The organism is Pseudonocardia kongjuensis, from assembly GCF_039526905.1.
In the GTDB taxonomy this organism is placed as follows: Bacteria; Actinomycetota; Actinomycetes; order Mycobacteriales; family Pseudonocardiaceae; genus Pseudonocardia; species Pseudonocardia kongjuensis.
On the sequence record NZ_BAAAJK010000004.1, the window covers coordinates 139192 to 195081 of the forward strand.

General features: G+C 75.6%; 56 protein-coding genes and 1 riboswitch (1 of these 57 only partly in view). Of the genes, 32 read left to right on the top strand and 24 right to left on the bottom strand.

The genetic code is table 11. The features are described 5' to 3' along the window. Positions 1 to 11: 11 nt before the first annotated feature. The gene (locus tag ABD160_RS04820; protein WP_344018668.1) at positions 12 to 839 is read right to left on the bottom strand and encodes a mycofactocin-coupled SDR family oxidoreductase; all 828 of its coding nucleotides are present in this window, start codon (positions 837 to 839) and stop codon (positions 12 to 14) included. Between the two features lie 32 nt (positions 840 to 871). Next, complete coding sequence (locus ABD160_RS04825; RefSeq protein WP_344018671.1) at positions 872 to 2485, bottom strand: phytoene desaturase family protein; 1614 nt, start codon at positions 2483 to 2485, stop codon at positions 872 to 874. Positions 2486 to 2695: 210 nt separating this feature from the next. Here ABD160_RS04825 and ABD160_RS04830 point away from each other — a divergent pair, with 210 nt between their 5' ends. The 5 genes from ABD160_RS04830 to ABD160_RS04850 all read left to right on the top strand — a co-directional run bounded on the left by ABD160_RS04830 (position 2696) and on the right by ABD160_RS04850 (position 7513). Beyond that, on the top strand, positions 2696 to 3901 hold the full coding sequence (locus ABD160_RS04830) for an acyl-CoA dehydrogenase family protein (RefSeq protein ID WP_344018673.1): 1206 nt from the start codon (positions 2696 to 2698) through the stop codon (positions 3899 to 3901). A 162-nt stretch (positions 3902 to 4063) separates the two neighbouring features. Next, positions 4064 to 4684: a TetR/AcrR family transcriptional regulator gene (locus ABD160_RS04835; protein ID WP_344018675.1), complete on the top strand. Its 621-nt coding sequence runs from the start codon at positions 4064 to 4066 to the stop codon at positions 4682 to 4684. 62 nt (positions 4685 to 4746) lie between these two features. After that, positions 4747 to 6210 (top strand): MFS transporter, encoded by a 1464-nt coding sequence (locus ABD160_RS04840; protein WP_344018678.1) that lies wholly within the window; start codon positions 4747 to 4749, stop codon positions 6208 to 6210. Further along, positions 6210 to 6923, top strand: coding sequence for a GDSL-type esterase/lipase family protein (locus tag ABD160_RS04845; RefSeq protein ID WP_344018680.1), 714 nt, complete (start codon positions 6210 to 6212; stop codon positions 6921 to 6923). The genes ABD160_RS04840 and ABD160_RS04845 overlap by 1 nt, the downstream gene beginning before the upstream one ends. Then, positions 6924 to 7091, top strand: a riboswitch (cobalamin riboswitch). Between the two features lie 38 nt (positions 7092 to 7129). Continuing rightward, a complete protein-coding gene (locus ABD160_RS04850) occupies positions 7130 to 7513 on the top strand; it encodes a hypothetical protein (protein ID WP_344018682.1) in 384 nt (127 codons plus the stop codon). Positions 7514 to 7605: 92 nt separating this feature from the next. Here the strand turns inward: ABD160_RS04850 and ABD160_RS04855 are convergent, their stop codons facing one another. The 3 genes from ABD160_RS04855 to ABD160_RS04865 form a co-directional block, all read right to left on the bottom strand. After that, positions 7606 to 9204 carry a DNA polymerase IV gene (locus ABD160_RS04855; RefSeq protein WP_344018683.1) on the bottom strand — a complete coding sequence of 533 codons (1599 nt, stop codon included), beginning with the start codon at positions 9202 to 9204 and terminating at the stop codon, positions 7606 to 7608. Continuing rightward, positions 9201 to 9911: a 4'-phosphopantetheinyl transferase family protein gene (locus ABD160_RS04860; protein ID WP_344018685.1), complete on the bottom strand. Its 711-nt coding sequence runs from the start codon at positions 9909 to 9911 to the stop codon at positions 9201 to 9203. The genes ABD160_RS04855 and ABD160_RS04860 overlap by 4 nt, the downstream gene beginning before the upstream one ends. Before the next feature lie 95 nt (positions 9912 to 10006). Further along, positions 10007 to 10207, bottom strand: coding sequence for a hypothetical protein (locus ABD160_RS04865; protein WP_344018687.1), 201 nt, complete (start codon positions 10205 to 10207; stop codon positions 10007 to 10009). Between the two features lie 253 nt (positions 10208 to 10460). Here ABD160_RS04865 and ABD160_RS04870 point away from each other — a divergent pair, with 253 nt between their 5' ends. Further along, on the top strand, positions 10461 to 11597 hold the full coding sequence (locus tag ABD160_RS04870; RefSeq protein ID WP_344018689.1) for an NAD(P)/FAD-dependent oxidoreductase: 1137 nt from the start codon (positions 10461 to 10463) through the stop codon (positions 11595 to 11597). Positions 11598 to 11637: 40 nt separating this feature from the next. After that, complete coding sequence (locus ABD160_RS04875; RefSeq protein ID WP_344018691.1) at positions 11638 to 12849, top strand: cytochrome P450 family protein; 1212 nt, start codon at positions 11638 to 11640, stop codon at positions 12847 to 12849. A gap of 4 nt (positions 12850 to 12853) precedes the next feature. On the opposite strand, the gene add is transcribed toward ABD160_RS04875, so the two are convergent. The 5 genes from add to ABD160_RS04900 are packed head-to-tail and all read right to left on the bottom strand — an operon-like array spanning position 12854 to position 17309. Continuing rightward, on the bottom strand, positions 12854 to 13837 hold the full coding sequence (gene add / locus ABD160_RS04880; RefSeq protein ID WP_344018693.1) for an adenosine deaminase: 984 nt from the start codon (positions 13835 to 13837) through the stop codon (positions 12854 to 12856). After that, complete coding sequence (locus ABD160_RS04885) at positions 13834 to 14892, bottom strand: ABC transporter substrate-binding protein (protein ID WP_344018694.1); 1059 nt, start codon at positions 14890 to 14892, stop codon at positions 13834 to 13836. The genes add and ABD160_RS04885 overlap by 4 nt, the downstream gene beginning before the upstream one ends. Positions 14893 to 14929: 37 nt before the next feature. Next, on the bottom strand, positions 14930 to 15760 hold the full coding sequence (locus ABD160_RS04890; RefSeq protein ID WP_344018696.1) for an ABC transporter permease: 831 nt from the start codon (positions 15758 to 15760) through the stop codon (positions 14930 to 14932). Then, positions 15757 to 16521 (bottom strand): ABC transporter permease, encoded by a 765-nt coding sequence (locus ABD160_RS04895; protein WP_344018697.1) that lies wholly within the window; start codon positions 16519 to 16521, stop codon positions 15757 to 15759. Before ABD160_RS04895 ends, ABD160_RS04890 begins: the two co-directional genes overlap by 4 nt. After that, positions 16518 to 17309, bottom strand: coding sequence for an ABC transporter ATP-binding protein (locus tag ABD160_RS04900; protein WP_344018700.1), 792 nt, complete (start codon positions 17307 to 17309; stop codon positions 16518 to 16520). Before ABD160_RS04900 ends, ABD160_RS04895 begins: the two co-directional genes overlap by 4 nt. Before the next feature lie 129 nt (positions 17310 to 17438). Here ABD160_RS04900 and ABD160_RS04905 point away from each other — a divergent pair, with 129 nt between their 5' ends. Continuing rightward, complete coding sequence (locus tag ABD160_RS04905) at positions 17439 to 18038, top strand: TetR/AcrR family transcriptional regulator (protein ID WP_344018702.1); 600 nt, start codon at positions 17439 to 17441, stop codon at positions 18036 to 18038. Here the strand turns inward: ABD160_RS04905 and ABD160_RS04910 are convergent. From ABD160_RS04910 to ABD160_RS04930, 5 genes are all read right to left on the bottom strand, one after another. Next, positions 18023 to 18841 (bottom strand): TauD/TfdA family dioxygenase, encoded by an 819-nt coding sequence (locus tag ABD160_RS04910; protein ID WP_344018704.1) that lies wholly within the window; start codon positions 18839 to 18841, stop codon positions 18023 to 18025. The genes ABD160_RS04905 and ABD160_RS04910 overlap by 16 nt on opposite strands. A 77-nt stretch (positions 18842 to 18918) precedes the next feature. Next, the gene (locus tag ABD160_RS04915; RefSeq protein WP_344018707.1) at positions 18919 to 19545 is read right to left on the bottom strand and encodes a 3-oxoacid CoA-transferase subunit B; all 627 of its coding nucleotides are present in this window, start codon (positions 19543 to 19545) and stop codon (positions 18919 to 18921) included. Further along, positions 19545 to 20312 carry a CoA transferase subunit A gene (locus ABD160_RS04920; RefSeq protein WP_344018709.1) on the bottom strand — a complete coding sequence of 256 codons (768 nt, stop codon included), beginning with the start codon at positions 20310 to 20312 and terminating at the stop codon, positions 19545 to 19547. Before ABD160_RS04920 ends, ABD160_RS04915 begins: the two co-directional genes overlap by 1 nt. 70 nt (positions 20313 to 20382) lie before the next feature. Beyond that, positions 20383 to 21282 carry an MOSC domain-containing protein gene (locus ABD160_RS04925; protein ID WP_344018711.1) on the bottom strand — a complete coding sequence of 300 codons (900 nt, stop codon included), beginning with the start codon at positions 21280 to 21282 and terminating at the stop codon, positions 20383 to 20385. A gap of 45 nt (positions 21283 to 21327) precedes the next feature. Continuing rightward, positions 21328 to 21975, bottom strand: a complete 648-nt coding sequence (locus tag ABD160_RS04930; protein ID WP_344018713.1) for an HAD hydrolase-like protein — start codon at positions 21973 to 21975, stop codon at positions 21328 to 21330. Between the two features lie 49 nt (positions 21976 to 22024). On the opposite strand from ABD160_RS04930, the gene ABD160_RS04935 reads away from it, so the two are divergent. The 7 genes from ABD160_RS04935 to ABD160_RS04965 all read left to right on the top strand — a co-directional run bounded on the left by ABD160_RS04935 (position 22025) and on the right by ABD160_RS04965 (position 29749). Continuing rightward, positions 22025 to 23176 (top strand): lyase family protein, encoded by a 1152-nt coding sequence (locus ABD160_RS04935; protein WP_344018716.1) that lies wholly within the window; start codon positions 22025 to 22027, stop codon positions 23174 to 23176. After that, complete coding sequence (locus ABD160_RS04940) at positions 23173 to 23958, top strand: IclR family transcriptional regulator domain-containing protein (protein WP_344018718.1); 786 nt, start codon at positions 23173 to 23175, stop codon at positions 23956 to 23958. Before ABD160_RS04935 ends, ABD160_RS04940 begins: the two co-directional genes overlap by 4 nt. 79 nt (positions 23959 to 24037) lie before the next feature. Further along, positions 24038 to 25243 (top strand): LLM class flavin-dependent oxidoreductase, encoded by a 1206-nt coding sequence (locus ABD160_RS04945; RefSeq protein ID WP_344018721.1) that lies wholly within the window; start codon positions 24038 to 24040, stop codon positions 25241 to 25243. Positions 25244 to 25260: 17 nt separating this feature from the next. Next, on the top strand, positions 25261 to 26322 hold the full coding sequence (locus tag ABD160_RS04950; protein WP_344018723.1) for a winged helix DNA-binding domain-containing protein: 1062 nt from the start codon (positions 25261 to 25263) through the stop codon (positions 26320 to 26322). Positions 26323 to 26400: 78 nt separating this feature from the next. Then, a complete protein-coding gene (locus tag ABD160_RS04955; protein WP_344018725.1) occupies positions 26401 to 27366 on the top strand; it encodes a helix-turn-helix domain-containing protein in 966 nt (321 codons plus the stop codon). 57 nt (positions 27367 to 27423) lie between these two features. After that, the gene (locus ABD160_RS04960; protein ID WP_344018728.1) at positions 27424 to 28305 is read left to right on the top strand and encodes a PaaI family thioesterase; all 882 of its coding nucleotides are present in this window, start codon (positions 27424 to 27426) and stop codon (positions 28303 to 28305) included. 58 nt (positions 28306 to 28363) lie between these two features. Then, entirely contained in the window at positions 28364 to 29749 is a 1386-nt protein-coding gene (locus ABD160_RS04965) for an FAD-dependent oxidoreductase (protein ID WP_344018730.1), read from the top strand. A gap of 3 nt (positions 29750 to 29752) precedes the next feature. Here the strand turns inward: ABD160_RS04965 and ABD160_RS04970 are convergent, their stop codons facing one another. From ABD160_RS04970 to ABD160_RS04980, 3 genes are all read right to left on the bottom strand, one after another. Continuing rightward, positions 29753 to 30229: a glycosyl-4,4'-diaponeurosporenoate acyltransferase CrtO family protein gene (locus ABD160_RS04970; protein WP_344018732.1), complete on the bottom strand. Its 477-nt coding sequence runs from the start codon at positions 30227 to 30229 to the stop codon at positions 29753 to 29755. 77 nt (positions 30230 to 30306) lie between these two features. After that, entirely contained in the window at positions 30307 to 30615 is a 309-nt protein-coding gene (locus ABD160_RS04975) for a hypothetical protein (RefSeq protein WP_344018734.1), read from the bottom strand. Positions 30616 to 30880: 265 nt separating this feature from the next. Next, the gene (locus tag ABD160_RS04980) at positions 30881 to 31159 is read right to left on the bottom strand and encodes an Lrp/AsnC family transcriptional regulator (protein ID WP_344018737.1); all 279 of its coding nucleotides are present in this window, start codon (positions 31157 to 31159) and stop codon (positions 30881 to 30883) included. Between the two features lie 121 nt (positions 31160 to 31280). Between ABD160_RS04980 and ABD160_RS04985 the strand changes: the two genes are divergently transcribed. Next, positions 31281 to 34100: an AAA family ATPase gene (locus ABD160_RS04985; RefSeq protein ID WP_344018739.1), complete on the top strand. Its 2820-nt coding sequence runs from the start codon at positions 31281 to 31283 to the stop codon at positions 34098 to 34100. Between the two features lie 53 nt (positions 34101 to 34153). Next, positions 34154 to 35011 carry an alpha/beta fold hydrolase gene (locus tag ABD160_RS04990; RefSeq protein WP_344018741.1) on the top strand — a complete coding sequence of 286 codons (858 nt, stop codon included), beginning with the start codon at positions 34154 to 34156 and terminating at the stop codon, positions 35009 to 35011. 36 nt (positions 35012 to 35047) lie between these two features. Here the strand turns inward: ABD160_RS04990 and trpD are convergent, their stop codons facing one another. Both trpD and ABD160_RS05000 read right to left on the bottom strand, forming a co-directional pair. Beyond that, the gene (trpD, locus tag ABD160_RS04995; protein WP_344018743.1) at positions 35048 to 36091 is read right to left on the bottom strand and encodes an anthranilate phosphoribosyltransferase; all 1044 of its coding nucleotides are present in this window, start codon (positions 36089 to 36091) and stop codon (positions 35048 to 35050) included. A gap of 13 nt (positions 36092 to 36104) precedes the next feature. Next, positions 36105 to 36500: a response regulator transcription factor gene (locus ABD160_RS05000; protein WP_344019328.1), complete on the bottom strand. Its 396-nt coding sequence runs from the start codon at positions 36498 to 36500 to the stop codon at positions 36105 to 36107. A 278-nt stretch (positions 36501 to 36778) separates the two neighbouring features. Here ABD160_RS05000 and ctaE point away from each other — a divergent pair, with 278 nt between their 5' ends. Genes ctaE through qcrB form a run of 4 tightly spaced genes read left to right on the top strand, consistent with a single transcriptional unit; the run spans position 36779 to position 41182 of the window. Further along, complete coding sequence (gene ctaE / locus ABD160_RS05005) at positions 36779 to 37390, top strand: aa3-type cytochrome oxidase subunit III (protein WP_344018745.1); 612 nt, start codon at positions 36779 to 36781, stop codon at positions 37388 to 37390. Between the two features lie 56 nt (positions 37391 to 37446). Further along, entirely contained in the window at positions 37447 to 38337 is an 891-nt protein-coding gene (qcrC, locus tag ABD160_RS05010) for a cytochrome bc1 complex diheme cytochrome c subunit (protein ID WP_344018747.1), read from the top strand. Then, positions 38334 to 39470: a cytochrome bc1 complex Rieske iron-sulfur subunit gene (gene qcrA / locus ABD160_RS05015; protein ID WP_344018750.1), complete on the top strand. Its 1137-nt coding sequence runs from the start codon at positions 38334 to 38336 to the stop codon at positions 39468 to 39470. The genes qcrC and qcrA overlap by 4 nt, the downstream gene beginning before the upstream one ends. Continuing rightward, the gene (gene qcrB, locus ABD160_RS05020; protein ID WP_344018752.1) at positions 39467 to 41182 is read left to right on the top strand and encodes a cytochrome bc1 complex cytochrome b subunit; all 1716 of its coding nucleotides are present in this window, start codon (positions 39467 to 39469) and stop codon (positions 41180 to 41182) included. The genes qcrA and qcrB overlap by 4 nt, the downstream gene beginning before the upstream one ends. Positions 41183 to 41245: 63 nt before the next feature. On the opposite strand, the gene ABD160_RS05025 is transcribed toward qcrB, so the two are convergent. Further along, positions 41246 to 42973: a DEDD exonuclease domain-containing protein gene (locus ABD160_RS05025; RefSeq protein ID WP_344018754.1), complete on the bottom strand. Its 1728-nt coding sequence runs from the start codon at positions 42971 to 42973 to the stop codon at positions 41246 to 41248. A gap of 243 nt (positions 42974 to 43216) precedes the next feature. Here ABD160_RS05025 and ABD160_RS05030 point away from each other — a divergent pair, with 243 nt between their 5' ends. Next, positions 43217 to 44782 carry an NYN domain-containing protein gene (locus ABD160_RS05030; RefSeq protein ID WP_344018756.1) on the top strand — a complete coding sequence of 522 codons (1566 nt, stop codon included), beginning with the start codon at positions 43217 to 43219 and terminating at the stop codon, positions 44780 to 44782. 46 nt (positions 44783 to 44828) lie between these two features. Here ABD160_RS05030 and ABD160_RS05035 read toward each other — a convergent pair whose 3' ends face one another. Next, positions 44829 to 45176 carry a hypothetical protein gene (locus ABD160_RS05035; protein ID WP_344018758.1) on the bottom strand — a complete coding sequence of 116 codons (348 nt, stop codon included), beginning with the start codon at positions 45174 to 45176 and terminating at the stop codon, positions 44829 to 44831. A gap of 466 nt (positions 45177 to 45642) precedes the next feature. Between ABD160_RS05035 and ABD160_RS05040 the strand changes: the two genes are divergently transcribed. Beyond that, on the top strand, positions 45643 to 46812 hold the full coding sequence (locus tag ABD160_RS05040; protein WP_344018761.1) for a glycosyltransferase family 4 protein: 1170 nt from the start codon (positions 45643 to 45645) through the stop codon (positions 46810 to 46812). Here ABD160_RS05040 and ABD160_RS05045 read toward each other — a convergent pair. Then, positions 46782 to 48626, bottom strand: coding sequence for an AMP-dependent synthetase/ligase (locus ABD160_RS05045; protein WP_344018763.1), 1845 nt, complete (start codon positions 48624 to 48626; stop codon positions 46782 to 46784). The genes ABD160_RS05040 and ABD160_RS05045 overlap by 31 nt on opposite strands. A 241-nt stretch (positions 48627 to 48867) precedes the next feature. Here ABD160_RS05045 and ABD160_RS05050 point away from each other — a divergent pair, with 241 nt between their 5' ends. The 6 genes from ABD160_RS05050 (at position 48868) to ABD160_RS05075 (ending at position 53261) form a co-directional block, all read left to right on the top strand. After that, entirely contained in the window at positions 48868 to 49260 is a 393-nt protein-coding gene (locus ABD160_RS05050; protein ID WP_344018765.1) for a polyketide cyclase / dehydrase and lipid transport, read from the top strand. Beyond that, positions 49261 to 50055, top strand: a complete 795-nt coding sequence (locus ABD160_RS05055) for a metallophosphoesterase family protein (protein WP_344018767.1) — start codon at positions 49261 to 49263, stop codon at positions 50053 to 50055. Positions 50056 to 50075: 20 nt separating this feature from the next. Beyond that, positions 50076 to 50513 (top strand): SRPBCC family protein, encoded by a 438-nt coding sequence (locus tag ABD160_RS05060; protein ID WP_344018769.1) that lies wholly within the window; start codon positions 50076 to 50078, stop codon positions 50511 to 50513. Positions 50514 to 50584: 71 nt separating this feature from the next. Further along, complete coding sequence (locus tag ABD160_RS05065) at positions 50585 to 51832, top strand: ArsA family ATPase (RefSeq protein WP_344018771.1); 1248 nt, start codon at positions 50585 to 50587, stop codon at positions 51830 to 51832. After that, positions 51829 to 52290, top strand: coding sequence for a hypothetical protein (locus ABD160_RS05070; protein ID WP_344018773.1), 462 nt, complete (start codon positions 51829 to 51831; stop codon positions 52288 to 52290). Before ABD160_RS05065 ends, ABD160_RS05070 begins: the two co-directional genes overlap by 4 nt. Next, positions 52287 to 53261: an ROK family protein gene (locus tag ABD160_RS05075; protein ID WP_344018776.1), complete on the top strand. Its 975-nt coding sequence runs from the start codon at positions 52287 to 52289 to the stop codon at positions 53259 to 53261. Before ABD160_RS05070 ends, ABD160_RS05075 begins: the two co-directional genes overlap by 4 nt. Here ABD160_RS05075 and ABD160_RS05080 read toward each other — a convergent pair. Continuing rightward, complete coding sequence (locus ABD160_RS05080) at positions 53258 to 53695, bottom strand: DUF308 domain-containing protein (protein ID WP_344018778.1); 438 nt, start codon at positions 53693 to 53695, stop codon at positions 53258 to 53260. The genes ABD160_RS05075 and ABD160_RS05080 overlap by 4 nt on opposite strands. Positions 53696 to 53863: 168 nt before the next feature. On the opposite strand from ABD160_RS05080, the gene ABD160_RS05085 reads away from it, so the two are divergent. The 3 genes in view from ABD160_RS05085 to ABD160_RS05095 are tightly spaced (at most 24 nt apart) and all read left to right on the top strand, a layout consistent with a single transcriptional unit that may run on beyond the window. Continuing rightward, a complete protein-coding gene (locus ABD160_RS05085; protein ID WP_344018780.1) occupies positions 53864 to 54619 on the top strand; it encodes a lysophospholipid acyltransferase family protein in 756 nt (251 codons plus the stop codon). Positions 54620 to 54643: 24 nt separating this feature from the next. Continuing rightward, positions 54644 to 55162 (top strand): polyadenylate-specific 3'-exoribonuclease AS, encoded by a 519-nt coding sequence (locus tag ABD160_RS05090; protein ID WP_344018783.1) that lies wholly within the window; start codon positions 54644 to 54646, stop codon positions 55160 to 55162. A 10-nt stretch (positions 55163 to 55172) separates the two neighbouring features. Further along, positions 55173 to 55890, top strand: the 5' portion of a protein-coding gene (locus tag ABD160_RS05095) for a class II 3-deoxy-7-phosphoheptulonate synthase (RefSeq protein WP_344018786.1). The gene runs 686 nt beyond the window's last position; 718 of the gene's 1404 nt are visible here — the first part of the coding sequence; it begins with the start codon at positions 55173 to 55175; its stop codon lies off the right edge, out of view.

The following is a 55890-nucleotide window of genomic DNA, read 5'->3' on the forward strand; positions in this document are numbered from 1 at the left end:
CGCGGGCCGGATCAGAGTCCGGTGCCCGCTCCGACCTCGAGGGCGGTCCCGGTGACGTACCGGCCGGTCCCGCCGACCAGGTAGAGCACGGCGCCGGTGATGTCGTCGACCTCCACCGCGGCGATCGGGAGGGTGTTGATCGTGCGCGCCGCCTCCTCCCAGTCGGCCCGGCCCGGGTTCTCCAGGTCCGGCCGGAACGCCCGGTAGGTGCTCTCGTTGAGCACCATGTCGGTGGCGACCGTGGTCGGGTGCACGGTGTTCACCCGGATGCCCTGCGGCGCGAGCTCCTTGGCCAGCACCTTCATCAGCATCAGCAGGCCCGCCTTGGACGCGGCGTAGGCGGCGGTGTTCGGGAAGGTGTTCCAAGCCAGCGTGGAGCTGGTGATCACCACCGAGCCGCCGCGGCCGCCGTCCAGGATGTGCCCGACGCTCGCCCGCACCGTCTTCCAGACGCCGGTGAGGTTGACGTCGAGCATCGTCTGCCACGCCTCCTCCGGCATCTCCAGCGTCGGCCAGCCGCCGGTGATGCCCGCGTTGGCGAGGACGACGTCGAGCCGGCCGAGCTCGCCGACGCCCTCGTCGACGGCCTTGGTCAGGCCGGCGAGGTCGCGGACGTCGGCGGTGCGCGCGACGATCCGGCGGCCCAGCCCCTCGACCAGGCGGACGGTCTCGGCGAGGTCGTCCTCGGTGGCGGTCGGGTAGGGCACCGTGTCGACCGGCGCGCAGACGTCGACCGCGATGATGTCCGCGCCCTGCTCGGCGAGCCGGACGGCGTGGTTGCGGCCCTGGCCGCGGGCCGCGCCGGTGATGAAGGCGACCGTGCCCTCCATGCTTCCCATGTCGATCTCCTCGTTCGTCGGGGATGTGCTGGTCAGCGCCGGGAGCCCAGCAGGGCCTGCGCGGCGAGATGGCCGGACGCCCCGTTCAGGCCGGCGCCGGGGTGGGTGGCGGCACCGATGTGCCACAGCCCGCGGACCGGGGTGCGGTGCCCGGCCGCGCCGGGGAACGGGCGCCAGAACAGGTTCTGGTCGAGCTCGGCGCTGCCGGCGTAGGCGTCGCCGTGCACGACGTTGCGGTTGGCGGCCTCGAACCCGCGCGGGGTGATCGGGTGCACGCCGAGCACCAGGTCGGACAGGCCGGGCGCGAACTCGGCGAGCCGGCCCAGCACCCGCCGGGCGTAGCCGTCGGCGAGCGCGTCGTCCCAGCCGCGGGAGGTGTCCAGCTCGCCCGCGGCGTCGCCGCGCGGATCGGACGGGGTCTCCAGCAGCTGCAGCGCGAGGACGGCCTTGCCGGGCGGGACCCGGCCCGGGTCCAGCACGTGCTGCTGCCCGACGACGACGGTCGGCCGGGCCGGGAGCAGCCCGGCCGACGCCTGGGCGCAGGCGATGCCGGCGTCGTCGGCGCCGTTGCCCACGTGCAGTGCCGGCACCTGGGCCAGCCGCGGATCGGCCCACGGCACCGGGCCGTCGAGCGCGACGTGCACCATCATCACCGCGCGCCCCGGCCGGTACCGGGACGCCTGCGCGACGACCGGTGCGGGCACCGATCCGGCCGGGAGCAGCGTGCCGTAGAGGTGCTGCGGCAGCACGCTCGCGACGACGGCCCGGTTCGCCCGGATCTGCGTGTCACCCAGCCGGACGCCGACCGCGCGGCCGCCCTCGACGACGATCCCGGTCACCGCCTCGCCGAGCAGCACGCGCACGCCCAGCTCGTCGAACAGCGAGGCGAACGCCTCGACGAACCGGCCCTGCCCGCCGCGGACCAGCGGCATCCCGCCGCGGTGCATCATCGCCGCGAGCAGCCGGGCCATCACCGAGCCGGACGCGACGTCCGGGGCGAGCCCGGCGTGCAGCAGCCAGGGTGTCCAGAGCTGGTCGGCCTCCCAGCCGGTGAACCGCTCGCGCATGAGGGCGCGGCCGCTCTGGGCGAGCGCGCGGGCCATCCGGCCGGTCCCGGCCGGTCCGTGCCTGCGCAGCGCGGACAGCCCGACCCGGGCCAGCGCCGCCGGGGTCGGCTCGCCGCCCATCACGGCGAGCAGCTGCGGGGACCAGGCGCCGAACTCGGCGAGCATCTCGCCGTAGGCGGCCCGGTCGGCGTCCTCGGTGAAGGCCGCCACGGTCCGGCCGGGATCGCGGTGGGCCAGCACGACGCCGCGCTCGGACACCCCGGCGGTGACGACGTCCTCGACGTCGAGGTACTCCACCCCGTGCCGGCGCAGCGCGTCGCCGAGCGTGGCGTGCGCGGCACCGGCCACGAACATCGGATGGAACGACGAGTACGTGTCGTGCAGGAAGCCGGGGACGGTGAGCTCGTCGGAGGCCAGGAAGCCGCCGAGCCGGTCGTTGGCCTCGACCAGGGTGACCGACCAGCCGGCCGTCGCCAGCTCGGCGGCGGCGACCAGGCCGTTGATGCCGGAGCCGACGACGACCGCGTCGGGATCGGTGGAACCGGCCGGTCCGGCCGGCCGGGTGCGGGAGCGTGGCATCACCAGGGTCCTTCCTCGAACACCGCGACGACGCGGTACTGCAGCACCTCCTACCAGCGGTGACGTGCCCCGGACAGCGCCGTGGGTCCCGATCCGGCAGACCGTGCGGAAAGTGGACGGCGTCGTGTCGGGAACGGATCGCCGACCCCCCGGGGGGCTGCCTACGTTCGGAGCAGTGGTTCCGGCGTACCGACAGAGAGGTGGACGACGATGACCGTGGACAGCAGGGAACGTCCGGTGGACGACGGGATCGGCCCGGCCGGTGCGGTCGAGCGGGCCCGTGCGCTGTACGACCTGCTCGACGGCGAGGCGGCCGAGTCGGAGGAGCTGGGCAGGCTGACGGCGGTCGCCGACGACGCGCTGCACGCCGCGAACCTGTACGGGATGTGGGTGCCGCGCTCGCTGGGCGGGCTGGAGCTGGACCCGCTGACCTCGCTCACGGTCATCGAGGAGACCTCGCGGGCGCACGCGTCGGCCGGGTGGGTGCTGATGGCGGCCTCGCTGTCGACCGGCACCACCGCGGGCTACCTGGGCGACGAGGCGATCGACGAGCTGTTCACCCCCGGTGCGCGCACCCCGATCCTGGCCGGCCAGGGCACCCGGCCCGGCCAGGCGACGCCGGTGCCCGGCGGCTTCTCGGTCAGCGGCGACTGGAGCTTCGCCTCCGGCGTCCGGCACGCCCAGTACATCTACAGCGCCGCCGTCGTCGCCGGGACCGGCGAGTTCCGGGTGACGGTGGCCCCGATCGACCGGGCCGAGCTGGACCAGGACTCGTGGGACGTGCTCGGCCTGCGGGCCACCGGGTCGCTGGACTACCGGCTGCGCGACGTCGAGGTGCCCGAGCCGTTCACCCATTCCGCGCTGCTGCAGGAGTCCCCGCGCGGCGGCGCCCTCTACCGGGTCGGCCTGGTGCAGACGGCGCTGATCGGGCACACCGGCTGGGCGCTCGGGGTCGGCCGCCGGGTGCTCGACGAGCTGGCCGCGACCGCCCGCGCGAAGGCGGGCCGGGCCGGGCAGATCGCCGAGAGCGACGCGTTCCACACCGCGTTCGCCGAGGCCGAGGCGAAGCTGCGGGCGGCCAGGGCGCTGGCGTTCGAGTCCTGGGCGGACGCCTGGGAGACGCTGTGCGCGGGGGACCGGCTGAGCCGGCGGCAGGAGACGCTGGTGCGCCTGTCCGTGTCGCACGCGACCTGGACCGCGGAGGAGATCGCCTCGTTCGCCTACCGCTCGGCCGGGACGTCCGCGCTGCGCGCGGGCACCATGCAGCGGCTCTACCGCGACGTGCACGCCGGCACCCAGCACATCACCAGCGGGCCGGCCGTGGTCCGCGCGTCCGGCCGCGAGCTCGCCGGGCTGACCTCGGACAACTGGTTCATGCTGGACATCCCGGGCGCCGCGGGGGGCGGCGGGCACTAGGCCGGGCAGCCGGACGGATACCCGGCCCGGCTCGCACCCCTTCACCCGACAGCGGGTCCGCCACGTGCGGGCCCGCTGTCGTCGTTCGTGGCGGACGAGTCGTCTGTCACATGACAACAATCATTTTTTGTCATTCAGTCGATCCGCGTGCATGATGGAACGGTGACCACGCGGAGCGCACGGCGCCGGGAGATCCTGGACGAGGAGACGATCCTCGATGCCACCGCCACCATCCTGCGCCGGCACGGCCCGGCGAAGGCCACCGTGCTCGACGTCGCGCGCGAGCTCGGCGTCAGCCACGGCAGCGTCTACCGATTCTTCCCCAGCAAGGCGGCGCTGCGCGAGGAGGTCACCCGCCGGTGGCTGACCGCGGGACACGGGGTGCTCGCCGGGATCGCCGCGCGCACCGATCTCCCGCCGCCGGCCCGCCTGGAGAGCTGGCTCGGCACGCTGTTCGGTACCACCCGCGGCCAGGTCGCCGACGATCCGGAGCTGTTCGCGACGTTCCTGGTGCTGGTGCGTGAGCAGAGCGGGGTGGTCGACGCGCACGTCGCCGAGCTGCGACGGCAGATCGCGGGCATCCTGGCCGACGGCGCCGCCGACGGGTCCCTGGCACCCGGCCCCGACCTCACCGGCACCGCCGCGGCCGTGCTGAACGCGGTCACCCGGTTCCACCATCCCGCGCACGCCGCGGCCTGGGAGCGGGACAGCGCCGAGGCCGACTTCGCCTCGCTGCGCGCGCTCGTGCTGGACGCGCTGCGACCCGCCCGGAGCGACGGCTGAGCGCCCGCCGGGCCCGCCGGCGCGGCGCCCACCCGACGACCACGAACGAGAAGGAGCACACCGTGCAGAGGGTGCGGACGCGGGCCTCGGACCCGGCAGGCCCGGCCGATCCGGCGCGCCGACCGGCCGACCGGCGCTGGCTGGTGCTCGCCGTGCTCGGCACGGCGCAGCTGATGGTCGTGCTGGACAACACGATCGTCAACGTCGCGCTGCCGTCCGCGCAGGCCGATCTCGGGTTCGGCAGCGCCGACCGGGTGTGGGTGGTCACCGCCTACGCACTCGCCTTCGGCTGCCTGCTGCTGCTCGGCGGGCGACTGTCCGACCTGCTCGGCCGCCGCCGGGCGTTCCTGATCGGCCTGGTCGGGTTCGCCGCGGCCTCGGCCGCCGGCGGGGCCGCGACCGGGCTCGGCACCCTCGTCACGGCCCGGATCGTGCAGGGCGTGTTCGCGGCGCTGCTCGCGCCGACGGTGCTCTCCCTGATCAGCGAGACCTTCCCCAGCGGCCGGGAACGGGCCCGGGCGTTCGGCGTGGTCAGCGCGGTCGTCGGCTCCGGCGCCGCGACCGGGCTGGTGCTCGGCGGCGTGCTGACCGAGTTCCTCAGCTGGCGCTGGACGCTGTACGTCAACGTCGTCGTCGGGAGCGTGGTGCTGGCCGCCGCGCTGTGGCTGCTGCCCCGGCGCACCGGCGGCGGCTCCCGGACCCCGATCGACGTCCCCGGCGCGCTGCTGGTGGTCGGCGCGCTGTCCGGGATCGTGCTCGGGCTCGCCCGGGCCGGGACGGCGGGCTGGGCCGCGCCGACGGTGATCGTGCCGCTGGTCGCGGGCGTGCTGCTGCTCGGCGGGTTCGTGCTGCGCCAGCACCTGGCCCGGCACCCGCTGCTCCCGCTGACCGTGCTGCGCGACCGCAGGCGGGCCGGCGCCTACCTGAGCCGGTTCGTCGCCTCGGTCGCCAACTTCGCCGTCGTCTTCTTCATGACGTTCTTCCTGCAGGACCAGCTCGGTCTCTCCCCGCTGTGGGCCGGCGCGGCGATCGTCCCGATGATCCTCGGCATCGTGACCGGCTCCAACCTGGCCGGTGTGCTGCTCATCGAGCGGCTCGGGGCGCGCGGGGTGACCTCGCTCGGGCTCGCCGTGTCCGGTGCCGCGCTGGCCGTGCTCGCCCTGATCGACACCGGGACCGGCTACGCCACCGGGCTGCTGCCCGCGCTGATCGTGTTCGGCGTCGGCCAGGGCATGACCTCCAGCACCTCGATGAGCAGCGCCACCCGCGACCTGCCCGCCGACCAGGTCGGGGTCGCCTCGGCCACCACCAACGTCATGCAGCAGCTCGGCGGTTCGCTCGGCACGGCGGCGCTGTCCACCGTCGCCGCGACGGTCGCCGTCGCCGCCGGTGGCGGGGCGGAGGCCACCGTGCAGGGCTACGCCGCGGCGTTCACGGTCGCGTCCGGGCTGTCCCTGGTGACCGCGCTGGTCTGCCTGCTGGTGATCCCGCCCGGGCGCAGGCCGGCGCCGGAGCCCCGGCCGTGATGACCGCGCCCGGCACCTCCCGGGTGCTGTGCTTCGGCGACTCCAACACCTACGGGATCGTGCCGGGGGAGCGGGCCAGGTACGCCGCCGGCGTCCGCTGGCCGGGGGTGCTGCAGCAGCTGCTCGGCGCCGGTCACGACGTCGTCGAGGAGGGGCTCCCCGGGCGCACCACCGATCTCGAGGACACGATCCTCGGCCGGCCCGGCCGCGCCGGGCTCGGCTACTTCACCGCCTGCGTGGACAGCCACCTGCCGCTGGACGTGATCGTCCTGATGCTCGGCACGAACGACCTGCGGACCCGCTACGCCCGCACCCCGGACGACGTCGCCCGCGCGCTCGGCCGCTACCTGGACCATCCGGCCGGGTCCGCGGCGGCGCTCGGGCTGCCGGTGCCGCGGTTCGTGGTCGTCGCGCCGCCGCCGATGGACGGGACCGCCGAGCGGTTCGTCGCGTCGATGCCCGCCCCGGGGGTCTACGACGCGGCCTCGGCCGCCGCGTCACGACGGCTCGCCGGGCCGCTGCGCGCGCTGGCGGCCGCCGGTGGTCACGCGTTCCTCGATGCGGCCCCGATCACCCGGACCGGGATCGACGGCTGCCATCTCGACGCGGACTCGCACCGGCGGCTGGCCGGGGCGCTGGCCCCGGTGGTGCGGGACCTCGCCGCCGGACAGGCGTCACCGTCACCCGTTGTTGACCCCCCGACCGGCTCGTGATGGGCTGACCCGGACGACGGTGCAGGAAGCCGGTGCGAGTCCGGCGCGGTCCCGCCACTGTCACCGGGGAGCGCTCCCCACCCCGCAGCCACTGCCCGGCGAGGGTGGGAAGGCGGGGGAGCGCGTCGATCCGGGAGCCAGGAGACTGGCCGTCGTCGCAGGAGTTCCCACTGTTGAGGGCGCGGACCCTCGAGGAGGACATTGCGATGAGCGTCGACCCGCTCCCCACCCTGGTCGTTCTCGGCACCGAGCCGGCCGGTGAGTCGGCCGGGCACGGGCTGGAGGGCCTGCTCGCGGACGCCGACACCGTCTTCACGTTCCCCCGCGGGCCGGAGTCGGTGGCCCTGTTCTACGCCGAGGCGTGGCGGGTCGAACGGATCTCCCCGCGCGACGCGGTCGGCCGGATCACCGCCTGGGCCGCGGACCACCCGGCCGGCAACGGGGTGCTGCTGGTGGCGGGCGAGCCCGCCGCCGACGTCGCGCTGGGCGCGGTGCTCGACGGCCTCGCCCGCACCGCACCCGGACTCGGGATCCGGGTCGCCGCGGGCACCCGGGTCGCCCCGCCGCACCGGAGCCCGCTGATCGGCTGAGCCCTGGTCAGCTGAGCGCTGGTCGGCTGAGCGTTGATGGGCGGAGCCCGCTTATCGGCTGGGTCGGATCGGTGGGGCCCGGTCCGGCCGGTTCAGCCGGCCGGCCGCCAGCTCAGGAGCGGATCGGCGCGGGTCAGCTGCGGATCGGCGGCGTCCAGCGTGCGGGTGCGGCCCGGCCCGGTCAGCGCGGTCTCGAACCGGACGGTGACCCGGCCGTGCCCGGCGCCCTGCACCCAGCCGTGGCCGTGCTCGGGATGGCCGACGTCGTCACCGGCCCGCCACGGCCGGTCGTCGCCGGGCGGCTCCCCGGGAGCCGCCCGGCCGGCCGGCTCCTCCCCGGGCACCGCCGGGTACCCCGCCGGTTCCTCGACCGCCACCGGCGTGCCCATCCGCCCGGCCGCAGCGCCGCCCGGGGCCGCGGTGCCGGGTCCGGCGCCGTCCGGGGCTGTGGTGCCGGGTCGTCCCGCGCCGCCCGGGGCTGTGGTGCCCGGTCCGGCGCCGCCCGGGGCCGCTGTGCCGGGGGCCTCGCCGCCCGGGGCCGCCGTGCCCGTTCCCGCGCCGTCCGGGTCCACCGGGGCCGCGCGCCACCCCTGTGCCGAGGGCACCGCGTCGAACAGGGCCAGCGGCGGCTCCTCGCCGAAGCCCGACACCGACACCCCGAGCAGCCGCACCCCGCCCTCGCCGACGGCGGTGTCGGCGAGCCGGCGGGCCACCGCGACCAGCGTGGCGAGGTCCCGGCTGGGGAACGGCGTCGTCTCCGACCGGGTGTGGGTGACGAAGTCGCCGGTGCGCGCCTTGACGGTGACGGTGCGCGCGGCCCGGCCGTCGGCGACCAGCCTGCGGTGCACCGCCACGCAGATCGACTCGACGGCGGCGTGCACCGCGGACATCGCGGTCAGGTCGGTGTCGAAGGTGGTCTCGGCGCTGATCTGCTTGGCCGCGCCGCGCGGGGCGACCGGCCGGTCGTCGATCCCGCGGGCCAGGCGGTGCAGCTCGGTGCCCATCGCCGTGCCCAGCACCCCGGTGACCTCCCGGCCGTCCATCGCGGCGAGCTGGCCGATCGTCTCGATCCCGATCCGGCGCAGCGCCTCGCCGGACACCGGCCCGATGCCCCACAGCGAGCGCACCGGCAGCGGATCGAGCACGGCGCCCTGCTCGGCGTGCGCGACGACCCGCAGCCCGTCCGGCTTCGCCAGCTCGGAGGCGATCTTGGCGATCTGCTTGCCGGAGCCCGCGCCGACCGAGGCGGGCAGCCCGGTCCGCTCCCGGACCGCCGCGCGCAGCCGGGTGCCGAAGTCCCGCACGGTGTCCGGCGAGGCGCCGGCCAGCGCCGGGGGCTCGATGAACGCCTCGTCCACCGAGACCGGTTCGAGGACCGGCGAGAACTCGGCGAGCACCGCCATCACCTCGTCCGAGACCGCCTTGTACAGCGGGAACCGGGGCGGCAGCACGGTGGCGTGCGGGCAGCGCCGCCGGGCCTGCCCCATCGGCATCGCCGAGCGCGCCCCGAACACCCGCGCCTGGTAGCTGGCGCCCGCGACGACGCCGCGCGGCCCCGCCCCGCCGACCAGCACCGGACGGTCGGCCAGGGTGGGCCGGGTCAGCTGCTCGACGGAGGCGAAGAACGCGTCCATGTCGAGGTGCAGCACCCAGCGCGCCCCGGTCGCGCCCGGCCGGTCCGGCGAGCTCACCCGCCCATGGTGCCCCGGACCACCGACAGGACCGCGTCGCCGTCGGCGACCGTGATCGGCGGCACGTCGGCACCGGCGCCGGCGACGGCGCCGGGATGGTCCGGGTGCGGGGTGTCGACGTCGGCGAGCCACCACGAGCCGGTCGCGTCCGGCCAGTGCAGGACCCGCGCCGGGTCGCCGGGCGCGGACAGCGTGATCGCGTCCATCGGCGCGGACAGCCCGTCGCCGGTGGCCTTGAGCAGGGCCTCCTTGCGGGTCCAGGTGACCAGGAACCCGGCCGGGCCGGGCAGCCCCCGCTCGCGCTCGCCGGGGGACAGTGCGTGCCGGGCCAGCCCGTCCAGCCCGGTCAGCTCGCGGTGCTGCTCGACGTCGACGCCGACCGGGCCGGGCCCCAGCGCCACCCCGACCAGCGCGCCGGAGTGGGTCAGCGAGAAGCCGGGGGCGGCGTCGCCGTGCCCGGCGAGTCGCGGCTTGCCGTGCGGCTTCCCGCAGCGGCAGGTGCGGTCCATGTCGATCGACGCCGGATCGGCGCCCAGGTGCTCCGCCAGCACCAGCCGGGCCAGCGCGTGCGCGGCCAGGTAGCGGGCCCGGTCCCCGGCGCGGCGCAGCGCCGCCATCCGCTCGCGCTCGTGCGCGTCGAGCAGGGCCACGAGATCGGGCCGCCCACCGGGATCGGTCGGGGCGGCCCACCACACGGTCACGGTCACGGCGTCCAGCCTCGCACGCGCCGGCTGATCACGGATCGGGAACCCGGACGGTCGCCTGGCGACCGTTCCGGTGCCCGATCCGTGATCAGCGTGGCTCAGCCGCTGCGCCGGGCGGCGAAGTCCGTGCGGACGTGCGCGGGCTTCGCGTGCGGCGCCGGGCCGGTGAGGCGGGGGGCCGCCGGACCGGTGCCGGTGTCCTCCACCGGGCGGCCGCGGCGGGCCGCGCGGCGCTCGGCGCGGTTGGCCGGCTGCGGCGCCGGGTCGGTGCCGGACGATCGGGACGGGGTGGTGCGCATACGGGCCTCCAACGGATCGGGTCGGGCAGGGTCGGTCGCACGGACCGGGGGCCGGTGACGCACTGCCGGACGCAGGGATGCCGGAGGGACGGCGCAGCATCGGTTCCGGGCCTGCGTGCGTGGGACGTCACGGGCCGGCGGGAGCGCGGACGGTCGTCCGCGGGCCGCTCAGAGGAACCGGATCAGCATGACGGCGACGGTAGGCCGGGCCCGGCCGGCGGTCCACCGGTTTTCCGCGGCTACCGTCGGCCCGGTGGACGCGCATGACACGGACCTGGTGGTGGTCGGCGGCGGCATCGCCGGCGTCTCGGTGGCGTACGAGCTGGCCGCGCACGGCCGCGTCGTGCTGCTGGAGGCGGAGGCGGACATGCCGGTGCACTCCACCGCACGGTCCGCGGCGACCTACATCCCCGGACACGGGTCCGGCCCGTTCCGGGCGCTGATCGACGCGTCCGGGCCGCGGTTCGGCGCGCTGCAGACCGAGCTGGACACGCCGCCGCTGCTGTCCCCGCGCCCGGTGCTGCACCTCGGCGACGACGACGCGGGCGCCGCCGGGATCGCGGCGATGCTCGACGAGCAGCGCGGCGAGCCGCACGCCCCGGTCGAGCTGGACCCGGCCGAGGCGCTGCGGCGGGCACCGGTGCTGCGCCGGGCGCCGCGCGCCGCCGCCTGGACCGCCGGATCGGCCGACATCGACGCGATCGCCCTGCACGACGGCTACCGGCGCGGCCTGCGGGCCCGCGGCGGCACGGTGCTGCGCGGCGCCCGGGTGACCGCGGTGACCCGGGACGGCGCCGGCTGGCGGGTGGCGACGGCGGCCGGGCACCGGGTGCGGGCCGCCGCCGTCGTCGACGCGGCCGGCTCGTGGGCCGACGAGATCGCCGGGCTCGCCGGGGTGCCCCGGGCCGGGCTCACCCCGCTGCGCCGGACGATCGCGGCCTGCCCGGTGCCGGACCCGGCCGCGCTGCGGGTGGCCGGCGCCCCGCTCCCGCTGATCGCGGACGCCGCCGAGCGCTGGTACCTCAAGCCGGAGGCCGACACCGTGCTGGTGTCGCCCGCCGACGAGACCCCGCAGCCGCCCGGCGATGCCCGGCCGGACGAGCTGGACGTCGCGCGCGGGCTGGACCGGGTCGGCGAGATCACCACGCTGGGCCTGCGCTCGGTCCGCACGGCCTGGGCGGGGCTGCGGACGTTCGCGCCCGACCGTGCCCCGGTGCTGGGGGAGTGGCCCGGCCATCCCGGTTTCCACTTCGTCGCCGGCCAGGGCGGGTCGGGCATCGAGTCGTCCCCGGCGCTGGCCGCGCTGGCCGCGTCGGTGATCGTCGGCACCGCGGTCCCGGACGACGTCACGCTCGACCCGGCTGTGTGCTCGGTCACTCGTCTGGCCTGATGTAAGCGCCTGCTTACGTCACGCTGGCACGATGGGCCCCATGGCGCTGACCACCACCGGCTCCGAGCGGCACGATCTGTTCTCGGGCACCTTCTGGCAGAACCCGCACCCCGCCTACGCCGCGCTGCGCGCCGAGGAGCCGGTGCGCAGGCTCGCGCTGCCGGACGGCCCCGTCTGGCTGCTCACCCGCTACCACGACGTGCGCGAGGCGTTCGTCGACGCGCGGCTGTCGAAGGACTGGCGCTACACGCTGCCCGAGGACCAGCGGGCGGACATGCCCGCGGCGCCGACGCCGATGATGCTGCTGATGGACCCGCCGGACCACACCCGGCTGCGCAAGCTGGTCGGGCGGTCGTTCACGGTCCGCCGGATGAACGAGCTGGAGCCGCGGATCACCGAGATCACCGACGGCCTGCTCGCCGGGCTGCCCGACGACGGCACCGTCGACCTGATGCGCGAGTACGCCTTCCTGATCCCGGTGCAGGTGATCTGCGAGCTGCTCGGTGTGCCCGCCGAGGACCGCGACGACTTCTCCGCCTGGTCCTCGGTGCTGGTCGACGAGTCCCCGGCCGACGACAAGAACGCGGCCATGGGCAAGCTGCACGGCTACCTGTCCGAGCTGCTGGAGCGCAAGCGCACCGAGCCCGACGACGCGCTGCTGTCGTCGCTGCTGGCGGTGTCCGACGAGGACGGCGACCGGCTCTCCCAGGAGGAGCTCGTCGCGATGGCGATGCTGCTGCTGATCGCCGGGCACGAGACGACGGTCAACCTGATCGGCAACGGCGTGCTCGCCCTGCTCACCAACCCCGACCAGCGGAAGCTGCTGGCCGAGGACCCCTCGCTGATCGGCTCGGCGGTCGAGGAGTTCCTGCGCTTCGACTCGCCCGTCTCGCAGGCCCCGATCCGGTTCGCCGCGGAGGACGTCACCTACTCCGGGGTGACCATCCCGGCCGGCGACATGGTCATGCTCGGCCTCGCCGCCGCCAACCGGGACGGCGACTGGGCGGCCGAGCCGGACCGGCTCGACATCACCCGGGACGCCTCCGGCGGGGTGTTCTTCGGGCACGGCATCCACTTCTGCCTCGGTGCCCAGCTGGCCCGCCTGGAGGGCCGGGTCGCGATCGGGCGGCTGTTCGCCGACCGCCCGGAGCTGGCGCTCGCGGTCGGGCTCGACGACCTGACCTACCGGGAGTCGACGCTGGTCCGCGGCCTGACGAGCATGCCGGTCACGATGGGGCCGCGCAGCCGGTAGCGGCTCACGCCGTCCACGCCCCGATCCGGTCGAGCGCCGGGCGCACGATCTCCGGCGGCGCCCCGGACGCCTCGACCGAGGTGCGGGCCATGGCGGCGAGCCGGGCGTCGTCCAGGCCGAACGAAGTGCGCGCCAGCTCGTACTCGGCGAGCAGGCCCGGCCCGAACAGCAGCGGGTCGTCGCCGTTGAGCGTGCAGCGCACGCCGGCGTCGAGCAGCCGGACCAGCGGGTGCCGGTCGAGGTCGGGGACGACCTCCAGCATCACGTTCGAGGTCGGGCACACGTCGAGCACGATCCCGTCGGAGGCGAGCCGGTCGAGCAGCGCCGGGTCCTCGACCGAGCGGACGCCGTGGCAGATGCGCTGCGCGCCGAGCGCGTCGAGCGCGCCCAGCACGGACTCCGGCCCGGCCAGCTCGCCGGCGTGCGGCGCGCTGATCAGGCCGGCGTCCCGGGCGATCGCGAACGCCTCGGCGAACGGCTCGGGGCCGAACAGCGACTCGTCGGCGGCGAGCCCGAACGAGACGACGCCGCGGCCGGCGAACCGGGCGGCCAGCCGGGCGAGCTCGACGGCCTGCTCCGGCGGCGCGTCCCGCAGGGCCGAGATCATGATCCCGCAGCCGATGCCGAGCCGGTCGGCGGTCCGCCGCGCCTCCTCGACCACGACGGCGGTGACGTCGTCGGCGTCGCCGAACCCGGGGATGCCGGTGTAGCGGAACGGGTAGAAGTGCGGCTCCACCCAGACCGCGCCGTCGGCGGCGTCGTCCTCGACGACCTCGCGGACCACCCGCCGGAGGTCGTCGGGGGTGGCGACCAGCGCGGAGGCGGCCCGGTACCGGTCGCCGAACTCGGTGAACGAACGGTAGCCGCGCACCTGCGGCATCTCGACGCCGGCGGCCTCGGCCAGGTCGGCCAGGGTGCCGGGCCGCATCGCGCCCTCCAGGTGCACGTGCAGGTGCGCCTTCGGCAGTGTGGCCAGGTCGCCGGTCATACGGTGGCCTGCCCCTCGAAGACGTCGTCCAGGATCGAGGTGTCGACCACCGTGCCGACCTCGGGCAGCGGGGCGACGCCCGCCGCGGTGTACGCCTCGTAGATCGGTCCGGCCATCCGGTCCGGATCGATCCGCAGCAGCCCGGACCGTTCGGTCAGCTCGCTGGTGGTGAACTCCAGCTGCAGCTCGTTCTCGCGGATCTGCTGCTCGAGATCGAGACCGAGGTCCGCGCCGAAGTCGGTGACGGCCAGGTTCGCGGCGACCGCCGGATCGGCGGCGTTGTCCTGCCAGCCGCGCACGGTGGCGCGCATGAAGCGCACCACGGTGTCCCGGTTGGCGTCCAGCCAGGCCCGGTCGCTGCACAGCATCCCGGCGTACTGCGGCAGGCCCATCTCCTCGTAGGTGGTGACGAAGAAGTCCGTCCCCTCGACCATGCCCTGCTGTTCGAGGTAGATCGGCTGGTTGGTGGCGAAGCAGGTGTAGACGTCGCCCTGACCCTCCAGCAGCGGGCTCGGTTCGAACCCGGCCGGGATGAAGGTGTAGTCGGTGGGCACACCGGCGAGCCGCATCGCCGCCTCGATGTAGGGCTGCACGCCCTGCTGGCCCAGCACCCGGGCGCCGACCAGGTCGGCCGCGGTCCGGACCGGCCGGTCGGCCAGCGACAGCAGCGCCGAGGGGGCGCTCTGGAACATCGTGGCGTAGGTGACGAAGTCGTTGCCCTCGTTCACCGCGGACAGGAACGCCTGCAGCGCGACCGGGACCGCGATCTCCGCCCCGCCCGCGGCGAGCGTGGCGGTCGGCTGCGGGGCGTTCGGCCCGCCCGGGATGAACTCGACCTGCAGGCCCTCCTCCTCGTAGTAGCCGCGGTCCTGGGCGAGCCAGAACCCGGCGAACTCCACGTTGGCGATCCAGCCGAGGGCGACCCGCACGGTCGCGGCGTCCCCGCCGCCTCCGCCGCAGGCGGTGAGCAGGCCGGGGGCCGCGGCGAGGCCGAGGCCGGCGAACGCGGCCGTGCGCAGCAGTCGTCGTCGGGACCAGGTCGGGGTGTCGGTCACGGAAGGCTCCCGTCGGTGGTGGGGGGCGGTCGGGGGTTCAGGTCATCCGGGCGAGGCCCGCGCGCTCGACCGCGCGGGCGCCGACGAAGCAGGCGACCGAGACGACGGTCGCGACCAGCGCGGTGCCCCAGGCACGCACCGGCTCGAAGAAGCTGACCGAGTTCGCGAACAGCACGCCCAGGCCGCGCCCGCCCATCAGGTACTCGGCGAGCATCGCGGCGAGCACGGCGGTCGGGGCCGCCAGCCGGAACGCGACGAGCAGTCCGGGCACCGCGTGCGGGAGCAGCAGCCTGCGCAGCACCGTCAGCCGGGAGGCGCCGAGCACGGCGAACACGTCGCCGGTCGCGCGCGGTGCGGCGCGCAGCCGCGAGCCGACGAAGACGAACGCCGGGAAGAACGAGACGATCGTGGTGATCACCAGCACGGTGAGGGCGCCGTAGCCGAACACCCTGGCGAGCACCGGGATCATCGCCACGACCGGCACCGAGCGCATGACCAGGGCGACCGGGGTCACCATCCCGGACAGCACCGGCGACGCCCACACGACGACGGCGAGCGCGACCCCGAGCGCCATCCCGGCGGCGAGCCCGCCGGCCGCCATCACCACGGTGACGAGCAGATCGGGCAGGTAGGCGCCCGGGTTGCCGGCGACGTCGGCGAGCACTAGCCCGGGGGTCGGGACGACGATCCGGTTGTAGCCGTTGAGGGTGGCCCACAGCTGCCAGGCCAGTACGAACGCCAGCACCGTCCAGTAGCGGGAGACGAACGCGGTGAGCGCGGCGGTGATCCGTGGCCCGGCGCCGGGGGAGCGGGCGGGCCGCCCGCGGTCCCGGGTGCGCGGGCCGGGGACGGTGTCGGCGAGGGTCACGTGAACCTCCGGACGGTGTACCGGTGCAGGCCGACGAGCAGCAGGTACGCGAGCAGGGAGAGTCCCGCCGCGCTGAGCGCCGCCGTCCACAGCAGTGGGATCTGGACGTTCTGCATCGCGCTGACCAGCAGCACCCCGATGCCGCGGCGGGCACCGAACCATTCCCCGATCACCGCGCCGAGTACCGCGGCCGGTGCGGCGAGGGTCAGGCCGTCGACGATCGTCGGGAGCCCGGCCGGGAACCGCAGCCGCAGCAACGTCGTCCAGCGGGACGCGCCGAGCACCCGGAACACGTCCTGCTGCGCCTCGCCCGGCGTGGCCAACCCCGAGGTGGCGGCCACGAACACGGCGAACCCGGCGGCGATCGCGGCGACCACGGTGGAGGTGCCCTCCCGCCCGACCGTGGTCACCAGCAGCGGCCCGAGCGCGATCAGCGGGACGGCGTGCAGCACCGCGGCCAGCCGGTCGAGGCCCGGGTGCAGCGCCGGGAGCACGACGCCCAGCACCGCCACCGCGAGCGCGGCGAGGCCGCCGAGCAGGAACCCGAGCAGGGCGGCGGTGCCGGTGGCGCCGATCGCGCGCAGCAGCAGCGGTCCGGCCGTGGGCCCGCCGAGGAACGCGAGCAGGTCGGTGGCCGTGGGCCAGGCGGGCCCGGCCAGCCCGGTCCGGCCGACGAGGTCCGCGGCGAGCACGAGCAGCGCGATCCCGGTCGCGGCGAGCAGCACGCCCCGGCGGTCCCGGCGCGGTGCGACGGTCGTCATGCGGCGGGCTCCTCGGCGGCCGGGTCCGGCCCGTCGAGCAGCGCGGTCAGCTCGTCGACGATCCGGTGGAACTCCGGGTCGCGGGTGGCGCCGGTGCCCCGCGGGCGGGGGAGCCCGATCGTGCGGATCTGCCGGATCCGGCCGGGCCGGCCGGTCATCACGACGACCCGGTCGGCGAGCAGCACGGCCTCGGTGACGTCGTGCGTCACGAGCAGCGTGGTGATCCGCTGCTCGGACCAGATCCGGGCCAGCTCCAGGTTCATCCGCCGGCGGGTGACGGCGTCCAGCGCGCCGAACGGCTCGTCGAGCAGCAGCACGTCGGGTTCCAGGGCGAGTGCCCGGGCGATCGCCACCCGCTGCCGCATGCCGCCGGAGAGCTGGCGCGGCCGCGCGTCGGCGAAGCCGTCGAGGCCGACCAGGCCGAGCAGCGCGTCGACCCGGTCGGTGTCGACCCGGCGCCCGGCGACCTTCCACGGCAGCGCGATGTTCTCCCGGGCGGTCGCCCAGGGGAGCAGCGCGTGCTCCTGGAAGGCGACGCCGAGCCGGTGGCCCGCGATGAGCTCGGACGGGCTCGCGCCCTCGACCGAGACGCTGCCCCGGGTGGGCTGCTCCAGCCCGGCGAGCAGGCGCAGCACGGTGGACTTGCCGCAGCCGGACGGCCCGAGCACGGCGACGAACTCACCGTCGGCGACGTCCAGGTCGAGGTGGTCGAGGGCGCGCACGGTGGTGCCGCGGCCGAGCGGGAAGTCCTTGACGACGCCGTGCAGGGTGATGGCGGGTTCCGGCATGGATCTCCCCGGTACGAAACGGGCGATGAATCGTTCGGTTCAGAACGGTAGGAACGGATGATTGCCACGGTGTTGCTGCCCGGGCGCTCCCGCGTAACCGACGACCGGGCCGCTGGCTACGGTGGGCGCATGGGTCCGTCCGGGGAATCGGAGCGCGAGCGGCTGCTCCGCCTCACTGCGGCGTACGTGGTCGAGCACGGGGTCGGCGGGCTGACCCTGCGCAGGCTCGGCGCGGCCATCGGGTCCAACAACCGCATGCTGCTGTACTACTTCGAGTCCAAGGAGCGGCTGATCGAGCAGGCCCTGCTCACCGCGTCCGGCACGTTCCCCGAGCTCGCCGGGGCGCTGGACCGGCTGGGCGGCCCCGGCCCGCTGAAGGAGCGGCTCGACGACTGCTGGGCGGGCATCGCCGCCGCCGGGAACCACCCGTTCCACCGGCTGTTCTTCGAGGTGTTCGGCACCGCGCTGCACCAGCCCGGCCGGTTCGACCGCTTCCTCGCCTCGGTCGGTGCCCAGTGGGCGTCACTGGTGGCCGAGCGGCTGCGGGCGGAGGGCGTGCCGGACCCGGAGGCGTCCCGGCTCGGCCGCGAGATCGTCGCGTTGTGGCGGGGCCTGCAGTTCGACCTGCTCTCGACGGGGGACGCGGCCGAGGTGGCGCGGATCCACTCGGCCGCGTCCGCCGCCCTCGCCGAGCGGTGCGCCCGGGCGGGCGTTCACACAGCGGGCTGAACGGGGTTCACGATGTCGAGCACCCGGTGCGGGACGGCGACCGCGGACGTCGTCCAGCCCCAGATCGAGTAGAGCAGCCGGTCCGGGTCGGTGTAGCCGTGCCGGCCGTGGAACACCCGGTAGTTGTCCACGACGGCCATCTCGCCGGCCTCCATCCGGAACCGGGCGCCGGTGTCGCGGGCCGCGACGACGGCGTCCAGCCAGGCCCGGACCATCGGCCAGTGCGCCGCCTCGTCCGGTCCGAGCGCCGGGGCGAGGTAGGGGTGGTGGCGGACCTGCGGCCGTCCGGCCGGGGTGGTGCGCAGGATCGGTGAGCACTCCGGCTGCGGGAACCCGGGCTCGGAGTGGTCGACCGGCACGGTCCGGACGAACCGGGCGACGTCGTCGGGCAGCAGATCGGCCAGCGCGAGCCCGTCGATCAGGAAGTTGTCCCCGCCGTCACGGGCCGGCCGGGCCTGGAGCAGGAACAGCCGGTCGGGCGCCTCGTCGCCGAAGGCGAACCCGTCGTTGTGCGGCGGCATCGGGACGGTGGTGTCCCGGCTCAGCTGCCGTTTGCGGCCGCGGGCGTCGACCGGCTGGCGCTCCACCACCGCGCCCTCGGTCTCGGCGCGGGCCCTGGTCGCCTCGATCTGCCGTCCGATGCGGACGAGCTCGTCGCCGAGCATGGCGCGACCGAAGTCCATCGCGGCGTCCTCGTCGAGGATCCCGGAGACCAGCGCGGCCCCCTCCTGCTCGACGACCTCGCGGGCCTCGGCGGGCGAGGACACCCGTCGGGGGACCAGTGCGGCGGAACCGACATCCATCACGACCTCCTGTTGAACCGAGCGGTTCAACAGACGGTAGGGGCCGTCCGTGACGGGGGTGTTTCGGTTCCCGTACGTCAGTGCAGCGGGGCGCCGGTCTTCTCCCGCACCTCGTCGGCGGTCACGCCGGGGGCGGTCTCGACCAGCGTCAGGCCGTCCGGCGTGACGTCGACGACGGCGAGATCGGTGACGATCTTCGTGACGCAGCCCAGCCCGGTGATCGGCAGGCTGCACCGCTCGACGATCTTGGGTGTGCCGTCCCGGGAGACGTGGTCCATCATCACGATCACGGTGCGGGCGCCGTGCACGAGGTCCATCGCCCCGCCCATGCCCTTGATCATCTTGCCGGGGACGGCCCAGTTGGCGAGATCGCCGTTGGCCGCGACCTCCATCCCGCCGAGCACGGCGACGTCGAGCTTCCCGGCGCGGATCTGGGCGAAGCTGTCCGAGGAGCCGAAGTAGGCGGCGCCGTCGTTGACGGTGACGGTCTCCTTGCCGGCGTTGATCAGGTCCGGATCGACCTCGTCGTCGGTGGGGTAGGGGCCGACGCCGAGGATGCCGTTCTCGGAGTGCAGGATCACCGTGCGGCCGGCCGGGATGTGGCCGGGGACCAGGGTCGGCATGCCGATGCCGAGATTGACGTACGAGCCGTCGGGCAGCTCGTCGGCGACCCGGGCCGCCATCTCGTCGCGGGTGCGCGCCATCAGCCCTGCTCCGTCCCGGTCGTGGTGGAGACGGTCCGGAACTCCACCGGCTTGTCGACGTCCGGCACGTGCACCACGCGCTGCACGTGGATGCCGGGGGTGTGCACGTGATCGGGATCGATCTCGCCGGGCTCGACCAGGTGCTCGACCTGGGCGATGGTGATCCGGCCCGCGGCGGCGGCGTCGGGGTTGAAGTTGCGCGCCGAGCGCCGGTAGACGAGGTCGCCGTGCCGGTCGCCCTTCCAGGCGTGGACCAGCCCGAAGTCGGGGGTGAGGGCGCGCTCGAGGACGTAGGACACGCCGTCGAACTCGCGGACCTCCTTGGTCGGTGACATCACCGCGACCGACCCGTCCGGCGCGTAGCGCCAGGGCAGTCCGCCCTCGGCGACCAGGGTGCCGACCCCGGCGGGGGTGAAGAACGCGGGGATCCCGGCGCCGCCGGCGCGCAGCCGTTCGGCGAGGGTGCCCTGCGGGGTCAGCTCCAGCTCCAGCTCGCCGGCCAGGTACTGCCGGGCGAACTCCTTGTTGTTGCCGACGTAGGAGCCGATCGTGCGCCGGATCCGGCCGGCCGCGAGCAGCGTGCCCAGGCCGAACCCGTCGACGCCGAGATTGTTCGAGATCGTCTCCAGGTCCGTCGCGCCCTGCTCCAGCAGCGCCGCGATCAGCACCGTCGGGACCCCGGACATGCCGAACCCGCCGACCGCCAGCGACGCGCCGTCGCCGATGTCGGCGACCGCCTCCGCGGCGGATACCACCACCTTGTCCATCACGCACCTCCGTCGGGCGCCACGGTACCGCGGTGTTCGACTCACGCACAATCGTTCGCTGTGCGAACACCTACCCGGCGACGGGACCGGAGTGCTCGTCGCCGACCGCGATCTCGCCGTCGGACACCACGTCGGCGTACACCCCCGCGCACGCCCAGATCCCGCCGATCTGCGGGATCTCGATCCGGTTGTGCTTCGCGATCGCGCGCAGCGTGTCCGGGTCCCGGTCCAGGTCGCCCTGGGCGAGCGTGGTCATCACGCAGCGCATGGTGGCGAACGAGTACCGCACCCGGACGCCGCCGATCAGCGACTCCAGGCCCGGCCAGTCGTTCTCGACGAAGCCCGCGTCGGCCCCGCGCAGCACGACGTTCGGCCGGTACCGGCGGGCGTCGAAGGTCGCCTCCGGCGCGAGCTCGCGCAACCGGTCCAGGGTCGACTCGGTGAGCACGTGCAGCGTGGACAGGTCGAAGAAGGTGCCGGGCGCGCCGAACATGGACACGTCGAACCGGCTGACCCGCTCGCCGGTCTCCTCGTGCCGGGCGGTGGTGCCCGCGATCAGCTGTTCGGGGGCCAGCTGGTCGACCGGCAGGCCCTCGATCTCCGGCCACACCTCCTCGAACTGGCTGCCCTCCGGCGGCTCGGCGATCAGCCGCACCTCCCGGTCCAGCGCGGCCGACAGCGCGGTGTCGATCCCGGGATCGTCGGAGCGCAGCATCGACCCGTCCGGGAACCGGATCTCGATCTCGGGCAGCGGCCGGCCGGGTTCGGGATCGGCGGCGAACCGGGCGGAGAAGTCCAGCAGCCCGGACCACAGCCGGGGGACCTTGGCGCTGGCGACGGTGCCCGACTCGACGTCGTACACGGCCAGCGCCCGGTCCCCGAGCAGGCCGCGGGCGGACACGTCCGCCCGGTCGAGGCTCTCGCCGAGCATGGACTTCACCGGGTACCGGTGCAGGGAGACGACGGTCATGGCGGTGTGTCTACCGGTCGCGAACCGGCCCCGCCCAGCACCTCCTCAGCCGAGGAGTGCGGTGCGCAGTCCGTCCGCGGATGCGTACACCGTCGTGGCGCCGGCGGCCTCCAGCTCGCCGGGCTCGGCGTAGCCCCAGCCCGCACCGACGCAGCGCAGGCCGTGCTCGGCCGCGCCCTCGACGTCGTGCAGGCGGTCGCCGACCATCAGCGGCTCGTCGGCGCCGGTGGGCCCGCCGAGCCGGCGCAGCGCCTCGGCGACGACCGCACCCTTGGTCGGCCGGTCCGCGGTGCGGGTGTCGCCGACGATCTCGGCGAACAGGTCGGTCCAGCCGTGGTGGGCGAGGATCTTGCGCGCCGACGGCTCGGCCTTGCTGGTCGCGAGCGCCATCGTCACGCCGGCGTCGGACAGCGCGCGGAGCAGGTCCTCGACACCGGGGTAGGGGGCGCAGTCCAGGCAGCCGTCCTCGTCGCCGTAGATCCGCCGGTAGATCGGGAGCACCCGGGCGGTGCCCTCGTCGCCCAGGATCGGCGGCAGCGAGCGGTAGAGCGGCGGGCCGAGCAGGTGGGTGCCCAGCGCGGAGTCGGGTACCTCCAGGCCGGCCTCGTCGATGGCCCGGCGCATCGAACCGAGGATGCCGGGGGCGGAGTCGACGAGAGTGCCGTCGAGATCGAGCAGGATGTGGGTCAGCACGCCCCCATTGTGCCCATCCCGTTCGTGCGGCCTCCGTACACTCGTCCGCATGTCGAACAGTCTCTTCGGTCCGCTGTCCGGCACCGCACGCGTCGACACCGTGCTCGACGACGCCGCCTGGATCGCGGCGCTGCTGGAGGTCGAGCTGGCGCTGTCCGCCGTCGCGGCCGAGCAGGGCGCCGTCGACCCGGACGACGCGGACGGCGTCGAGCGGGCGGTCGCGGCCGTCGCCGGGCTCGACCCGGCCGCGCTCGCCGCCGAGTCGGTCGAGGGCGGCAATCCGGTGATCCCGCTGGTGAAGCGGCTGAAGGCGGCCGCGGCCCGGATCCAGCCGGGCGCCGAGCGCGCCGTGCACCCCGGCGCCACCAGCCAGGACGTCCTGGACACCGCCCTGGTGCTGCTCACCCGCCGGGCCGGGCACCGGATCGTCGAGGACCTGACCGCCTGCGCCGACGCCGCCGCCGCACTCGCGGCCGCCCACCGGGACACCCCGTGCGCCGCCCGCACGCTCGGCCAGCAGGCGCTGCCGACCACGTTCGGCCTGGTCGCCGCCACCTGGTGCACCGGGCTGGACCGGGCCCGGGTCCGGCTCGGCGCGCTGCTCGACGCGCTGCCCGTCCAGTTCGGCGGCGCCGCGGGCACCCTCGCCGCGTCGCACCCGCACGGCCCGGCCGTCGCCGACGCGCTCGCCGCCCGGCTCGGGCTCGCCGCGCAGGGCGTCCCGTGGCACACCGAGCGGACCCGGATCGGCGAGCTCGCCGGTGCGCTCGGCGTCGCCGCCGGGGCGTGCGCGAAGCCGGCCACCGACGTCGTGCTGCTGTCCGCCACCGAGCTCGGCGAGGTGTCCGAGGCCGCGCCCGGCGACTCGTCGTCGATGCCGCACAAGCGCAACCCGGCGGCCGCCGTCACCGCGCGCGGATCGGCCCGCCGGGCACCCGGGCTGGTCGCGACCCTGCTGGCGAACGCCGATCACGAGTTCCAGCGGGCCGCCGGTGCCTGGCACGCCGAGTGGGGGACGCTCACCGAGCTGCTGCGGGTCACCGCGGGCGCCGCCGCCCGGCTACGGGTCTGTCTGAGCGGACTGCAGGTGCACCCCGACGCGATGGCCCGCACTCTCGCGCTCGCCGCCGGCGCGCAGGGCGCGGGCAGCGGGCACGCCGCCGAGCTGGTCGACCGGGTGCTCGCCGGGCGGCCCGGATGAGCGAGGAGCGCCGCGAGCAGGTCCGCTCGCTGGCCCGCGGGCTGGCCGTCATCCGGTCCTTCGACGCCGACCATCCACAGCAGACGCTCGCCGACGTCGCCCGGTCCACCGGTCTCACCCGCGCCGCCGCCCGCCGGTTCCTGCTCACCCTGGCCGACGAGGGCTACGTCCGCACCGACGGCAGGCTCTTCGCGCTGACCCCGCGGGTGCTGGAGCTGGGCTGGTCCTACCTGTCCGCGATGGGCCTGCCCGAGGTCGCCGCGCCGCACCTGGAACGGCTGGTCGCGACCGTGCGCGACTCGGCGTCGGTCTCGGTGCTCGACGGCGACCCGGCGACCGGCTACGACGTCGTCTACGTCGCCCGGGTGCCGACCGCCCGGATCATGACGGTCACCATCACGATCGGCACCCGGTTCCCGGCCTGGGCGACGTCGATGGGCCGGGTGCTGCTCGCGGCGCTCCCGGACTCCACACTGGACACCTACCTGGACGGGCTGCGGCCGGAGACGCTCACCGAGCACACGGTCGCCGGCGCCGATGCGCTGCGCGCCGAACTGGAGCGGGTGCGCGCGGACCGGCACTGCGTCGTCGACCAGGAGCTGGAGGCCGGGCTGCGGTCGATCGCGGTGCCGGTGCACGACAGTTCCGGACGGGTGACGGCGGCGGCGAACGTGTCCACCCACGCGTCCCGCCGGGACGCCGCCGCGCTGCGCGCCGAGGTGCTGCCGGAGCTGCGGGCCTGCGCGGCCGCGATCGAGCTGGACCTGCGCGCCTCCGGGTGACGCCGGCCGGCCGGGCCGGGGAACATCGGGACGGCGGCGCGGGTTGGCCAGGACGAGGCACGAGCATTACGGAGGCACGGTGAGCGGACGTCTGCACCTGGCGGTCGAACTCGGCGCGGCGGGCCGGCATCCCGGCGGGTGGCGGCTCAGCACCGACGCGGAGCGGCGCATCGACACCGACGCGGAGCGGCGCATCGACACCGACGCGGAGCGGCGCATCGACACCGACGCGGAGCGGCTCTTCGGCGCCGAGCACCACGTCGGGCTGGTCCGCACCGCGGCGCGCGGCGGGCTGGACCTGGTCGCGCTGCCCGACTCGCTGCTCCCGCCGTCCGACGACCCGGCGGCGCTGCCCGGCACCCTCGACGCGGTCGGCATCGCCGCCCGGGTCGCGCCGGTCGTGCCGGGGATCGGGCTGGTGCCGACCGTGACGGTCACCCACACCGAGCCGTTCCACCTGTCGAAGGCGATCGCGACGCTCGACTTCGTCGCGACCGGCCGGGCCGGCTGGCAGCCGGACGTGTCGCGCACCCGCGCCGAGGCCGACCTGTTCGGCCGCACCACCGACCCGCGCGAGCCCGGCTCGCTGTGGCGGGAGGCCGGCGAGGTCGCCGAGGTCGTCGCCCGGCTCTGGGACTCCTGGGAGGACGACGCCGAGATCCGGGACGCCGCCACCGGCCGGTTCGCCGACCGGTCCAAGCTGCACCACATCGACTTCGCCGGTGAGTTCTTCTCGGTGAAGGGGCCCTCGATCACGCCGCGGCCGCCGCAGGGGCACCCGCTGACGGTGCTGCGCGGCGACGAGCCGGCGGCGCTGGCGGTCGCCGCCCGGTACGCCGACGTCGTCCGGGTCACCGCCGACGGCATCGCCGCCGCGGCCGAGGCCCGGGACCGGGTGCGCGCCGCCGTCGCCGACGCGGGCCGCGATCCCGAGCAGGTCGCCGTGCTGCTCGACGTGGAGACGCTGCTCGGGCCCGGCGCCGCGGACCGGCTCGCCGAGCTGGACCGGCTCGCTCCCGCCGGGGCGGACATCGCGCCGTCGACGCTGCGGCACGTGGGCGACCCGGCCGAGCTGGCGGAGCTGCTGCGCGACGCCGCCGAGGAGCGCGCCGCGGACGGGTTCGTGCTGGTCCCGCTGGCGCTGCCCACCGGCATCGACGAGATCGTGGACGGCCTGCTGCCCGCGCTCGGCGACACCTGGGCGCCCGCCCCCTACGACGGCACCCTGCGCGACCGGTTCGGCCTGTCCCGCCCGGCGAACCGGTACACCGCCCCGGTCGCCTGACCGGCAGACTCCGCGGGGTGCGAGAGCTCACCGCGGACCAGAGTCTGCGCGCGCTGCTGGCCCGCCAGCTGCTGCTCGACCGGGCCGAGCTGCCGGTGCCGCGCGCCCTGGAACGGCTGTGCGGCCTGCAGACCCAGCACGCGCCGTCCGGCTACCTGGGCCTGCACGCCCGGCTGGCCCGGTTCGACCGCGGCGAGCTGACCACGATGCTGCACGACGGCCGGGTCGTGCAGGCGTGGGCGATGCGCTCGACGATCCACATGCTGGCCCGCCGCGATCACGCCCCGTTCACCGCGGCGGTGCGGGCCGAGCAGCGGGCTGGCTGGCTGCGGCTGCGCCGCGAGCTCACCGCCGACGACATGGCCGCGGCCGCGGCCGCGGTGGCCGGGCTGCTCGCCGGCGGGCCGCTGCGACAGGCCGAGATCACCGCCGGGCTCACCGCCCGCGGGCTGCCCGCCGCCGCCTTCCCCGGCGTCCAGCACTGGATCGACCTGGTCCGGGTGCCGCCCGCCGGGACCTGGGACTCGCCGCGGGCGCACGTCTACGGCCTCGCCCCGGCCGGCACCGCGCCCGAGCCCGGCGCTGTGTCCGGCACCGCGTCCGGCGCCGCCCGGACCGGGCTGGCGCGCCGCTACCTGCGCGCGTTCGGCCCGGCGTCGGTACCGGACGTCGCCCGGTTCGCCGGCTGGCCGGTCGGCGTCGCCCGGACCGCACTGGCCGGGACCGAGCTCCGCCGGTTCACCGGCGAGGACGGCGCCGAGCTGGTCGACGTTCCCCGGGCACCGCTGCCCGATCCGCGCACCCCGGCGCCGGTGCGCTTCCTCGGCCCGTTCGACGCCGTGCTGCTGCTCGGGCACGCCGCGCGCGCCCGGATCCTGCCGGCCGCGCACCGCCATCACGTCTTCGCGACGACCCGGCCCCGGTCCGCGCCGACCTTCCTGGTCGACGGCCGGGTCGCCGGCACCTGGACCCACCGGGACGGGCGGATCGAGACGGTCCCGTTCGCGCCGCTGCGCACCGCCGACGCCCGCGCGGTGGCCGACGAGGCGGAGCGGCTGGCGGCCTGGCACGCAACCTGACGCCGCCCCGGCCGGAAACCGACGCCGACTGGCAGGATCTTGCTGGACCGGGCGTTCCTGCCGTCCTACCGTCGGTGCATGCTGCGCAGCGTCTCGGTGCTCGTGCTCGACGAGCTCGCCGTCTTCGAGTTCGGCGTGCTCTGCGAGGTGTTCGGGCTGGACCGCTCGGACGACGGCCTGCCCGTCCTCGACTGGGTGGTCTGCGGCCCCGAGGCCGGCCGCCCGGTCACCACCAAGAACGGCTTCACCATCACCCCCGATCGCGGGCTCGACGCGCTGCCCGGCGCCGACCTGGTCTGCGTCGCCGCCACCGCGCTGCGCGAGTTCCCGCCGGCCGCGCTGGACGCGCTGCGCGAGGCCCGCGCCCGCGGCGCCACCATCCTGTCCGTCTGCTCGGGCGTGTTCGTGCTCGGCGCCGCCGGGCTGCTCTCCGGCCGGCGCTGCACGGTGCACTGGAAGCATGCCGACGAGCTGCGCGCCACCCATCCCGAGGCACTGGTCGAGGACGACGCGCTCTACGTCGACGACGGAGACCTGGTCACCGGCGCCGGCACCGCCGCCGGGATCGACGCCTGCCTGCACCTGGTCCGCCGCGAGCTCGGCGGCGCGGTCGCCAACGGCATCGCCCGCCGGATGGTCGTCCCGCCGCAGCGCGAGGGCGGCCAGCGCCAGTTCGTCGAGCTGCCGGTGCCCGAGTGCACCGCGGACTCGCTCGCCCCGCTGCTCGCCTGGCTGCTCGAGCACCTCCACGCCGAGCACACCGTCGCCGCGCTCGCCCGGCGGGCGGCGATGTCCGAGCGGACCTTCGCCCGCCGCTTCGTCGAGGAGACCGGCACCACCCCGCACCGGTGGATCTCCGCGCAGCGGGTGCTGCACGCGCGCACCCTGCTGGAGGAGACCGAGCTCGGGATGGACGCGGTCGCCGCCCGCGCCGGGTTCGGCACCGCGGCCCTGCTGCGGCACCACTTCCGGCGGGCGCTGGGCGTCTCACCCGCGGACTACCGGAGCACCTTCCGCTGCAACCGGGCCGTCGAGCCCGCGTGACCGACCGCACAGCCCTTCCCGGGCCTGCGAAACGTGTCCGTATCGCACGATGACGGGATGACCGGACCGGCACCGACGACCACCACCACCCGGGAGCGGATGCGCCGCGCCCCGGTCGAGACCGGCCTGGGGATGGCGCCCGATCCGGCGTCCACCCGGGAGGACGTGCGGCTGCGGATCCCGCTGCACGACGGCGTCCGGGACGCCACCGGGCGGGTGCTGCCGCTGCTCCCGGCGCTGCTCGCCGACTCCGGCATCGGCTACCTGGTGTTCTCCACCGGGAAGCTGGCCGCCGGCGCGCCCACCGTGGACCTGCGGCTCGATCTCGCCGGCACGCCCGCACCGCAGGCGGCCTGGCTCACCGCCGAGCTGAGCCTGCTGCACCTCGACGACGAGATCGGCGTCGGCCGCGCCGAGATGCGCGACGACACCGGCGTCCTGGTCGCGCACGCCGTCGTCAGCATGGCGGTCACCGCCGTCCCGGACCGGCCCGGCGGGCTCGCCCGGCCCGGCGGCGCGATCGATCCCGCCGCCGGCGGGTCCCGGGACGGCGGGTCCGGTCCCGGCACCGACTTCCGGTCCGCCATCCCGCCGTTCGACCCGCAGCGGCTGCGGCCCGAGCGGCTCGAGTTCGACGGCGCCGACGCGGTGCTCACCCCCGGCCCGTCCACGGTGAACCTCAACGGCACCACGCACGGCGCCGTGCTGAGCGGCTTCGCCGCCGCCGCGCAGGCCGCCCACCTCGGCGACCCCGCGGCCCGCCCGCTGTCGCTGGCCGTCGAGTTCCTCCGCCCGGCGCACGTCGACGTCGCACTGCGGGCGCGCACCACGACCGTCCGCGACGGCAGGCGGTTCTGGGCGATGCGCACCGAGCTGCTGCTGCCCGACGGCCGCGTCGCGGTCCGCGCGACCGGATCCGGACTGCGTCCCGCTGCGTGATCGCCCGGACGGGGGACGGCTGTTAGCGTCGTCACCAACCGCTCACGGAGGTGCGATCGTGACGTCCGCGCAGGTGCCCACCCCCCGCCCGTACCGGGTCGCGGTGATCGGCTCCGGTCCGTCCGGGCTGTACACGGCCGAGGCCCTGCTGGAGGGGGATCCGGGCGTCCACGTCGACATCATCGACCGGCTGCCCGCGCCGTACGGCCTGGTCCGCTACGGCGTCGCACCGGACCACCTGAAGATGAAGTCGGTGATCCGCGCGCTGGTCACCACCTTCGACGACGCCGACCGGGTCCGCTTCCTCGGCAACGTGCACGTGGGGGAGGGCGGCATCCCCGGCGAGGCGCTGCGCGAGCACTACCACGCCGTCGTGCACGCCACCGGCAGCGCGGTGGACCGCGATCTCGGCGTCCCGGGGGAGGAGCTGACCGGGTCGGTCGGCTCCGGCGCGTTCGTGTCCTGGTACTGCGGTCACCCGGACGCGAGCGGCCCCGGCCCGGCGCTGGACCGGCCCGGCGCGGTGGTGGTCGGCGCCGGGAACGTCGCGATCGACGTCGCCCGGGTGCTCGCCCGCCCGGCCGAGGACCTGGCCGCCACCGACGCGCACGACGCGGTGCTCGACGCGCTGCGCGCCGGTTCGGTCACCGACGTGCACGTGCTCGTCCGGCGCGGCCCGCAGCACGTCCGGTTCACCCCGGCCGAGCTGCGCGCCCTCGCCAAGCTCGACGACGTCGAGATCCGGGTGCACGACGACGGCGTGCTCGCCGCGGGCGTCCCGGAACCGGCCGAGCGGCGGATGCGCCAGGTCGTCGAGACCCTGACCGAGTGGGCGGCCGAGCCGCCCGGGCGGGGCGGCCGCCGGCGGCTGCACCTGCGTTTCCTGCGCTCCCCGGTGCGGCTGCTCGGCACCGGCGGCCGGGTCACCGGCGTCGAGGTCGAGCGCAACGAGATCACCGCGGACGACCGGATCCGCGGAACCGGGGAGACCGCGGTGCTCGACGCGGGGCTGGTGGTGCGCGCGATCGGCTACCGCGGCGAGCGGATCGCCGGCCTGCCGTTCGACGCGGCGACCGGCACCGTGCCGCACGAGGCGGGCCGGGTCGTGCTCGGCGGCGAGCCGCTGCGCGGCAGCTACGTGGCGGGCTGGATCAAGCGCGGCCCGACCGGCGTGATCGGCACGAACAAGGCCGACGGCGCGGAGACCGCGGCGTCGGTGCTGGCGGACCTGCCCGATCTCGGCACGCCGCCCCGGCCGGGTGGCGACGCGGTGCTGGACCGGCTGCGCGACCACGGGATCGAGCCGGTGCTGTGGGACGACTGGCTGCGCCTGGACGCCGCCGAGATCGGGCTGGGTGCCCGGCGCGGTGGCACCGAGCGGGTGAAGATCGCCGACCGGGCACTGATGCTCGACGCGGCCCGGGGGACCGGCGCCCGGTCCTGAGCGTCAGCCGGTGCGCGGGAGCAGCGGCTGGAGCCGCAGGCGCAGCGACCGCTGCAGCAGCGCCGGCCAGGCGTGCACGGCCAGGCCGCCGAGCAGGAGCCACAGTGCGCCCCAGCCGTACCCGGCGGCCGCGGCGGCGACGGTGAGCCCGGCGTGCACCGCGAACCCCGCGGCGTGCGCGACGAGGCTCTCCCGGACGGCCCGGTCGAGCGCGGGGAGGGCGGCCCGGGTCCCGTCGTAGGAGCGCATCCGGGCGACGACGCGGTTCCAGCGGATCCGGTCGAGCAGCCGGTCGAACCGTGCGACGCCGAGCCTGCGGTGCCAGATCCGCTCCGCAGGCGGCACCCGGAGCCAGCCGTCGGGGGTGCGCCGGGTGAGCGGCTCGCCCACCAGCGCGCCGAGCAGCAGGGTCCAGGTGGCGGCGACCACGGCGAACACCGGATGGCCGGGCCCGATCGCGACCCAGAACCCGCCGAGCACCGCCGCGACTACGACGGAGCCGCCGACCGCGAGCAGGTCCCGGGCGGTCGCCGAGGGGTCGCCGGGCGGTGCGGCGCTCAGTACGGGTCGACCGCCAGGACGCCGGGGATCGCGAGCATCCGGCTCTCGAACTCGTCGGCCTCGGCGGGCGTCATCGACATGGTGCAGGTGACCGAGCTGTAGGCGACGCCCTCGCGGACGTCGACCGAGAACTCCCGCAGCGGGCGGCCGCAGGTCTGCAGCGCGGTCGCGAGCTGCATGACGCCGTCCATCCCGTCGCCGGTGACGACGGTGTGCCGGCGGGGCATCCGGGCCGCGATGTCCGCGGGGCCACCGGAGGCGGCGGGGAAGCTGAAGGTGGTGGGTCGGTCGGCGGTGATGCTCATGATGGGAGGGCTCCGTGCGTTGCGCGAGTGAGGCTCAGAACGCGAGCCAGGTCTCGACCGTCGTGACAGTGGACGGGAGGGGTGCGCCTGGATGGGGCGCGGCGCGTCGGCGGCCTGGATCAGCCGACGCGCAGTGCTACTGCCGCGGTAAGTCGTGCTGCGGGCAGCGCTGCGGCCGGAGCAAGGATGTGCTCGACGGGGCGCATGACGATCACAGTAGCAAGCGGGTGCGGCCTGCGCCACACCGGCCCGGTGCCGCGGACGGTCAGTCCAGCCCGATCGCGAACGCGGCGTCGGTGTCGGCCTTGGAGTACGAGCGGAACGCGATGTGGGTGTCGGTGCCGATCACCCCGTCGACCCGGCCCAGCTTGCCGGCGATGATGTCGGCGAGCTGCTCGTGCTCGCGGACCTTGACGATCGCGATGAGATCGACGTCCCCGGCGCACGAGTACACCTCGGCGACCCCATCCAGGTCCGCGATCGCCTGGGCGGTCTCCGGGATCCGGTCGGCAGCGGTGTGCACCAGGACGATCGCGGTGATCACGGGGACTCCCCCTCGGGTCGGGACCGGTGGTCGCGTCCAGGCTAGACGGTGCGGTGCCCGGCGCCGAGGCGACGGCCGTCCGGCCTGGTGCACCGGTGCCTGCGCGCCCCATACTGCCCCGGTGCAACGGCCGGGCGGCACGGCGTCGTTCATCGGCCGGGAGGCCGAGCTGGCGGCCCTCACCCGGCAGGCGATCGGCGGTGCCGGCGGGCTGACGCTGCTGACCGGCGAGGCCGGATCGGGCAAGACCCGGCTGCTGTCCGAGCTCGGCGACCGGGCGGCTGCGGCCGGGGCGCGGGTGCTCCGCGGCCGGGCGGTCCCCGGCGGCGGCGCCTTCCGGCCGCTGGCCGAGGCGCTGGTGCGCGCCGCGCCGCCCGCACTCGCGGCGGACCGGCGCCTGGCGCCCTTCCGGTCGGTGCTCGCCTGGGTGCTGCCGTCGTGGCCGGCCGGGACGGCGCCGTCGACGCATCTCGTCGATCCGGCCCTGGTGCTGGGCGAGGCGGTCCTGGAGCTGCTCGACGTCGTCCGCGACGGTGGCCGGTGCCTGGTCCTGCTCGACGACCTGCACTGGGCGGACGAGGACACCCTCGCGGTGCTGCAGTACGTCGCGCCGTCGCTGCCCGGCTCCGGGGTGCGGGTCGTCGGCGCCGCCCGCAGCGACGAGCGACGACCGGACGGCCTCACCCGGCTGCTGGACGGCCGGGAGGCCGCCCACGTCGCCGTCCCCCCGATGGGGCGCGCCGAGCTGGCCGGGCTGGCGCGGATGTGCGCGGGCGGGGAGCTGGCCCCGGAGCTCGAGACCTACCTGGTGGACGCGGCGGGCGGGCTGCCGCTGCTCCTCGAGGAGCTCGTCGCGCACCTGCTGGGCAGCGGGGCGCCGGGCGACGGCCCCGGTGGACGGCCCGCCGTGCGGGACCTCGCCGGCACCGTCCCGCCCGGGTTCGCGGAGATCGTGCAGCACCGGACCGCCCGGCTGACCGACAAGCACCGGGAGGTGATCGTCGTCGCGGCGCTGCTCGGGCAGGACGTCCGCTGGGAGCTCCTGCCCGCCGCGACCGGGGCCGGGCGTTCGCTCGTCGCCGCCGCGATCCGGGCCGGGGCCGATGGCGGGCTGCTGGCCCTCGATCCGGCCGGGACACCGCGGTGGCGGCACGCGCTCACCCGCGACGCCGTGCTCGCCCGGCTGTCCGCGCCGGAACGGGCCGATCTTGCCGCGACGGTCGCCGACCGGCTGGCCGGCGCCGGGACCGCCGAGCACGAACCCGCCCTGCTCGCCGACCTGCACGCCCGCGCGGGTCGCCCGCACCGCGCCGCCGCGCTGCTGCGCAGACAGGCCGCCGACCACGTCCGCGCCGGTGCCCTCGCGGCCGGGATCGACGTCCTCGAACGCGCCGTCGTGCTGGCCGCGGGCGATCCCGCCCTGGCCGTCGCGGTCCGGGTCGACCACGTCCGGGCGCTCGCGCTCACCGCCCGGGTCGGCGACGCGCTGGCCGGCGGTGACCAGGAGCTGCGCCGGGCCACCGGGACCGGCCGGTCGGACCTCGCGGCGGCGCTCGCCGACGCCTGCCTCGCCGCCGAGCGGTTCGACGACGCCGAGCGCTACCTGCACGAGATCGCCGACCCGGCCGGTCCGCGCGCCCTCGGCCTGGCGGCGCAGCTCGCACTGGGCCGCGGCGATCCCGGCGCGGCGGCCGGGCTGGCCGACCGCGCCGCCGCCGCGGCCCGGCGGGCCGGCCGGCCGGACCTGCTCTGCACGGCGCTCGAGATCGCGGGCCGCGCCCGGCGCCGCTCCGACCCGCGCCGGGCGGGGGAGGCGCTGCGGGCCGCGCTGCGGACCGCCGAGCAGCACGGGCTCGTCCCGCAGCGGATCCGCGCGCTGTCCGAGCTCGGCGTCGAGGAGCTGTTCGAGGCGGGCGACGGCGCGGCGCTGCGGGAGGCCGAGGCGCTCGCCGTCGAGGCGGGGATGCTCGGCACCGCACTCGGGCTGGAGCTGCAGCAGACGGCGCTTGCCGCGGGCACCGAGGGCATGGTCGGCGCGGCGGCCCGCGCCCGGCGGTGCGCCGACCGGGCGGCCCGGCTGCGCCTGGACGGGGTGCGCGGGCACGCGCTGATGTGGGTGGCCCGGGGCCGGGTCCTCGCGGACCACCCGGACGAGGCGGGCCCGATCCTCGACGAGGCCCTGCGCTACTCGGTCAGCCCGGTGCACATCCACGCCACCCGCCACCACCTGGCCGGCCTCGACGCCTGGCTGGACGGCGACACGGAGCGCGCGGTCACCGGGCTGGGCCGCGCCGTCGGCGTCCTGCGCGGGGCGCCCGGGGCCAACGCCACCCCGATCTGGGGGGAGTGGGCGCTGCTGACGACGATCGCCGATCCCGCCGACGGCCGGGCCCGCGCGGAGCTCCGGCGCTCCGACGTCGGCGTGCAGGTGATCAACCGGGCGGCCCTGCGGCTGGCCGACGCCGTCGCCGCGCACCACGATGCAGACGCCGCCGGGGCCGCCCGGCTGCTGGCGCAGGGCCGCGACCTGCTGGTGCGCAGCCCGTTCCACCGGGCCCTGTTCGACTCCTTCCTCTGCACGGCGGACGGCCTCGTCGACCCCATCGCGACCCTGAACGCCGCGCTCGCCTGGCTGGCCGGCACCGGCGAGGTCCGGATGGTCCGCCGGTGCCGGGTGCTGCTGCGTCGCGCCGGGGGAGCGGTGCCCCGGCCCGCCCGCGACAACGGACCGGTCCCGGTGCACCTGCGCGCCCGCGGGGTGACCGGGCGCGAGTTCGAGGTGCTCGGCCTGGTCGCCGAGGGCCTGGACAATCCCGGCATCGCGCGCCGCCTGCACCTGTCGCGGCGCACCGTCGAGACGCACGTCAGCAGGCTGCTCGCGAAGACCGGCGAACCGGGCCGCGGCTCCCTCCCGCACTGGCTCGCGCCCCGGCCCGACTAGATCCGTGAGGCTCCCGGATCCGCGCGGGCGCCCCGGCCGCGATCGTCGTGGCCATGACCAGCACATCGAACACCGCGATCTCCGGCCTCGCCGACGTCGGCGACGGCGTCCGCATCCACTACGAGGAGCGCGGCACCGGCGACACCGTCCTGCTGGTGCACGCCGGCCTCTACGGCGACTGGTTCGCCCCGCTGCTGCGCGAGCCCGCCCTCGACGGCCACCGGATCGTCCGCACCCACCGGTCCGGCTACGGGGCGAGCCCGCGGGTGGACCGGCACCTGACGATCGCCGACCACGCCCGGCACTGCGCCGCCGTGCTCGACCGGCTGGGCGCCGGCCGGTCCTGGATCGTCGGGCACTCCTCGGGCGGCGCCATCGCGCTGCAGACCGCGCTCGACCGGCCGGACCTGGTCGCCGGGCTGATCCTGCTCGAACCGGCACCCAGCCCGTCCGGTCCGGCCGGGGCCGAACTGGGTGAACGGGTCGTCGGGCCGGCGATGGCCGCGCTCGGCGCCGGCGGGGCCGGCGCCGCCGCGAGGATCTTCCTGGACGGCGTCTGCGGTGCGCACTGGGCGCCGCTGCCGGTGCAGCGCAACGGCGACGGCGCCGACGCGCAGCTGCTGGCGGACGCGACCTACTTCTTCGACGACGAGATCCGGGCCGCGATCGAGTGGCACCTCGATCCGGGCGCCGCCGCCGGCCTGGACCGGCCGGTCCTGATCGTGCACGGGGCCCGCAGCCCGGAGCGCACCGGCGCCTACGCCGAGACCGCCGCCCTGCTGCAGGGGATGCTCCCGGACGCGCGCTGCGTCGAGCTCGCCGGTCTCGGTCACGCGATGCCGCTGGAGGACCCGGCCGCGGTCGCCGAGCTCGTCCGCACGACGGTCCGGGGCGGCGCCGGGGCGCACTGACCGGCCGGCGCGGGGCGCTCGGGGACCGGCCGGGCGTCAGCCCGCGGCGAGCTCGGTGGACAGCGCCGCCCAGCGGGCCAGCAGATCGGCCCCGGCCCCGGAGTCGATCGCCCGGGCGACCGTCTCCAGCGCGTCGCCGATCGCGGCGGTGAGGTCGTCCCCGATCCCGCGGTGCGCGGCCAGCGCACCCGCCGCGTTGAGCAGCACCGCGTCCCGCACCGGGCCGGTCTTCCCGGCCAGCAGGTCGCGCACCACGGCGGCGTTCACCTCGGGGGTCCCGCCGCGCAGGTCGTCGGCGGTGGCCGGGCGGACGCCGAGATCGGCCGGATCCAGCCGGGCCCGGCGGACCTCGCCGCCGTCGGCGATCCAGACCGAGCTGGACGTCGTGGTGGTCAGCTCGTCGAGGCCGTCGTCGCCGCGGACGACCAGTACCGACTTGCCGCGCCGGGCGAACACCTCGGCCATCGTCGGGGCGTGCACCGGATCGGCGCAGCCGATCAGCCCGGTCGCCGGCTGGGCCGGGTTGGACAGCGGCCCCAGCAGGTTCATCGCGGTCGGCACGCCCAGCTCGCGGCGGACCCCGCCGGCGAAGCGCATCGCCGGGTGGAACGCCTGCGCGAAGCAGAACCCGATGCCCAGCTCGGCGACGCACCGCTCGACGGCGGCCGGGGTCAGCTCGATCGCGACGCCGAGCGTCTCCAGCACGTCCGCCGTGCCGGACTGGGACGACGCGGCCCGCCCGCCGTGCTTGACCACCGGCGCACCGGCGGCGGCGACGACGATCGCCGACATCGTCGAGATGTTCACCGTGTGCGCCTGGTCGCCGCCGGTGCCGACGACGTCGACGGCCCGCCCGGGCACGTCCACCCGCAGTGCGTGCGCCAGCATCGCGTCGGCCATGCCGGAGATCTCGGCGGGGGTCTCGCCCTTCGCGCGCAGCGCCACGAGGAACCCGGCGAGCTGGGCCGGGGTCGCCTCGCCGGCGAACACCTGACCCATCGCCCAGGTGGCCTCCTCGGCGCTGACGTCCCGGCCGCTCACCAGCCGGCCGATCACGGAGGGCCAGGTGGGTGCGCTCACGCGATGTGTCCTTCTACTTCTGTGCGGTCAGGGTTCCGGCGCGGTGCTCGCGCAGGACCTGGGCGACGACCTCGGCGGACTCGATCGGGTCGAGCGGGTGCACCAGCACGGCGTCGGCCTCCGACCAGGTGGCCAGCCACCGGTCGTCGCGGCGCCGGACGGTCAGCACGATCGGGGGACAGTCGACGATCTCGTGCCGCAGCTGCTTGGCGACGCCCATCCCGCCGGTCGGCTGCGCCTCGCCGTCGAGGACCAGCAGGTCCGCCGCGCCGGCGTCGCAGGCCGCGAGCACCTCGGCGATGCCGCTCGCCTCGAGGTAGGTCACCCGGCCGACGTCCGGGGCGGGCCGGCGCCCGACCGCGTTGATGATGCCCTCGCGCACCTCGGGACGGTGGCTGTAGACCAGCACGGTGCTGGTGCCGCCCGCCGTTCCGCCGGTCGCGCCGCCGATCTCTGCCGCTGCTCCGCTCGCCACCCGTCGGATAGTAGACGGTGCGGGCGGTCCGCCCGGGCGGCCGGGCGCCGGGAACCCGGCGGGGGTCGTCGTTCGTTCCACCGTTGCGGCACCGGGCGCGACACGCCCGCCGCCCGGGCCGGCCGAGGATCTGCTGATCACGGGCACCGTTCGCCGATCGTGATGCGCGGATGGGTATCCCGACAAGCCGTAGAAGTTCGGCTCGGGTCATAATGCCCGGCGTGACGACAGCGGCACCCAACATCAGCGCGCGGATCCATTCGCTGAACCGCCCGAACCTGGTCAGTATCGGCACCATCGTCTGGCTCGCCAGCGAGCTGATGTTCTTCGCCGGGCTGTTCGCGATGTACTTCACCGCGCGGGCGCAGAACGACGGACCGTGGCCCCCGCCCCCGACGGAGCTCGACGTCCCGTACGCGCTGACGATCACGATCGTCCTCGTCGCGTCGTCGTTCACCTGCCAGTTCGGTGTGTTCGCCGCCGAGCGCGGCGACGTGTTCGGGCTCCGCCGCTGGTACGTCGTGACCCTGCTGATGGGCACCTTCTTCGTCATCGGCCAGTCCTACGAGTACTACGTGCTGGCCACCCACCACGCGACGACGATCTCGTCCAGCGCCTACGGGTCGGTCTTCTTCATGGCGACCGGCTTCCACGGCCTGCACGTCATCGGCGGTCTGGTCGCGTTCGTCTACCTGATCATCCGGACCAAGCTGAGCAAGTTCACCCCGGCACAGGCCACCGCTGCGATCGTCGTGTCCTACTACTGGCACTTCGTCGACGTGGTGTGGATCGCGCTGTTCGCCGTCATCTACTTCATCCGCTAGCCGGCTGACCCCCTGACCGCACCCGCCACGACGTCGAGGTTGGAAGACCCCCAGCGATGACCGAGAATCCCGAGGGCGCTGACAGCGCAGCCCAGAACCCACCACCGGGCGGCCGGCCCGAGCAGAAGGCCGGACGCCGCTCCCGCCCGCACGGCAAGACCCACCGCAGGATCGCGGGTGCTCTGGCCATCGGCCTCAGCCTGGTCACCGTCGGCTTCCTCTACACCGCCCTGGCGCCCCAGCCGCAGGTCGCCGAGGCGCAGCCGGACGCCGCTCTGATCGCGCAGGGCGAGCAGCTCTACAACAACACCTGCATCACCTGCCACGGTGCGAACCTGCAGGGCGAGCAGGACCGCGGGCCGAGCCTGATCGGCGTCGGCGACGCGGCGGTGTACTTCCAGGTCTCGTCGGGCCGGATGCCGATGGCCCGCCAGGAGGCGCAGGCCGCCCGCAAGCACCCGCTGCCGATCTTCGACCCGGACACCGCCGAGGGCCGCGCGAACCTGGAGGCGCTGGGCGCCTACATCCAGGTCAACGGCGGCGGGCCGATCACGCCGGCCGAGCGGGGCGAGGCGCTGCGCGGGGACGACCCGGGCCGCGGTGGCACGCTCTACCGGCTGAACTGCGCGTCCTGCCACAACTTCACCGGTGTCGGCGGCGCGCTGTCGTCCGGCAAGTACGCCCCGGCGCTGGCCCCGGCCAGCGAGTCGCAGATCTACACGGCGATGCAGACCGGTCCGCAGAACATGCCGCGGTTCTCCGACCAGCAGCTCACGCCGGAGGAGAAGCGCGACATCATCGCGTACATCAAGTCGGTCAACGAGACCAACGACCCGGGTGGTTACTCGCTGCTGGGCCTCGGCCCGACGGCGGAGGGCATCTTCGTGTTCGTGTTCGTCATGTCCGGGCTGGTCGGTTTCGCGATCTGGTTGGGGGCGAAGAGTTGAGCAGCGAGGTCAGCACCGGGGCGGACAGGCGTCCGACCCGTGAGGAGCTCGACGAGATGTCGCCCGAGCAGCTGGCCCGGTTGGCCGGCGAGCTCGACGAGGTCGAGGTCGTGCACAACACGCCGGCGTTCCCGATCCCGGGGACGCGGGCGGAGAAGCGGGCCGAGCGGTCGGTCGCCCTGTGGTTCGTGATCTCGGCGCTGTCCGGGCTCGCGTTCGTGGTCGCCTTCATCTGGTGGCCGTGGGAGTACGTGAACGTCGGCGAGCCCGGCTACACGATCTACTCGATGTACACCCCGGTGATCGGCTTCACCTTCGGGTTCTCCATCCTGGCGCTGGGCATCGCGGTGATCCAGGCGGTCAAGAAGCTGTTCCCGCACGAGGTGTCGGTGCAGCAGCGGCACGACGGGCCGTCCGACGAGCTGGACCGCCGGACCGTGATCGCCCAGCTGACCGACGCCGGGAAGGGCACCACCCTCGGGCGCCGGAAGCTGATCATCCGTAGCGCCGGGCTGGCCGCCACGGTGGTCGGGATCGGCACCGGTGTGGTCGCGCTCGGCGGGATCATCCGGAACCCGTGGGCCGAGGGCGACGAGGCCCCGCTGTGGCACACCGGATGGCGCCCGGAGAACGGCGAGACCGTGTACCTGCGCACCGACACCGGTATCCTCAGCGAGATCGCACGCGTGCGGCCCGAGGACATGGAGCCCGGATCGATGATGACCGTCTTCCCGTACCGGGAGAGCGAGCGCGGGAACGAGGAGGAGCTGCTGCACGCGCAGCGCGCCTCCGACGCGCCGGTCATGCTGATCCGCCTCCGCCCCGGCACCGTGGTGAACGCGCGCCCCGGTCAGGAGGACTTCAACTACGGCGACTACTACGCCTGGTCGAAGGTGTGCACGCACGTCGGCTGCCCGACGTCGCTGTACCAGGCGCAGGACAACCGCATCCTGTGCCCCTGCCACCAGTCGCAGTTCCTGGCGACGGAGGACGCCATGCCCGTGTTCGGGCCGGCCGCCCGCCCGCTGCCCCAGCTGCCGATCACGGTGAACGATGAGGGCTACTTCGTCGCGGTGAGCGACTTCGTCGAGCCCGTCGGACCTGCGTTCTGGGAGAGGCCGAAGACGACATGAGTTCGATCACCACACCGACGTCCTCCCCGGGAGGGGGGTCGTCCAAGGCCGCCGACGTACTGGACCAGCTCGACCAGCGCTTCCACCCGGCCGCGGGGCTGCGCAAGCAGTTCAACAAGGTCTTCCCGACGCACTGGTCGTTCATGCTCGGTGAGGTCGCGCTCTACAGCTTCATCATCCTGCTGCTGTCGGGCACCTACCTGGCGCTGTTCTTCGATCCCTCGATGGAGGAGATCGTCTACAACGGCCCGTACGACCCGCTGCGCGGCGTGCACATGTCGCGCGCCTACGAGTCGGCGCTGGAGATCTCGTTCGAGGTCCGCGGCGGCCTGTTCATGCGCCAGGTGCACCACTGGGCGGCGCTGCTCTTCGTCGCCTCGATGATCATCCACATGTTCCGGGTGTTCTTCACCGGCGCGTTCCGCAAGCCGCGTGAGACGAACTGGGTCATCGGCATCGTCCTGATCCTGCTGGGCACCTTCGAGGGCTTCACCGGCTACTCGCTGCCGGACGACCTGCTCTCCGGTGTCGGCCTGCGGATCGCCTCGGGCATCACGCTGACCGTGCCGGTCATGGGCACCTGGGTGCACTGGGCGCTGTTCGGGGGTGAGTTCCCCGGCACGGAGATCATCCCGAGGCTCTACATCATCCACGTGCTCGTGCTGCCCGGGATCATCCTGGCGCTGATCGCGGTGCACCTCGGGCTCGTCTGGTACCAGAAGCACACCCAGTTCCCGGGGCCGGGCCGGACCGAGAACAACGTCGTCGGCGTGCGGATCATGCCGCAGTTCGCGGCCAAGGGCGGCGCCTTCTTCGCCGTCACCGCCGGCGTGATCTGCCTGATCAGCGGCCTGTTCCAGATCAACGGCATCTGGCATCTGGGCCCGTACGACGCCTCGCACATCTCCGCGGGTTCGCAGCCGGACTTCTACATGCTGTGGTCCGAGGGGATGGCCCGGATCTTCCCGCCGTGGGAGTTCTACCTCTTCGACACGTACACGATCCCGTCCGCGTTCATCCCGACGGCGGGCTTCCTCCCGGTGCTGTTCCTGGTGGCGGCCGCCTATCCGGCGATCGAACGCAGGTTCACCGGGGACGACGCGATCCACAACCTGCTGCAGCGCCCGCGGGACGTCCCGGTCCGCACGGCGCTCGGCGCGATGGCGATCTCGTTCTACCTGTGGCTCGTGATGTGCGGGTTCAACGACTGGATCGCGCTGTTCTTCCACATCTCGCTGAACGCGACGACGTGGGCGGGCCGGCTGGGTCTGCTGATCGTGCCGCCGATCGTGTACTGGGTGACCTACCGCTGGTGCCTGGGCCTGCAGAAGTCGGACCGGGCCGTGCTCGAGCACGGCATCGAGACCGGCATCATCAAGCGGCTCCCGCACGGCGAGTTCATCGAGGTGCACCAGCCGCTGGCCGGTGTCGACTCGCACGGGCACCCGATCGAGCTGGAGTACCAGGGCACCTCGGTCCCGAAGCGGATGAACCAGCTGGGCTCGGCCGGCGAGCCGGTCCCCGGTTCGCTGCTCTCGCCGGACCCGGCGGACGAGACCAGGGCGCTCGCCCAGGCCCGGCACGAGGTGCACGAGCGCGAGCTCGCCGAGCGCGACGAGCGCGCGGCGGCCCGGCGGGAGCTGGAGTCCCGCCGGGAGGAGCTGTCCGGCCGGCCGGACGACGGCGGCCGCCCGCAGCAGCCGGGCGACTGACCCCCGCGCACGACACGCACGACAGGAAGGGCCCCGCCACCGGCGGGGCCCTTCCGCGTGTGATCACCGCGGTTCCTCGCCGGTGCGGTGCGCCGCGTCCCTGGCCTGCTCCGCCCAGGACCGCCACGGCCCGCCGCCGTGTGCGGGCTCGGCCCACGGCGGATCGCTGCGCACCAGGCGGGTGCCGCCGTCGGTGAGCCAGCGGTGCAGCAGCCGCACCTCCTCGGCGTGCGCGCCGCGCAGCGGCCCCGGCCCGGGCAGCACGGTCTGCGCGCTCCGCCGCAGCGACTCCACCTCCGGCATCGGCCGCACCCCGCGCGGTGCGTTCCCGGCGGCGGCCAGCCGGCCGTGCCGGACGACGGCGAGCTGCCAGCCGCCCGCACCGTCCGGCCGGGCACCCACCACCTCGTCCAGACGGGCCAGCGCCGCGAGAGTGCCCGCGCGGTCGATCCCGGAGGCCAGGTGGGCCAGCCGGTCCCGGGCGCGGGCCGCGGCCTCGTAGCGCCCCTCGGCGGCCCGGGACGCGACATCGGCGGCCAGCGCCCGCAGCGGCGCGTCGTCCCGGCCGGTGACCAGGTCGTGCCAGGCGTCCACCGCGGGCCGGTACTCCTCGGCGGGCTGCAGGCCGGCGCACGGGGCGGCGCAGCGGCCCAGCTCGTGCAGCGCGCACGGGGTGGCCGCGGGGTTGCGGGCCGGGATCCGGATCGTGCACCGGCGCAGCGGCACCGCGTCGAGCGCGGCGTCGAGCACGTCGGTCGCGCCGCGCCGGGAGGTGAAGGGGCCGAGCGCACCGGGCCGCGGCGTCGCGACGACCGAGAGCCGCGGGAACGCCTCCGCGGTCGGCGCCACCCACCAGGCCCGGCCGGGGTTGCGGGAACGCCGGTTGTAGCGGGGGCGGTGCGCCGCGATCAGCCGCAGCTCCCGCACCGACGCCTCCAGCGCGTGCGCGCAGACGACGGTGTCGACCCGCTCGGCCTGGGCGACCATGTCGCGCACCCGGCGCCGCCGCTCCCCGGCGGTGAAGTATGAGCGGACCCGGCGGTGCAGGTCGCCGCTGGTGCCGACGTAGAGGACCTCGCCGCGACCGTCCCGGAACAGGTACACGCCGGGGGCGGAGGGGACGTCGTTCGCGAGGTGCCTGCGCCGGCGCTGGGCGGTGGTCGGGCGGTGCGGTGCGCGGTCGCGCACCAGCTGGAGCAGCTCCTCGATGCTCTGCACGCCGAGGTTGCCGATCCGCTCCAGCAGGTGGTGCAGCACCTCGACGGTGGCCCGCGCGTCGGTGAGGGCGCGGTGGTCGGGCGTGGTGGCGCAGCCGAAGTGCGCCGCGAGCGCGCCGAGCCGGACGCTCGGGCACTCGGAGTGCGGCAGCACGGCGCGGGCCAGCCGGGCGGTGCACAGCACCGGAGGCGACGGCCACGGGCGCTCCTGACGTTGGCAGGCGGCCCGCAGGAACCCGGTGTCGAACGGCGCGTTGTGCGCGACCAGGACCGATCCGCGCAGGTGGTCGAGCACGCCGGGCAGCACCGCGCCCAGCGGTGGCGCCCCGGCGAGCATCGCGTCGGTGATCCCGGTGAGCCGGGACACGTCCGGCGGGACGGGGGTGCCCGGCGCCACCAGGGTGGACAGCTCGGCGAGCCGCTCGCCGCCGCGCACCGAGACCAGGCCGACCTCGGTGATCGCATCCGTGCGGTGGCTGCCACCGGTCGTCTCGAGATCGACGACGCAGAACGTGACGTCGCGCAGGGGGGTGCCCAGCTCGTCGAAGGTGAGCTGCGGGGAGCAGGTGGTCACGGCCGGACGGTAGCGCCGGGGTCCGACAGTATGTTCGAGTGCGCCGGTCCCGGTGGCCGCGCGGCAGTACGGTCGACCCCGCGCAGGCGGAGAAGAATCCGACCGGGACGGGCGGAAGCGGCTCCGACCCGGTGTTCTACGCCGATTCTGCGGGCCGCGGCGTCGGTCACCGATCGGGCACGGCCGGCCACCGGCCCGGCGCGGGCGGCGGCGACCCGACACGGTCGGGGATAGCCTTGACCGATGGCGCACAACGACGGAGAGCAACCGGGGCCTGCGGTCCGCGGCGCCCCGTCGGGCCCGGAGCCCGCCGGGGCCCCGTGCGCGGGCCCGGAGCCCCGCGACGCCGCGGCCGCGCCGGACGCCGCCGCCCCCGCGGACACTGCCGCCGCCGCCCCCGCAGACGCCGAGGACTGGCCGCCGCTGACGGCGCCGCTGCGCTCCCGGCTCGCGGAGATCGCCGGCACCGCCCTCGCCGGGATGCCGGCGGCGGACGTGCCCGGCCCGCTGCGCCGGTTCGCCCGGTTCACCCCGGCGAAGCGGGCCCGGCTCGGCGGCCAGGCGCTAGTCGCCCGCCTCGAACAGGATCCGGCGTTCCGGGCGGCCGTGGTCGCCTGGTGGGCCGAGAACCGGGCGGGCGAGCTGGAGCTCCCGCCGGCCGGCGCCCCGGACGACGGCACAGCCACCGGACCGGGCCCGGCGGGATCCGGTGCGGGCTCCGCTGCGGGCGCCGACGGGGACCACCCGCCGCTACCCGCCCCGGTCGACAAGCTGGACGCCGCGGCGGTCGCCCTGCTCACCGGTGATCCGCTGGCCGCCCGGCGGGTCGCCGAGGCCGAGCAGACCGGTGACCTGTCCTCGCTGCGGGCCGAGCGCGACGAGGCCATCGCGAAGGTGGAGAAGGTCACCGCCGAGCTGGAACGTGCGCAGGCCGAGCTGGCCGAGGAGCGCGAACGGGTCCGGTCGGTGGTGACCGAGCACCAGGCCGAGTACCAGCAGATGCGCCGCCGGGTCAGTGAGCAGGGGGCCCGGCTGCGGGCGGCGCTGGACGCGCGGGCCGAGCTGGAGGCCGAGGTGGCGACGCTGCGCGCGGGCGCCGACGACCGGCTGGCCGCGGCGCGCGCGGACGCCGAGCGGGAACGGGAGCGGGCCGCCGCCGAGCGCAGGCGGGCGGACGCCGCGGCGCGCGAGGTGGCGGCGGCGCGGCAGGCGGCGCGTGAGGCCCGGCGCGGCGACGAGGTGCGCCTCGAGCTGCTGCTCGACACGGTCGGCGGCGCGATCGCCGGGCTCCGCCGCGAGCTCGACGTCGGGGCGGGCGGCCCGCGACCGGCCGATCTCGTCGCGGGCACGGCGGACACCGCCGCCGGCGCGACCGGCGGCCGGGCCGGGCTGCCGGTCGACGGTCTCGCGGCCCTGGACACGCTGCTCGCGATGCCCTCGGTGCACCTGATCGTCGACGGCTACAACGTGAGCAAGACCGGGTACCCGGACCTGCCGCTGGCCGACCAGCGCACCCGCCTGGTCGGGCAGCTCGGTGCGCTGGGCGCGCGGACCGGCGCCGAGATCACCGTGGTGTTCGACGGCGCCGCGGTCAGCGCGGCCCCGCTGCGCGGCGCCCGCGGCGTGCGGGTGCTGTTCAGCGAGGCCGGGGTGATCGCCGACGACGTGATCCGCGATCTGGTCGCCGCCGAGCCGCGGGGCAGGCCGCTGCTCGTCGCGACCTCCGACCAGGAGGTCGTCCGCTCGGTCCGGCGCCGCGGCGCGCACTCGGTGCCCTCCGCGGTGCTGCTGCGCCGGCTCGGCGGCTGACCGGCACGCCCCGCCGGCGACGGGGCCCGGGCCGGTCGCGCCGGGCTCAGCCGACATCGCGCTGCCGGGGCGGCACCACCGGCATCGGCAGCATCGGGCGGGCCGGCTGCTGCGCCCGCCCGGCGCCGGCCTCCACCAGCCGCAGGTGCGGGATCAGCCCCTGCTCGGCCAGCACCTGCAGCGCGCGCCGCTCCGGCTCGGAGAACTCCAGCGGCCCGCTCGCCGGGCCGCCGGCGTGCTCGGCCCGGACCGGTGTGCCGGGCAGCTCGCCCGGCACGTCGACGGGCAGGTAGGGGATCGGGCGGTCGATCTCGGGCACATCCATGAGGACCCCGATCACACAGTCGCCACAGGCGGTGTCGCGCACCTGGCAGCGGTCGCAGTCGACGATCATCACGCCTCCTTCTGGGTCGTACCGGTGGGTCGTCGATCGATCACCGCGGACGCTAGGGGAGGGGTCCGACAGAAACGGCCCACCGGACCGCTGCGGGGACCCGGCAGATCTTTTCGTTGCCGATCCGTAACCGGAGACGTTCCCGCTCGTTCACCTGAACAGCACGACCTCCTCACCGGCCGTGTCGACGGATGGTCCCCCGCCACCCGGACGGCCGAGTCGTGGAGCCCACCCCGAGGGCGACACGGCGGACCGGTGCGGAGCGCGGTTCGTCCGCTCCCCGAGAGCCGGACGGCGGCCCGCATCCCCGACGCGTCCCCCCGCGTGCGGCGCCGCCGTCCCGGCCGTCCCCGGCCCGGACGTGCCCGGTCCGGACCTGCCCGTGCCGTGCCCGGCCCGGGCGCGCGCACCGGCCGTCGGACGCCGTGCGCACCGGCCGCCGACCACCCGGGATACCGTCGCGGACGTGCCCCGCACGCTGCTGGTGACCAACGACTTCCCGCCGCGCACCGGCGGGATCCAGAGCTACCTGCACGATCTCGCCCGCGCGCTGCCGCCCGGTGAGCTCGCCGTCTACGCGCCGGACTGGCCCGGCGCGGCGGAGTTCGACGCCCTCGCCCCGTTCCCGGTGCACCGCCATCCCGGCCCGCTGATGCTCCCCGTGCCGGACGTGGCCCGCCGCGCGGTCCGGCTCGCCCGCGGCCACGGCGCGGAGACGGTGTGGTTCGGCGCCGCTGCCCCGCTCGGCCTGCTCGGGCCGCACCTGCGCGGGCGGGCCGGGATCGGCCGGGTCGTCGCGAGCACGCACGGGCACGAGGTCGGCTGGTCGATGCTTCCCGTGGCCCGGCAGGCGCTGCGCCGGATCGGGACCGACGCCGACGTCGTCACCACCGTCTCCTGCTGGACCCGGCACCGGATCGCCGCCGCGTTCGGGCCGGACGCCGCGCTGGAGCCGCTGCCGCCACCGGTCGACACCGACCGGTTCGCACCCGATCCGGCGGCCCGCGCGGAGATCCGGGCGCGGTACCGGCTGGGTGAGGCGCCGGTCGTCAGCTGCGTGTCCCGGCTGATGCCGCGCAAGGGCCAGGACACCCTGGTCGCCGCGCTGCCGCTGCTGCGCCGCCGGGTCCCCGGCACCCGGCTGCTGCTGGTCGGCGGCGGCCCGTACCGGGACCGGTTGCACCGGCTCGCCGCCCGGCACGGGACGGACGACGCGGTGGTCTTCACCGGCCGGGTGCCTGCGGCCGAGCTCGCCGCGCACCACGCGGCGGGGGACGTGTTCGCGCTGCCCTGCCGGACCCACCTGGGCGGGCTGGACGTCGAGGGGCTGGGCATCGCGCTGCTGGAGGCCGCGGCCGCCGGGCTACCGGTGGTCGCCGGCGACTCCGGCGGCGCCCCGGAGACGGTCGCCGAGGGCGTCACCGGCCACGTCGTGCCGGGCCGGGACGTCGCGGCCCTGGTGGACCGGCTGGCCGGGCTGCTCACCGATCCCGCCCGGGCCCTGGCGATGGGCCGGGCCGGGCGGGACCGGGTGCGGCGGATCTGGGGTGGCCGGGCCGCGGCGGCCCGGCTGCACGCCCACCTGGCCGGACGGACGGCGGCGGATCAGCTCCGCTCGGCGGCCGCCCCGGAGTAGAGGGCCTCGATCTCGCCCGAGTAGGTGTCGACGACGACCTTGCGCTTCACCTTCATGGTCGGCGTCAGCTCGCCGCCGGCCTCGCTGAAGTCGGCGGGCAGGATCCGGAACTTGCGGATCTGCTCGGCCCGCGACACCGCCTGGTTGGCCTCCTCGACCGCGGCGGCGATCTCGCCGCGCAGCTCCGGGTCGTCGACCAGGTCGGACGCGGACCCGCCTGCGCCCTCCGGCTTGCCGTTGCGCTCGCGCCAGCCGGGCAGCGCCTCCGGGTCGATGGTGACCAGCGCCGAGATGAACGGCTTCTGGTCGCCGACCACGATGCACTGGCCGACCAGCGGGTGCGCCCGCAGCCGGTCCTCGAGCACGGCCGGGGCGACGTTCTTGCCGCCGGCGGTGACGATGATCTCCTTCTTCCGGCCGGTGATCGTCAGGAAGCCGGCGTCGTCGAGCTCGCCGATGTCGCCGGAGTGGAACCAGCCGTCGTCCTCCAGGGCCTCCTTCGAGGCGTCCTCGTTGTGCCAGTACCCCTGGAAGACGATGTCGCCGCGCAGCATGACCTCGCCGTCCTCGGCGATCCGGACCGCGCAGCCCGGCACCGGGCGCCCGACCGAGCCGACCCGCTGGGCGTCGAGGGTGTTCAGGGTGATGCCCGCGGTGGTCTCGGTCAGGCCGTAGCCCTCGAGCACCGGCAGCCCGATGCCGCGGAAGAAGTGGCCGAGCCGGGCGCCGAGCGGGGCCGAGCCGGATACGGCGGCGGTGACGTTCCCGCCGACCGCGGCGCGCAGCTTGCCGTAGACGAGCTTGTCGAACAGCGCGTGCTTGGCCTTGAGCACCAGACCGGGGCCGCCGGTGTCGATCGCCTCGGAGTAGGCGATCGCGGTGTCGGCGGCGGCGTCGAAGATCCGGCCCTTGCCGTCGTTGTGCGCCCGCAGCCGCGCGCCGTTGTAGACCTTCTCGAACACCCGCGGCACCGCGAGCAGGAAGGTCGGCTTGAACTCGGCCAGGTCGGGCAGCAGGTTCTTCACGTCCGGGCTGTGCCCGACCACGGTGCGGGTGGTCAGCGCGCCGCACTGGATGACCTTGCCGAACACGTGCGCGAGCGGCAGGAACAGCAGCACCGAACCGCCGTGGGCGAGCAGGTCCGGGATCGTCGAGGCGATCGTGCGGCACTCGCTGAGCAGGTTGCGGTGGGTCAGCTCGCAGCCCTTGGGCCGGCCGGTGGTGCCGGAGGTGTAGATCAGGGTGGCGAGGTCGTCGGCGCGCACCGCGTTGCGGCGCTCGTGCACGACGTCGTCGGCGGTGTCCGAGCCCAGCCCGGTGAGCTGCTCGACCGCGGACGGGCTGTCCGGCGCGGCACCCGAGGGCTCGATCTGCCAGACGTGCCGGAGCTCGGGCACGTCGGCCCGGATCTTGTCGACCGACGCGGTGTGCTCGGCCGTCTCGACGACGATCCCGACCGCACCGGAGTCGGACAGGATCCAGGAGATCTGGTCCGGCGAGGACGTCTCGTAGATCGGCACGGTCACCCCGCCCGCGGCGAGGATCGCGTAGTCGAACAGGGTCCACTCGTAGCGGGTCCGGGACAGCAGACCGATCCGGTCACCGGCCTGGACGCCGGCCGCGATCAGGCCGGCGGCGACCCGGGTGACCTGCTCGGCGAACTCGGCTGCGGTGATGTCGCTCCACACGCCGTCGGCGCCCTTGCGGCGGTAGAGGACGTCCGCGGCATGCTGCGCGGCGTTCTCGAAGACGGCATCGGAGACCGACTCGTCGGCACCCACGGACACCGTGGCGGGGACGCTGTACTCACGCACGGGGATCGACCTCCTGGCGGCCTCGACAGGCAAAATGCGGTCGGCGGCACGCATGCCGACCTGCTGGGACACGAACCTACCGTCAAGTAGGGTCCGAGTACATCGACTCGGGCATAACGGATACGGAACGGACCCGTCCGGCCGTATCGACGGCGGCACGGTACCCCTGTCGGCGGACCGTGGGCAGGGTGGCACGCTGACCGTCGTGCCGAGCGCGTCACCAGTGCAGCCGGGCCGGTCCGTGCCCCCGTCGGTGGACGTCGTCGACGAGACGTTCCTGGCCGTCCCCCGTGAGCGGGTGGCCGCCGAGTTCGCCGACCCGGCCCGCTGGCCGTCCTACTGGCCGGACCTGGAGCCGGAGGTCGCGCACGACCGCGGCCCCGCCGGGATCCGCTGGACCGTCACCGGCGCGCTCACCGGGACCATGGAGGTCTGGTGCGAGGAGGTGCTCGACGGCACCGTCCTGCACTGGTTCCTGCGCGCGTCGGCCGACCGGCCGGACGGCCGGCGCGCGGCTCGCAGCCGCGCCGAGTCCGACCGGCGGCACCGCGCGTTCAAGGCGCACGCGTTCGCGCTGAAGCGCAGGCTGGAGGCCGGGCGCCGGGCTGGCGTCGCACCGGACGGGGGTCGCTGAGTGCGGCTGCACGTCGTCTCCGACGTCCACGGCAACACCCGTGCCCTGGCCCGCGCCGCGGACGGCGCGGACGGCCTGCTCGTGCTCGGCGACCTGCTGGAGTTCGTCGACTACCGGGACCCGGACAACGGCATCATCTCCCGGCTGCTCGGCTCCGGGATCGCCGCCGAGTTCGGCCGGATGCGCCGGATCGGCGCGCCCCGCGCCCAGGTCCAGGGCCTGCTCGAACGGTCCTGGAGCCGGTTCGCCGATCCCGCCGCCGCCGTCGTCGAGGCGGTCACCGCGCAGTACGCCGAGATCTTCGGCGTGCTCGGCGGGCTGGACGTCCCGGTCTGGGCGATCCCCGGCAACGTCGACATGCCCGAGGTCTGGCCGGACGTCGACGGGGTGGTCCGCGCGGACGGCCGGGTGATCGAGATCGGCGGCCGCCGGATCGGTTTCCTCGGCGGGGTGCCGCTCCCGCCCGGCGTCGATCCGCGCCGGAGCGGACCGTGGCAGCCGCACTTCCTGCGGCACGAGGACTGGACCGCCCGCCTCGACGCGCTCGGCCCGGCCGACCTGCTGTGCACGCACGTCCCGCCGGACCTCCCGCTGCTGACCTACGACGTCGTCACCCGGCGGGGCGAGATCGCCAGCCTGCCGCTGGCCGCCCGGATCCGCGGCGAGCAGCCGTCGCACGCACTGTTCGGGCACGTCCACCAGCCGTTGCACCGGCGCACCCGGCTCGGCCGGACGGAGTGCGTCAACGTCGGCCACTTCCGCGCACTCGAGCGGCCCTGCGTGCTGCACCTGTGAGCACGGGATAGCCTCCCGCCATGGCCGACGCGACCACCTCCTCGATCCACATCGACGCCCCGCCGGACCAGGTGATGGCGGTGATCGCGGACTTCGCGTCGTACCCGGAGTGGACCGACCAGATCACCGCGGTCGAGATCCTCGACCCGGGCAGCGGCGACCGTGCCTCCCAGGTGCGGTTCTCGATGGACGCCGGCGCGATCAAGGACTCGTACACACTGGACTACACCTGGGCCGACGACGACCTGTCCGTCTGGTGGACGCTGGTCAAGGGCGGCATCCAGCGCGCGCAGGACGGCGCCTACCGGCTGGAGGCGGACGGTTCCGGCACCACGGTCACCTACGAGCTGTCCGTCGAGGTCAACTTCCCGATGATCGGGATGCTCCGGCGCAAGGCCGAGAAGGTGATCATCGACGCCGCCCTGAAGGGACTGAAGCGGCGCGTCGAGAAGGGCTGAGGCCCGCCTCCGCAATCCGCTTCGGCGGGTCAGGCGGAGCCGGTGTCGCAGCGATCGTTACGCTCCGCGGCGTGCGCGTCGTGCTGTTCACCGGCAAGGGCGGGGTCGGCAAGACCACCCTCGCCGCGGCCACTGCCGCGCTGCTCGCCGGGTCCGGCCGGTCCGCGCTGGTGGTCTCGACCGATCCCGCGCACTCGCTGGGCGACGCGCTGGACGCCGAGCTGGGCGCCGATCCCACCCCGGTCGCGGAGAACCTGTGGGCCGCGCACATCGAGGCCCGGCACCTGCTCGAGGGTGCCTGGGGCGAGCTGCAGGGCCACCTGCGCACGATGCTGGCCGGCGCCGGGGTCGACGAGCTGGTGGCCGACGAGCTGACCGTGCTTCCCGGTGTGGAGGACCTGCTCGCGCTGGTCGAGGTGCAGCGGTTCGCCGACTCCGGTGAGTACGACGTGGTGGTCGTCGACTGCGGACCGACCGCGGAGACGCTGCGGCTGCTCACCCTGCCCGAGGCGCTGTCGGGCTACCTGGAGCGCCTGTTCCCGGCGCACCGCAGGGCGGTCCGCGGGCTGGTCGCGAACCTGGCGGGCGCGAAGAACGACGGCGCAGGCTGGGAGCGCACGGTCGCCGCGCTGGGTGCGCTGGCCGATCAGCTCGCCGGGCTGCGCGGGCTGCTCGCCGACCGCTCCCGGACCTCGATCCGGCTGGTCCTCACCCCGGAGCGGGTGGTCGCCGCGGAGACCCGCCGCACGCTGACCGCGCTCGCCCTGCACGAGCTGCGGGTGGACGCGCTGATGGCGAACCGGGTGATGCCCGGCCCGCCGCCGTCGCTGCGCGGCCCGGCCGCCCGCTGGCTGCGCGAGCGGGCCACCGAGCAGCAGGCGGTGCTGGGCGAGCTGGAGCAGCTCGCCGCGGACGTGCCGGTCACCGCGGTCCGCTACACCGCCGCCGAGCCGACCGGCGTGGGGTCGCTGCGCGAGCTGGCCCGTTCGATCTACGGCGACCGGGACCCGGCCGGGGCGCCCGAGGAGCGCGCGCCGCGGCCGCTGATGGAGCTGCGCCGCACCGCGGGCCAGGGCGTCTCCGCCGACACCGAGTTCGAGCTGGACGTCGCGCTGCCCGGCGCCGAGGACGCCCCGCTGGACCTGGCCCGGGTCGGCGACGACATGGTCGTCGGGATCGGGTTCTCCCGGCGGATGGTGTCGCTGCCGTCGGTGCTGCGGCGCTGCGAGGCCACCGGTGCCCGGCTGGAGGGCACCGGCGCGCACGCCCGGCTGGTGATCACCTTCGTGCCCGATCCGGGCACCTGGATGACCTCGTGACGGCCGGTTCCTGCGGCACCCACGGCGGCTTCCCGGACGACCTGCGGGAGACCGCGCTGCACCTGCTCGAACGGCTGCGGGTCGCGCTGGAGCCGGTCGCCGGCGGCGCGGGCACCGAGCCGGCCCCCGGCGCCGCCGGCTCCTGCACCGCCTGCCCGGTGTGCGCGCTGCTCGCCGTGTTCCGCGGCGAGCGGTCGGAGCTGGCGGAGTCGCTGGCCGGGCACGCGACCGGGCTGCTCGCGGTGCTGGTGGCGGTGCTGGAGCAGGACGGCGAGCCCGGCCGGTCCGGCGAGCCCGGCCGGCCCGACGAGGGCGGCGCCCCGAACGGCAGGCCCGGCCAGAACGGCCAGCACGGTCAGCACGGCCAGCACGGTCACACCCGCCCCGGGCACGGCCGCCCCGGCACCCGGACCCACGGCGGCCGGTCCGTGCAGCGGATCGTGGTGCACCGGACATGACCCGCGCCCTCACCGTCGGCGTCGACGTGGGAGGGACCAGCGTGCGGGCCGGGGTGGTCGGCGACGACGGCGAGGTCCTGGACACCGTCTCGGCCCCCACCCCCGGCACCGACGACGCGCTGGAGGCGGCCATCGCCGGCGCCGTCGACGAGCTGCGCGGCAGGCACCGGGTGTCCGCGGCCGGGCTCGCGCTGGCCGGGTTCGTCGACGCCGGCCGCGGGCTGGTCCGCTACGCCCCGCACCTGTCCTGGCGGGACGCCCCGGTCGCGCAGCGGATCTCGGAGCGCCTGGGCGGGCTGCCGGTCGTCGTCGAGCACGACGCGAACTCGGCCGCGCTGGCCGAGCGCCGGCACGGGGCCGCCGCGGGCGCGTCCGCCGCGGTGCTGATCGCGCTGGGCACCGGGATCGGCGCGGCGCTGCTGCTCGACGGCGAGCTGTACCGCGGGGCGCACGGCGTCGCACCCGAGCTGGGGCACCTGCGCGTCGTCCCGGACGGCCGGGCCTGCCCGTGCGGCAAGCGCGGCTGCTGGGAGCGCTACTGCAGCGGCACCGCGCTGGCCGCGACCGCGCTGGAGCTGATCTCCGGGCCGCACCCGCCCGGCCCGTCGGCGCTGGCCAGGGAGGCCGCACGGGACCCGGGCCGGATCACCGGCAGGCGGGTCGGCGCCGCGGCCAGGGAGGGCGACCCGATCGGCCGGGCCGCGATGGCCGAGCTGGGGCACTGGCTGGGGGAGGGGCTCTCGCTGGTCGCCGACGTGTTCGATCCGGACCTGGTGGTGATCGCGGGCGGGGTGTCGGCGTCCGCGCCGCAGTTCCTGGACGCGGCCCGCGAGCACTACGCACGGATCGCCACCGGCGCCGGGAACCGGCCGCTGGCCCGGATCCGCACCGCGCAGCTCGGCGCGGCCGCGGCCGTGGTGGGCGCGGCGACGCTGGCCAGGGAGGCCGTCGCCGGGCCCGGGGCCGGCTAGAGCCGGGAGCCGTCGTCGTGCGGGTCCGGGCCGTCGTCGCCCGGCTCGCCGGTCCACAGCCGCAGCACCAGCCAGGTCAGCCCGGCCGCCATCAGCACCAGACCCAGCGGGAGCGGCCAGCTGCCGCTCGCCCCGATCAGTCCCGGCGAGATGCACAGCACCAGGCCCAGCCCGATCAGCCCGCCGCCGACGACGGCGGGCGGGCCCGGCCGCGGCAGCGGCGGCGGCTCGGGCGGGTGGTAGTGGTCGTCGTCCTCGGTCTCGGCCGACGGGCCCGGCCGGTGCACCGGGCGCTCGCCGGGCTGCACCGTGGGCTCGGCCGGCTCGGCGCGCTCGCCGGGCCAGTCGGGCACCGAGCCCTCGTCGCGCCATCCCGCGACGATGGACTCGAAGTCGTCCTCCGGTCGGTCTCCCCGGCCGCGTGCTGGGTCCATGCCCGTCCTTCCCGGCCCCACCGGCGCATGCCGGGCCATCCTGTCACGCCCCGCCGCCGGGCCGCACCGGGCCGGGCACCGCCCGGCCGGGCGCGGGCACGGCCCCGTTGTGGGGAGCACCGAGGGCTCCGTAGGCTGTCGCCGGAAGTCGTAGGGAGGCAGCGCAGGGTGCTGTACTGGTGGTCCAAGTTCGTGCTGCTCGGCCCGCTGATGCGGGTCTTCTGCCGACCCGAGATCGTGGGCGCCGAGAACGTGCCCGAGCGCGGGGGTGCGATCCTCGCCAGCAACCACCTCGCGGTGGCCGACTCGTTCTTCCTGCCGCTGATGCTGCCGCGGCGGGTCACGTTCCTCGCCAAGCGCGAGTACTTCACCGAGCCCGGGATCCGCGGCTGGCTCAAGAAGCAGTTCTTCACCGGCGTCGGCCAGGTCCCGGTGGACCGCTCCGGCGGCTCGGCCGCGCGGGCCGCGATGGACACCGCGGTCCGGCTGCTCGGCGAGGGCAAGCTGCTCGGCATCTACCCCGAGGGCACCCGCTCGCCGGACGGGAAGCTCTACAAGGGCAAGACCGGCGTCGCCCGGATGGCCCTGGAGGGCGGCGTCCCGGTGATCCCGGTGGCGATGGTCGGCACCGACAAGGTCAACCCGATCGGCTCGAAGATGTGGCGGCCGCGCAAGGTCCGCATCGTGATCGGCGAGCCGATCGACTTCTCCCGCTACGAGGGCATGGCCGGTGACCGGTTCATCGAGCGCTCGATGACCGACGAGATCATGTACAACCTGATGGAGCTGTCCGGGCAGACCTACGTCGACCTCTACGCCGCCTCGGTCAAGGAGCGGGCCGCCACCGGCTCGCCGCCCCCCGCGCCGGCCCGGCCCGGCCCCCGTCGTCCGGACGCGAACGTGCCCGACTCCCGCGCCAGCTGAGCGGCCGGGTACACAGGTCCCACCATGCGCTTCTTCTACGACTGCGAGTTCATCGAGGACGGCACCACGATCGACCTGGTGTCGATCGGCGTCGTCGGCGAGGACGGCCGCGAGTTCTACGCCGTGTCCACCGAGTTCGACCCGGACCGCGCCGGCAGGTGGGTCCGCGCGAACGTGCTGCCCAAGCTCCCCTCGCCGGCCGACCGGGCGTGGATGTCGCGGGCCCGGATCCGCGACGAGCTGCTGGAGTTCTGCACCTCCGCGCCGGGCGACGTCGAGCTGTGGGCCTGGATCGCCGCCTACGACCACGTCGCGCTCTGCCAGCTGTGGGGCGCGATGCCCGCGCTGCCCCGGCCGATGCCCCGGTTCACCCGGGAGCTGCGCCAGCGCTGGGAGGACGCGGGCCGCCCCACGCTGCCCCCGCCGCCGCGGGACGCGCACGACGCGCTCGCCGACGCCCGGCACAACCTGCGCCGCTGGGAGGTCATCGCCGAGGCGCTCGGCACGGGGGCCGGGGCGCCGGCACCGATCGCACGGGCCTAGTCTGGGTGTCGTGAACTGGTCCGTCGACGCGCCGATCGACGTCCTCCCGGAGCTGCCGCCGCTGCCCGCGGACCTGCGCTCCGCGCTGGACGACGCCCTCTCCCGCCCCGCCCAGCAGCAGCCCGAGTGGCCCGAGCCGTCGCGGGTGGGTGACGTCCGGAAGGTGCTCGAGTCGGTCCCGCCGGTCGTGCTCCCGCCGGAGGTCGACCGGCTGCAGTCGCGGCTCGCCGACGTCGCCAACGGCGAGGCGTTCCTGCTGCAGGGCGGCGACTGCGCGGAGACCTTCGTCGACAACACCGAGCCGCACATCCGGGCGACCATCCGGACGCTGCTGCAGATGGCCGTCGTCCTCACCTACGGCGCGTCGATGCCGGTGGTCAAGGTCGGCCGGATCGCCGGCCAGTACGCCAAGCCGCGCAGCTCCCCGGTCGACTCGGCCGGGCTGCCGTCCTACCGGGGCGACATCGTCAACGGGCTCGCACCGGACCCGGCGGGCCGCATCCCGGACCCGTCCCGGATGATCCGCGCCTACGCCAACGCCTCGGCCGCGATGAACCTGGTCCGCGGGCTCACCGCGACCGGCATGGCGGACCTGACGAAGGTGCACGACTGGAACAAGGACTTCGTCCGCACCTCCGCCGCGGGCGTCCGCTACGAGGCGGTCGCCGCCGAGATCGACCGCGCCGTCCGCTTCATGGACGCCTGCGGCGTGCGCGACCACAACCTGC

What these genes read in the sequence shown, in the direction of transcription:
- ABD160_RS05075 (WP_344018776.1), top strand. Translation starts at nt 52,287, where the DNA reads ATGACCCGCGCCCTCACCGTCGGCGTCGACGTGGGAGGGACCAGCGTG.
- qcrB (WP_344018752.1), top strand. Translation starts at nt 39,467, where the DNA reads ATGAGTTCGATCACCACACCGACGTCCTCCCCGGGAGGGGGGTCGTCC.
- ABD160_RS04820 (WP_344018668.1), bottom strand. Translation starts at nt 839, where the DNA reads ATGGGAAGCATGGAGGGCACGGTCGCCTTCATCACCGGCGCGGCCCGC.
- ABD160_RS04955 (WP_344018725.1), top strand. Translation starts at nt 26,401, where the DNA reads ATGCTGCGCAGCGTCTCGGTGCTCGTGCTCGACGAGCTCGCCGTCTTC.
- ABD160_RS05090 (WP_344018783.1), top strand. Translation starts at nt 54,644, where the DNA reads ATGCGCTTCTTCTACGACTGCGAGTTCATCGAGGACGGCACCACGATC.
- ABD160_RS04920 (WP_344018709.1), bottom strand. Translation starts at nt 20,312, where the DNA reads ATGGACAAGGTGGTGGTATCCGCCGCGGAGGCGGTCGCCGACATCGGC.
- ABD160_RS04875 (WP_344018691.1), top strand. Translation starts at nt 11,638, where the DNA reads ATGGCGCTGACCACCACCGGCTCCGAGCGGCACGATCTGTTCTCGGGC.
- ABD160_RS04905 (WP_344018702.1), top strand. Translation starts at nt 17,439, where the DNA reads ATGGGTCCGTCCGGGGAATCGGAGCGCGAGCGGCTGCTCCGCCTCACT.
- ABD160_RS05035 (WP_344018758.1), bottom strand. Translation starts at nt 45,176, where the DNA reads ATGATCGTCGACTGCGACCGCTGCCAGGTGCGCGACACCGCCTGTGGC.
- ABD160_RS04940 (WP_344018718.1), top strand. Translation starts at nt 23,173, where the DNA reads ATGAGCGAGGAGCGCCGCGAGCAGGTCCGCTCGCTGGCCCGCGGGCTG.
- qcrC (WP_344018747.1), top strand. Translation starts at nt 37,447, where the DNA reads ATGACCGAGAATCCCGAGGGCGCTGACAGCGCAGCCCAGAACCCACCA.
- ABD160_RS04960 (WP_344018728.1), top strand. Translation starts at nt 27,424, where the DNA reads ATGACCGGACCGGCACCGACGACCACCACCACCCGGGAGCGGATGCGC.
- ABD160_RS04900 (WP_344018700.1), bottom strand. Translation starts at nt 17,309, where the DNA reads ATGCCGGAACCCGCCATCACCCTGCACGGCGTCGTCAAGGACTTCCCG.
- ABD160_RS04865 (WP_344018687.1), bottom strand. Translation starts at nt 10,207, where the DNA reads ATGCGCACCACCCCGTCCCGATCGTCCGGCACCGACCCGGCGCCGCAG.
- ABD160_RS04925 (WP_344018711.1), bottom strand. Translation starts at nt 21,282, where the DNA reads ATGACCGTCGTCTCCCTGCACCGGTACCCGGTGAAGTCCATGCTCGGC.
- ABD160_RS05060 (WP_344018769.1), top strand. Translation starts at nt 50,076, where the DNA reads ATGGCCGACGCGACCACCTCCTCGATCCACATCGACGCCCCGCCGGAC.
- ABD160_RS04975 (WP_344018734.1), bottom strand. Translation starts at nt 30,615, where the DNA reads ATGAGCATCACCGCCGACCGACCCACCACCTTCAGCTTCCCCGCCGCC.
- ABD160_RS05080 (WP_344018778.1), bottom strand. Translation starts at nt 53,695, where the DNA reads ATGGACCCAGCACGCGGCCGGGGAGACCGACCGGAGGACGACTTCGAG.
- ABD160_RS04915 (WP_344018707.1), bottom strand. Translation starts at nt 19,545, where the DNA reads ATGGCGCGCACCCGCGACGAGATGGCGGCCCGGGTCGCCGACGAGCTG.
- add (WP_344018693.1), bottom strand. Translation starts at nt 13,837, where the DNA reads ATGACCGGCGACCTGGCCACACTGCCGAAGGCGCACCTGCACGTGCAC.
- ABD160_RS04895 (WP_344018697.1), bottom strand. Translation starts at nt 16,521, where the DNA reads ATGACGACCGTCGCACCGCGCCGGGACCGCCGGGGCGTGCTGCTCGCC.
- ctaE (WP_344018745.1), top strand. Translation starts at nt 36,779, where the DNA reads ATGCCCGGCGTGACGACAGCGGCACCCAACATCAGCGCGCGGATCCAT.
- ABD160_RS04850 (WP_344018682.1), top strand. Translation starts at nt 7,130, where the DNA reads ATGAGCGTCGACCCGCTCCCCACCCTGGTCGTTCTCGGCACCGAGCCG.
- ABD160_RS04825 (WP_344018671.1), bottom strand. Translation starts at nt 2,485, where the DNA reads ATGCCACGCTCCCGCACCCGGCCGGCCGGACCGGCCGGTTCCACCGAT.
- ABD160_RS04830 (WP_344018673.1), top strand. Translation starts at nt 2,696, where the DNA reads ATGACCGTGGACAGCAGGGAACGTCCGGTGGACGACGGGATCGGCCCG.
- ABD160_RS04845 (WP_344018680.1), top strand. Translation starts at nt 6,210, where the DNA reads ATGACCGCGCCCGGCACCTCCCGGGTGCTGTGCTTCGGCGACTCCAAC.
- ABD160_RS04935 (WP_344018716.1), top strand. Translation starts at nt 22,025, where the DNA reads ATGTCGAACAGTCTCTTCGGTCCGCTGTCCGGCACCGCACGCGTCGAC.
- ABD160_RS05030 (WP_344018756.1), top strand. Translation starts at nt 43,217, where the DNA reads ATGGCGCACAACGACGGAGAGCAACCGGGGCCTGCGGTCCGCGGCGCC.
- ABD160_RS04910 (WP_344018704.1), bottom strand. Translation starts at nt 18,841, where the DNA reads ATGGATGTCGGTTCCGCCGCACTGGTCCCCCGACGGGTGTCCTCGCCC.
- ABD160_RS04990 (WP_344018741.1), top strand. Translation starts at nt 34,154, where the DNA reads ATGACCAGCACATCGAACACCGCGATCTCCGGCCTCGCCGACGTCGGC.